A 57,039-nucleotide genomic window follows, 5' to 3' on the forward strand; every position below is an offset into this window, starting at 1 on the left:
GTTCGCTGTTCGGGCTCGGCTCTCTCGTCGAGTTCGACTGGCGGATCGCCATCGGGAAGAGCGACCTGAGCGAAGCGGAATTCGCGGAGCTGCTTGAGCGCAAGGAACGGCTCGTCCGGTTCCGCGGCGAGTGGGTGCTGCTGGATCCCGCCCTGTTGGAGCAGATCCGCCGGTTTATGGCGGGCATCCGGCCAGAGGAGGGCTTATCGCTGCAGGACGTTCTGCAGCTTCACCTCCTGCGCGAGGAGGGGCGGAGGCGGCCCGGCACCCCTCGTTCCGCCGGAGGGGACGAGGAAGAGGAAGACGACCGGATCCAGCTGGAGGTCGAGCTGAACGCGCACCTCCTGACGATGCTTCGCCGGCTGAGCCAGCCGGCCGAGCTGGAGGCGCTCGAGCAGCCGGCGGGTCTGCGAGCCGAGCTTCGGAGCTACCAGCGGGAAGGCTTCACCTGGCTCAGCTTTCTCCGCCGATTCGGGCTCGGCGCCTGCCTTGCCGACGACATGGGGCTCGGCAAGACAGTTCAATTCATCGCCTACCTGCTCCACCACCGGGAGGAAGCGGACGCACCCGCCCTATTGATCTGTCCCACCTCCGTGCTGGGCAACTGGCAGAAGGAGCTGGCCCGCTTCGCGCCCGAGCTGAACGTGCATCTTCGCTACGGCAAAGGCCGGGTGGGCGGTGAGGAATGGAACGCTGTCCTGGAAGAGGCGGACGTCGTCCTCACTTCGTATACGACTGCGCTGCTTGACCAGGAGATGCTGCAGGAGGTCAGCTGGAGCTCGCTCTGTCTGGATGAGGCGCAGAATATCAAGAATGCGCAGAACAAGCAATCTGCCGCCGTCCGTTCCTTCCAGGCGCGGCACCGCATCGCCCTGACGGGGACACCGATCGAGAACCGGCTGTCGGAGCTGTGGTCCATTTACGATTTTCTCAATCCCGGTTACTTGGGAACCCAGCGGGGGTTTCAGCAGCGGTTCGCCCATCCGATCGAGAAGGACCGCGACGAGGAAAGGACGCGTCAGCTGCAGAGCTTGGTCAAACCCTTTTTGCTGCGGCGCAAAAAACAGGACCCCGCCATCCAGCTGGACTTGCCGGACAAGTTGGAGACGAAGGTCTATATCAACCTGACGGCCGAGCAGGGAGCGCTGTACGAGCAGGCAGTCAAGAAGCTGATGGAGCGCATGGATACGCTCGAGGGGATGAAGCGGAAAGGGGCGATTCTCTCCGCCCTGACCGAGCTGAAGCAGCTGTGCGACCATCCTGTGCTGCTGACGGAAGAGGCAGAGGAAGCCGGGGAAGCGCTGCGCTCCGAAGCGTTCCGGGAAGCGTTCTTGGCACGCTCCGCCAAGGCCGATCGGCTCGTCGCGATGGTCGACGAGCTTCGGAACGAGGGGGACTCTTGCCTGATCTTCACCCAGTACGTCGGCATGGGGCGCCTCCTCGCCCGGCTGCTGCAGGCACACCGGGACGAGCCCGTGTTGTTCCTGAACGGCGGAACGCCGAAGGCGGAGCGGGACCGGATGATCGAAACGTTTCAGAGAGCGGACGAAACCAGTCCCGGCATCTTCGTGCTGTCGCTCAAGGCGGGAGGCGTCGGCCTCAATCTGACCGCGGCCAACCACGTGTTCCACTTCGACCGCTGGTGGAACCCGGCTGTCGAGAACCAGGCGACCGACCGCGCATACCGGATGGGACAAAAGCGGAACGTCCAGGTGCATAAATTCATTTCCTATGGCACGCTCGAGGAGAAAATCGACGAGATGCTGGAGAGCAAGCTGAGCTTGAGCGAGAATGTTATCGCGACGTCGGAAAGCTGGATTACCGAGTTCTCCGACGACCAGCTGCACGAGCTGCTGGCGCTCCGGCAGGCCTGGTAAGCCGGCGGGCAGCGGCGGTGTGCGCCTCTGCCGGCTGCAGCCCGACTCGGGCGGCCGGGCTGTCCACCGGTTAAAAGAAGCAAAAAACGACCCGCCGATGGCTGAGTGCCGATCGGCCGGTCGTTTTTGTGCTTTTCTTCTCCATGACGTCATGCTGGAGTCTGCTCCAGGCCCAGGTCGCTGCCTGTCCGTACTCTCATTAACCCAGGGTTTCCCCAACCAGGACTTCCCTAGAACCTCCAAAGCAGGGCCAGCTTCGATCGGCGCTGCCGAGGAGAAGGTCAGGCAGAACAGGACCTAGAGCGGAGACAAGAGCGTTCGGCAGAATAAGCCGAACAGACGAGGCGTCTCAGTCGTAGTCCATCGTGACCCGAATATCCTGGTCATAATGCCCGAAGCCGCCGCCGAACAGACTGATCCCACCCGGATGCGTGGCATCCGGCAGCGAGGCGAGACGCAGCCGAATGTCCTCCCCGTTCTGCAAGCCGAGCTCGGCCAGCGTGACGCCGGAGAGCCGGACGCCGTCCAGGAGGGTGCCCGTCTCCGTAATCTGCAGCGATTTGAGGAGACCGAATTGGGTATTGGGCGGCTGCCACCAGGCGGGCGTCAGAGCCCCTCGCTGGCTGCCGAAGTCTCCGGGGCAAGTCCAGACGCCCACCAGACGGCCTTGCAGAAAGAACGAGATATCCGAGGGCCACCGGTCGTTGGAGCCGGGCGCCTCGGAGCAAATCTCCAGCGAAATCGTCAGTCGGGTGATCCGCTGCTGCCCGAGCAGGTAATTCGGCAGCCGGTATTCAACGTACCCTTCGCTGAACCACAGATGAGCGGCTTCCGTCCGGGCGGGGTCCGAGAAATAGCGGGGATCGTCGAGCAAGCCGATGATCCGGTCCCGGGCGACGAGGCCGCAAGTCGGCTTTACTGCGTACTCGCTGTACTGGCCGATCGGCACGGACAGCTCGTGGCGGCGCCCACTATCCGGTGAGCGTCCGGGCTGCTCGGGGATATGGCCGAAGAACAGCGTGACTCGCTCGGGCACGACCGAACACCGCTTCTGAGAGCCGCGAACCCCCGGCACCGACTCGCATCGGACCAGGCCGGTGCCTTCCAGCTTCTGAACATGCCGGGTTATGATAGCGGACGACATGCCGAGCGCCTCGGCCAGCTCCTTGATGTTGTGAGGCCGTTCGTAAAGCAATTCCAGCAGATGGAGCCTCGTTTCGGAGCCTAACGCTTCGAAAAAAGCGGTATGCCGGCGGGTGACTTCGATAAGAGACAGCATGGCGGACCAACACCTCGCAATATTCATTTTCCTCCACTATATAACCAAAAAGTTAATCAAACAAGAATCGTTGACAGCCAGGAAAAACATGAAGTATGATCACGATAATAGCCGGATAGTGGCTCAATAATGATAACTAAACAGTTAAGTTAATGGAGGGATCCCGGATGTCCGCTGCAAGAACCGAATACCCCCGTCCGCAATTCCGGCGGGATGATTGGCAGACGCTGAATGGGGAGTGGAGCTTCGCCTTCGACGATCGGCGCGCCGGTCTGAAGGAGAAGTGGCAGAAGTCGAAAGAGCCGTTCGCACGAACCATTCAAGTCCCGTTTCCGTTTGAAAGCAAGCTGAGCGGCATCGGAGAAACCGAATTTCACAGTGTGGTCTGGTACAGCCGGTCGTTCCAGGTTCCCCAAGCTTGGGCAGGCCGGCGGATCGTGCTTCATTTCGGCGCCGCGGACTACCAAACCTCTGTTTGGGTGAACGGAGAGCTTGCCGTCACCCATGAGGGAGGCCACACTCCCTTCTTCGCTGACATTACCGACTTGCTGAGAGCGGCCGACAACCGGGTAACGGTCCGCTGCGAGGACAACCCGCTTGATCTGGAGATGCCGCGCGGCAAGCAGTACTGGAAGGAGAAGTCCGCAAGCATCTTCTATACCCGCACGACGGGGATCTGGCAGCCGGTCTGGCTGGAGGCGGTGCCGGAGCGGCACCTGGCCAAGGTTCGCTTGACTCCGGATTTGGACCGGAGAGAGATCGCCTTCCAGGCGATCGTAAACGGCTATGATGCCGGGGTCAAGCTGCGCCTCCGGACGGTCATTGCCTTCGAAGGCCGGGAGCTTGCGGCAGACGAATACGAGGTGACGGGACCTATCGTAGCGCGGTCCATCCGCCTCCGGGAGCTTCGGGATCACGGCCCAGTCCGGCAGTGGTCGCCGGAAACGCCGAACTTGTACGATATCTCGTTTACGCTGTTCGAGGGAGGACAACCCGCAGACCGGGTCGATAGTTATTTCGGCATGCGGAAGGTGTCGATCGAGAACGGTCGCCTCTGCTTGAACAACCGGCCTTACTTTCTCCGGTTCGCACTCGACCAAGGGTATTTCCCCGACGGCATCCTGACCGGGCCGAGCGACGAGGCTTACCGGAAAGATGTCGAGCTGGCCAAGCAGATGGGCTTTAACGGCGTGCGTAAGCATCAGAAGGTTGAGGATCCGCGCTTCCTGTATTGGGCCGACAAGCTGGGCCTGCTCGTCTGGGGAGAGATGGCGAACGCCTACGACTATTCCGCGGAATACGTCCGGCGGATTACGCGGGAATGGCAGGAGGCCGTCGACCGCGATTACAACCATCCCTGCATCATGGCGTGGGTGCCCCTGAATGAAAGCTGGGGAGTGCCGGACATCCAGCTCGATGCGCAGCAGCAGCATCATGCGAGGACGCTGTATCACTTGACCAAGTCGCTTGATTCGACCCGGCCGGTCGTCTCCAACGACGGCTGGGAAATGGTGGAGACGGACCTGTTCGCTATTCACGATTACCAGTGGCGCCGGGACGTGCTGGAGCGGACCTATGCCGACGCCGAGACCGCGGTGACAAGCCTTCCGGCCAACCGCCAGCTGGCGGTGGGGGGCCATGCGTACGCGGGCCAGCCGATCCTCGTCACAGAATTCGGGGGCATTGCATTCAAGCAGAGCGAATGGGAGGGCTGGGGATACTCGGGCGCGTCCGACGAAGCTGACTTCCTGCGGCGGCTGCGCGATGTCGTCGCTCCGCTCGTCACCTCCCCAGTCGTGCAGGGCTTCTGCTATACCCAACTGACGGACGTTGAGCAGGAGATCAATGGGCTGCTTACGTATGAAAGGAAGCCCAAGGCTCCGCTTGAGAAAATTCGCGAAATCATTGAAATGAAGCGTTACTGACGCATCAATAGCGCACCATTACGAAGCGTCTCCAACCGGTCGGGAGACTAGCCCGGATCAGGCTGTAAGGGATGCCGCGGCTGCAGACGATGGGGCGAGCGGAAGATCGATGGGACTAGGCGGGGCGGGCGGCATGTTACGGTCAGGACCGCGGGCGGGCGGCATGCTGCGCCTCTCCCGGGAAGACGAGGAATTTTTGGGCGGAATGGTATATAATAATCGGAGGAGCTTGTCTGCCCAAAGGAGAGAACGACCATGAACATCCCGCTTCCCCACTATTTGTACACTCTGCTGACGGTTCTGTTCGCTTCCAGCGTCATTGTCGTCAGACTGAAAGCGGCCAATCGACCGGTGACGGCCCGCAAGCTCATCGCGCCTCCGCTCGGCATGAGCACCGGCTTCCTCATGTTCGTCGCTCCCATTACCCATATTCCAGTGCTTTGGGGACTAGGGGCTTTTTTGGCGGGGGCGCTGCTGTTCTCGCCGCCTCTGATCGCGACTTCCAAGTTCTATACGTCCGGAAGCCAGGTGTATATGAAGCGTTCGATTGCTTTCGCCTTCATTCTCATCGGGCTGCTGGCCGTCCGGACGCTTTTGCATGGCTATCTGGAGAACTATATGACGATTCCGCAGACGGGGGCGCTCTTCTTCCTGCTTGCGTTCGGGATGCTCTTGCCGTGGCGCGTTGTTATGTATTGGCGGTACAAGCAGTTTTCTTCCAAGGAAACCGCCGCCACTCCCTAAAAAATTTAGAATCTCGCATGGAAAATCAAAAACGGACAAAGCCAGTCGGCAAGCCGGAGGACCCGATCCTCCGGCTTTTTGCCGTTTCCGGGATTGGAACAAGGTGACAGGGTCTGTCATAATTTGGCCTGTTTCTTTTCGACAAAATTCGTTTAAGATGGAATAGGGTTTCGGCAAGAAGCTTGGTGTCTCTTTTTCTTCCATAGAGCACTTACCCGGGACCAAGACGATGGAAATCGCTTTCATCTCCGGCTAATTCCGGATCGCAGCAATTGACTCTTTAGGCAGAAGGAAGGTAGACATATGAAGAAAAAGAGAAAATTTGGCCTGGCGATTCAGATCGTCATCGGTCTGATCCTAGGGATTGTGGTAGGTGCTATTTTTTACGGCAATCCCGGCGTGAGTACCTACCTGAAGCCGTTAGGGGATATCTTTATCCGCCTGATCAAAATGATTGTCGTGCCGATCGTCGTTTCGTCGCTCGTCATCGGGGTAGCCGGGGTCGGAGACATCAAGCAGCTCGGACGACTGGGCGGTAAAACGATCCTGTACTTTGAGATTGTCACCACGATCGCCATTCTCATCGGCCTGCTCGCAGCGAACATCTTCCAGCCGGGCGCCGGCCTGAACATGAACGAGCTGTCGAAGGGCGACATCGGGTCGTATCTGCAAACGACGGAGACGGCCAAGAGCCACGGCTTCATTGATACGTTCGTTAATATTGTGCCCACAAACATCTTTCAAGCGCTCACCTCGGGCGATATGCTCGCCATCATTTTCTTCTCCGTTATGTTCGGTCTTGGCATAGCGGCGATCGGCGAGAAGGGCGCACCGGTTCTCAAGTTTTTCCAAGGAACCGCGGACGCGATGTTCTGGGTGACCAACCAGGTCATGAAATTCGCGCCGTTCGGAGTTTTCGCGCTGATCGGCGTCACGGTTTCCAAATTCGGTCTGTCGTCGCTCATTCCGCTCGGCAAGCTGGTGCTCCTCGTCTACGGGGCGATGATTTTCTTCGTGATCGTCGTATTGGGACTGGTCGCCAAGATTGCAGGCACGAGTGTCTTCTCGCTGATGAAGATTTTGAAGGACGAGCTCATCCTGGCTTACTCGACAGCCAGCTCGGAGACGGTTCTACCGAATATTATGCGCAAGATGGAAAGCTTCGGCTGTCCAAAGGCGATCGCATCGTTCGTCATCCCGACCGGTTATTCCTTTAACCTGGACGGCTCGACGCTGTACCAGGCGCTCGCCGCCATTTTCATCGCACAGATGTATGGCATTCATATGCCGATCTCCAGCCAAATTACGCTGATGCTGGTTCTGATGGTCACATCCAAAGGAATTGCGGGCGTACCGGGCGTCTCGTTCGTCGTCCTGCTGGCTACGCTCGGCTCGGTCGGCATTCCGGTAGAAGGCCTCGCCTTCATCGCCGGCATCGACCGGATCCTCGACATGATGCGGACCGTCGTTAACGTAATGGGGAACTCCCTGGCCGCCGTGGTCATGTCGAAATGGGAAGGCAAGTACGACGAAGCCAAAGGCAAAGCGTACCTGGCCGAACTCAATAACGCCGATGCCAAATCGGTCGCCATGTAAAGAAGCAAACTCTACGTTGCATGACGTCCGGGCAAACCGCCCGTATCAAATCAGATAACCGCAGACAGCCGTCCGGAATTCCGGGTGGCTGTTTTTTTCGCTTGACCCTACCATTCATGTCATGGTTTATACTGAATGCGAAGCGAAAAACGAGGGGGAGGGAAGAGTGAAAATAGGCGAGCTTGCACGGCGGACCGGTGTCAGCATCCGCTCCCTGCGTTACTACGAGGAGCAGGGCCTGCTGAAGCCGGAACGCGGGGACAATGGATACCGGGAGTATTCGGTATTGGCGGAGGAACAAGTGCGCACTATCCAGTTCTATCTCGGCTTGGGCTTGTCGACCGAGCAGATCGCGGGGTTTTTGCAATGCGTCCTGATCCATAAGGAAGCGTTCTGTTCGGAGGTGCTGCCCGTCTACGAAAAGAAGCTTGCCGAAATCGAGGAACAGCTCGCGCTGCTTACCGCCATCCGTTCCAATCTAATGGAGCGGATCGCTTACATCCGGGCGGAGAGTACAGAAGAGGAGGAACGATAAAATGAGCATTCGGGAAATGGATACGCAAGCGTTCGAAGAGGCGATAGAAAGAAAGGGAACGATGCTGGTGGAGTTTGGCGCTGTCTGGTGCCCGCCCTGCCGGGTGCTGCTTCCCATTCTGGAGGAGATCGAGAAAGAAAGGGAAGGACGGCTGCCTGTCTGGAAGGTCGATTGCGACGCATCGCCCGAGCTGGCGGCGCGGTTTGGCATTACGGGAATGCCGACCGTTCTGGTCTTCCGGGACGGGGAGCCCCAGGAGCGCCTCGTCGGGCTGCAGTCGAAGCAGGCTTACCTAACGGCGCTTGCCCGTCATGCCGAGTAGGCGGGCAAAAAGGGTCGTTATAAAACCAGTCTCCCGGGTTTTTACCGGGAGACTGGTTTGTTTACATAACAAATATTATAAATCCCTTACTTCACAATCATGACCGGGCAGGAGGCACGCTTCGCCACCTTGTGGCTGGTGCTGCCGAGCACGAATTCCTGCAGCTTGTTCAGTCCGCGGCTCCCCAGGATGAGAACGTCGAACGTCCGGCTGTTGGCATACTCGACGACGGTGATGTCCGGCTCTCCGTTTACGAAAACCTGCTCGTAAGCGACGCCTTTATCCTCCGCCAACGTACGAACGGGCCGCAGCGCCTCCGACCGTTCGTTCAGAATTCGCTCCCGGTCCCGCTCGAGATCGTCCTCCCGCTCGAAGGCCGGATCCTCCAGTACATGCAGAATGGTCAGCTTGGCGCCCGGCGACAGCTTGGCCAGGGTGACGGCGCGCTCGGCGGCGCGCAGCGAATGAGGCGAGCCGTCGGCGGCCAGCAGAATGTTGCGGTACATAGGCAATCCCTCCTAGACATTGTTCTTGCCTTCCCGTTTCTTCCATACTGCCACCGGGTCTGCCAAAAGTCAAAAAAGGGTGACAAGGAAAATCACTTGACATGGGCAAGTACGTAAAGTAAAATAGGCAACGTTGAAGGTGTAAAGGTGTTTTTCTTTACAGGAGGTGCAGCGATGGCGGAAGCGAACGCATTGGAGAAGACGACTCGCGTCAACTTGCTGTTTGACTTTTACGCCGACCTGCTCACGGACAAACAGCGGACATTCCTGGCCTGCTATTTCCGCGACGATTATACGCTCGGCGAGATTGCCGCTGATTTTGCCATCACCCGGCAGGCCGTGTACGAGCATATCAAGCGCGCAGGCCAGATGCTGGAGGACTACGAGGCCAAGCTCGGCCTCCTGGCGAAGCATGAACAGAGAATCCGCCAGGTGCGGGAGATCGAGATGCTGCTGCATCAGTCCGCTCCTCACAGCCTGGACACCGTCGCCCCCTTGTTGGAACGGCTGCTGAGCGTCGATTGACGCGCGGATGCTGTGCTTGAATATAGGGGTTCTAATAGAGAGTACTAAGAGGAATAGATGAACAAACAGAACGAATCAGATTTCTAGCAAGAAGGAGGTGGACCGCATGGCATTTGAAGGATTGTCGACCCGTCTGCAGAACGTATTCGGCAAGCTGCGGGGCAAGGGCAAGCTGACCGAGGACGACGTGAACGAGGCGCTGAGGGAAGTGCGGCTCGCGCTTCTCGAGGCGGACGTCAACTTCAAGGTCGTCAAGGATTTCATCAACAGGATCCGGGAGCGCGCCGTCGGCCAGGAAGTGCTGAAGAGCTTTACGCCGGGCATGGTCGTCATCGATATCGTCAACAAGGAATTGACCGCGCTCATGGGCGGCACCCAGAGCAAGCTCGCCAAGTCGAACCGGCCTCCGACCGTCATTCTGATGGCCGGTCTGCAGGGCGCCGGCAAGACGACGACCTCCGGCAAGCTGGCCCGCCTTCTGCAGAAGCAGAACCACAAGCCGCTGTTGGTCGCCTGCGACATCTACCGGCCGGCCGCCATCAAGCAGCTTCAGGTGGTGGGCGAGCAGGTCAAGGTTCCCGTCTTCACGATGGGCGACCAGGTGAGTCCGGTGGAGATTGCCAAGAACGGCGTTCAATATGCAAAGGACAACAACCTCGATTATGTGCTGATCGATACCGCGGGACGGCTCCACGTCGATGAAGCGCTCATGGAAGAACTGCAGAACATCAGCAAGGAAGTCAAGCCCGACGAAGTGCTGCTCGTCGTCGACGCGATGACCGGCCAGGACGCGGTCAACGTGGCGGAGAGCTTCCACAAGCAGCTTGAGCTGACGGGCGTTGTGCTGTCCAAGCTGGACGGCGACACCCGCGGCGGCGCCGCAATCTCCGTCAAGGCGGTCACTGGCTGCCCGATCAAATTCGCGGCGCTCGGTGAGAAGATGGACGCTCTGGAGCCGTTCTATCCGGATCGGATGGCGTCCCGGATTCTCGGGATGGGCGACATGCTGACGCTGATCGAGAAGGCTCAGACCGGCATCGACGCCGAGAAGGCTAAGGAAATGGAGAAGAAGCTCCGCAATGCGGAATTCACCTTCGAGGATTTCCTTGACCAGATGGAGCAGATGAAGAAGATGGGGCCGCTTGACCAGCTGCTGGAGATGCTTCCCGGCATGAACAAGGTCAAGGGGATGAAGGATCTCAAGATCGACGATCGGCAAATGGACCGGGTCGTCGCGATCGTCAAGTCGATGACGACCGAGGAGAAGCGCCGGCCGGAGCTGCTGAATGCGAGCCGGAGGAAGCGGATCGCGGCAGGCAGCGGCAACTCGATCCAAGAGGTCAACCGGCTCATCAAGCAGTTCGAGGATATGCGCAAGATGATGAAGCAGTTCTCGGGTATGATGGGGCCCAAGGGACCAAAGGGACTCAAGGGCAAGCTCGGCAAAGGCTTCAAGTTCCCGTTCGGTTAACCGTAAGCGAACGCTTCGCCGTTCGATGCGGGCAGCAAGTGAATTCTTGTAAGGAGGTGAAAGTTCATGGCAGTTCGTATTCGTTTGAAGCGTATGGGTGCTCACAAAGCCCCTTTCTACCGTCTGGTGGTTTCGGATTCCCGCTCTCCTCGTGACGGCCGTTTTATCGAGGAAATCGGTACTTACAATCCGCTGACCCAGCCGGCATCGGTGCAAATCGATGAGGAGAAGGCTCTCAAATGGCTGAGCAACGGCGCGCAAGCGTCCGACACCGTTCGCAACCTGTTCAGCAAAGCCGGCATCATGACCAAGTTCCACGAGTCCAAGCTTCAGAAATAATCCGTTCCGAATATAACGGAGGTTTCGCATGAAGGAATTGATTTACGTAATCGCCAAGGCGTTAGTGGATCATCCGGAAGAAGTTTCAGTGAACGTTGTGGACAACAAGCAGGCGACTGTTTACGAGCTTACCGTGCATCCGTCGGATGTCGGCAAGGTAATCGGCAAGCAGGGGCGGATAGCCAAAGCACTGCGGACCGTCGTCGCTTCGGCGGCGGTGAAAGAAAACAAACGCGTCCTGGTCGAGATCGTGTCCTGATCCCGGCCGGCACGGCGGCAGGGAAGGGGTAGGGAGACCTAGCCCTTTTGCTGTCTATGCCTATCTATTTCAATCGGAGGTCGTTCATGAGCGGAAAACTGTACAATGTCGGCAAAATCGTCAATACCCACGGCACGCGGGGGGAGCTGAAGATCGTTCTCCAAACGGACTTCCCCGAGGAACGGTTCGAGCCGGGAAGCCGGCTGCTGCTGATCGATCCGGCGCAGAGCACGGAACTGCCGGTCGTCGTTGAAGCGGGCCGTCCGCAAAAAAACGTCTACCTTGTCCGGTTTTCCGGTCTGAATGACATTAACCTCGTCGAGAAGTACAAGGGCTGGTCGATCAAAATCCGCGAGGAGGACATGGGCGAGCTCGAAGAAGGAGAATACTATCACCATCAAATCGTCGGCTGCACCGTGCGAACGGAGGAAGGCGAGGAGCTGGGGACGGTAAGCGAGATCCTGACCCCGGGGGCGAACGACGTCTGGGTAGTCGCCCGGCCGGCCGGCAAGCCCCTTCTGCTGCCGGTGATCGACGACGTCGTTCTCTCCGTCGATGTCCAGGAGAAGCTCATCACGGTCCGCCTGATGGAAGGGTTGCTCGATTAAGATGAAGATTGACGTGTTAACGCTCTTCCCGGAGATGTTCGAGGGCGTGTTCGGCGCGAGCATTCTCGGCAAGGCGCGGGATAAGGGGATCGTCTCTCTCCGAACGATCAACTTTCGCGAGTATGCGAACAACAAGCACAATACAGTCGACGATTATCCGTACGGCGGCGGGGGAGGAATGGTGCTGAAGCCCGAGCCGATCTTCACGGCCGTCGAGGAGCTGACCGAGGGACAGTCCACCCGTCCGCGGGTTATTCTGATGTGCCCGCAGGGCGAGCCGTTCACGCAGCGCAAGGCGGAGGAGCTGGCCCGGGAGGAGCATCTCGTCTTCGTCTGCGGCCATTACGAGGGGTACGACGAGCGGATCCGCGAGCATCTGGTTACGGACGAGCTGTCGATCGGCGACTATGTGCTGACAGGAGGAGAACTTCCGGCGATGGTCATCATCGACAGCGTGTCCCGTTTGCTGCCGGGTGTTCTCGGCAACGAGACGTCGGCGGTCACCGACTCGTTCAGCACCGGCCTGCTGGAATACCCTCATTACACGCGTCCGGCCAAATTCCGTGACTGGGAGGTGCCGGAGGTGCTCTTGTCCGGCCACCATGGCCGGATCGAGGAATGGCGCCGTCTCCAGGCGCTGGAGCGGACATATCGGAGAAGACCGGAGCTGCTGGACGACCTTGAGCTGACCGAGCGGGAGCGCAAGTGGCTTGGCGCGCTTCGGGAAGCGGATGAGGCTGAGAGGGAGAGCGGTACTGGAGAAGGCTGAGGTCCCTCTCGAAAAATCTCTTTTCTTTTGTCTTGTGTTTCTTGGTTGGTTATGGTAGTATAAAGCCGTTGTGGTTTTTGTGATTCTGGTGGTCCTCTACGCCGAGCACCGTATGCAAATGATGGCGGAATGAACACCTGTGCGGAAGGAGGAAGTCCTATATGAATTTGGTACAAGAAATTACGAAAGAACAACTGCGTTCGGATCTGCCGAACTTTCGTCCTGGCGATACTCTGAAAGTATACGTTAAGGTAATCGAGGGAACCCGCGAACGGATCCAGATGTTCGAAGGCGTCGTGATCAAGCGTCGCGGAGGCGGAATCAGCGAAACCTTTACGGTTCGCAAGATTTCTTACGGTGTTGGGGTAGAAAGAACATTCCCTCTGCATACTCCGAAAATCGACAGAATTGAAGTGGCTCGCCGTGGTAAAGTTCGTCGCGCTAAGCTCTACTACCTGCGCGGACTTCGCGGGAAAGCTGCTAGAATCAAAGAAATTCGATAAGAACCGAAGGGGCTTGCATACCAAGCCCCTTTTCCTTTCCTATCTTACCCTATACGGGCAGACCCGAGCTTGTCCGCTCGTCAGTGCGCCGGCCAGCGGCAGGAGCGTCATTCCGCTTCCCGCTGGCCCGGCCTGCTGCCGGCCGGACGAGCTGCGAATGCCGGCGTATCTACCTATAGAGGAACCAGGACATCGAACCGAAGAAAGCAGGTGCCGGACTTGGAACAGGATAACTTGGAACCTAAAGAGGCTTCCGTCAAGAACGAAGTGTGGGAATGGGTGAAAGCGCTCGTCATTGCGGCGGTGCTCGTCTTTTTGATCCGCTGGTTCGTGTTCGCTCCCTTCATTGTAGACGGCCCATCCATGGAACCGAACTTCTATACGGGAGAGCGGCTCATCGTCAGCAAGATCGTGTACACGTTCCGGGAACCGAAGAGGGGTGAGGTCGTGGTGTTTCACGCACCGGCAGGCAGAGACTATATCAAGCGTGTCATCGGGCTTCCGGGTGAAACGGTCAAAATTGCGAATAATAAAATCTATATCAACAATGAAGAGCTGAAGGAGCCGTATCTCGTCGAAGCGGTCAACAACGCGCTCACGAACGGGGAGATGTATAACCGGGATTTTCCGGAGACCAAGGTGCCGGAAGGCAGCGTCTTCGTCCTCGGCGACAACCGGCTGAACAGCCAGGATAGCCGGGCGGCATCCGTCGGCTCGGTACCGTTCAACAAGATCGTCGGCCGGGCGGATGTCATCTTCTGGCCGCTCGACAAGTTCAGCTTTGTCAACCATAACTAATAACGGAAAGACGGGAGAGGTGTTCCTTTGACGATACAATGGTTTCCGGGCCATATGACACGGGCCCGCCGGCAGATCCAAGAAAAGCTCAAGCTGATCGATCTGGCCATTGAACTGTTGGATGCAAGGATTCCCCTGTCCAGCCGCAATCCGATGATCGACGAAATTTTGGGGGGCAAGCCGCGTCTCGTGCTGATGAACAAGGCCGATCTGGCCGATCCTGCCGTGACGAACGCTTGGGACGCTTATTTTCGCGAGCGGGGGCTCGACGCTCTGGCCATTGATTCCGCGACGGGCAACCAGGTCAAGGAAATCGTGCCCAGAAGCCGCAAGCTGCTCGCGGACAAAATCGAAGCGCAAATCCGCAAGGGGATGAAGCCGAGACCGATTCGCGCGCTCATCGTCGGCATCCCGAACGTCGGCAAATCGACGCTCATCAACCGGCTGGCTGGCCGCAAGGTAGCCCTTACCGGGGACAAGCCGGGTGTAACCAAAGGACAGCAATGGATCCGGATCGCAGGCGAACTGGAGCTCCTCGATACGCCGGGCATTCTGTGGCCCAAGTTCGAGGATCAGACCGTCGGCCTGCGCCTCGCGGTTACGGGTGCGATCAAGGATGACATCCTGCATGCAGAGGAAATCGCCTTTTTCTTTATCCGGTATATGCTGCAGCATTATCCGGTTGCGCTGCGGGAGAGATTCCAGCTGGACGAGCTGCCCGAAGATCCTTCGGACAACGAGCAGGTTGTGCAGGTGATGGAGGAGATCGGCCGGCGCCGGGGGTGTCTGCAGGGAGGAGGCTTCGTCAACCTGGACAAAGCCTCGACGCTCATTCTCCGCGAGCTGCGGTCGGGCAAATTCGGGCGGATCTCTCTTGAGACGCCGGCCGAATGGACGGACGGGAATTAACGAAGATCGATAAGCCACTCGGGAGAGTGGCTTTTTTCCTGTTGGTCTGGCAAAAAGCATCCTACTAGTTCCGGCAAGAGGAACGGATGCTATAATAAGAGGAGCCTGTCAGCGGGTTAGGCGTTGCGCGGCTGACGGATGCCCGGATGGTCATAGCTTACAAGGGCATACCGGCCGCAGCGACGCAGGCAAGGGGGACAACCGAGATGCTGGAATACGAAAACCGATTATGGGCGGAGCAATACCGCCATATAGCAGGCGTCGACGAAGTTGGACGCGGATGCCTGTTCGGCGACGTGGTGGCGGCCGCCGTTATATTGCCGCCGCATCTGGAGCTTGAGGGCGTGGACGACTCCAAGAAGCTGTCCGCCAAAAGGCGTGAGCAGCTGTATGAGCTCATTATGGAACGGGCGGTGGCCGTCGGCATCGGCACGGTGGATGTCGCGACGATCGACCGAATCAATATCAAGCAGGCGGCCCGTCTCGCCATGAAACGGGCCTTAGATGGGCTTCCGATCCAGCCGGATCATCTGCTGGTCGATGCCGAACGGGTAGAATGCGATACGCCCCAGCTGGCGATCGTTCACGGCGATGCCTTGAGCCAGTCCATCGCCGCGGCCTCTATCGTCGCCAAAGTAACGCGCGACCGGCTCTGCCTGCAATGGGATCTGGAATATCCCGAATATGGAATCGCTGTACATAAAGGGTATGCGACAAAGGTGCACCGGGAGGCGATTCTTGCTTACGGTCCTTGCCCGGACCACCGCAAGTCGTTCCTCGGCAAGCTGCTCGCCGTTCAGGAAGTGCTGTTCTGAGGCCGCTCGCTGGCTGCCGAACCTCATAAAGACCGGGACGTCTGCCGATATAGACGAGGAGACATTCGTACGGCTACGAGCGCAAGAGGAGGCGGACGCGAGATGAATATTGGACAGCTGCTGCGCAGTCTGACGGGAACGGTCCGCCCAGGGGAACCGTCTGTGCTTAATCTGAAGCCGGGCCAGCTCGTAAAGGGGCAGGTGCTTCAGATGCTGGATGGAGGAGAGGCACTGCTCCTCATCGATGGCGTGAAGCTCAAAGCCCAGCTGGAAACTCCGCTGCAGGCGGGACAGCAGGTGCTGCTCCAGGTGCAGGCGGAGGAGCGGGACGGCATGGCGGTGCTGAAGCCGATGGAGGGAGCAGTGCCCCCGTTGACCGAAGAAGGGGCCGAGCAGCTGCTCCGCCAGCTGGGGATCGCGGGTAGCGGGCCGCAACATCGCGAAGCGGTCCGGCTGCTGCAGGGCGCCTCGCTTCCGCTGCAGCGGGAGACGGTCGAAGCGCTTGCCCGCGTCCTGGCGGCGAAGCCGGGCTCAGTGGAGCCGGGCAGCTGGGCGCAGGCGGCGGTCGTTGCGGCGAGCCGCGGACTGCCGCTCGAGCCGGACACGGTGGCGGCGGTGCACCGCGTCATCGCCGGTCCACCGCTCGCCGCCTCGCTGGCGCAGCTCGAGCAGCTGGCCGGTCAGGCGCTGGCCTCCGGCGAGCCGGCGGACGGCCCCGCACGCGGCGCGCTGCGCGAGCTGCTCGAAGCGGCCGCCGCGCTGCGCCGGCTAGCTGCCGCGCCCGGCGGCGGGCCGGCGTCCGCGAGCAGCGGCCCGGGCGCGGCGCCTCCGAGCGGCGCTGCCGCTGCGGCGCAGCCGCAGGGTGCCCCGCCGGGGGCGCTCGCCGGCGAAGCGCCGCAGGCGGCCACGGGCCGAGCGCCCGCGGCGGAGGCGCCGTCCGGGGCGCCAGCGCCGGCTGCGCAGGCCGCGCCGGCGAGTGCCGCGCGCGGCGAGGCCGCTGCTGCGCCGCGGGCCGAAGCTGCGCTGGCGGGCCAGGCCGCGCCCGGCGGGACGCCGCAAGGCCCGGCCGCAGCCGCGGCGAGCGCTGGCGCCGCAGCGCCCGGGCCCGCGTCAGCGGCGCCAGGCGGCACGCTGGCGGCCGGCGAGGCTGCGGCGGGCCCGGCGGCGCAGCCGGAGGCGGCGGGCGATGGCGGCGGCGCGTGGCTGGCGCGCGTGCTGAAGGCGATTGGCGTCGACTACGAGCGCCAGATCGCGAGTCGGCTGCTAGGCGGCAGCGCCGAAGCCGATGGCACGCCGGAGCGGCCGGGAGGACCGGGGGCCGACAGCAGGCCGGCGCCCGGAGCCCAGCCGCCGGGTGCTCTGCCCGTGCTGGCTCCCGCGGACCAGCCGGCAGCTGAGCTGGCATCGCTGAAGAGCGCGCTGCTGCGCCTGTCGGCTAGCGGAACGGAGCTGCCGGCTCCGCTGCGCGAGGCGGTCCAGCAGACGCTGCAGCACGTGACCGGGCAGCAGCTGCTGCTTGCCGCCGACCGGACCAATCCGCTCGCCTATGTGACCGTAACCGTGCCGCTGCAGGTTGGCGAGCACCGCCGCGATGCGGCGGTCCACATCCAGTCGCGCCGGGAAGGAACCGGACGGCTGGACGCAGCCAATTGCCGGCTGCTGTTCGATTTGCAGATGGACCGGCTCGGGCCGACGCTCGTTGATGTGCTGGTCGTGGACCGGGCGGTCAGCGTCACGGTCCAAACGGACCATCCAGCCGCCGGAATCCTTCTGGAGAGCGGCAAAGAAGCACTCGCCGGCCAGCTGGAGCTGCTTGGCTTTCCCTACGTGACGATGCGGACGACTCCGATGACGCGCGAGGAGCAGGTGGAAAATGCCCTCCCGGCGTCGGAGCCGGGCAGCCGTTACGCGGCCAAACGGTATAAAGGAGTCGATATGCGCATATGAGGCAGGGCGAAGCCGGAAGGCCGGACGAGCAGACGGAGCCAAGGGAGCAGACCAAGCGGGCGGTCGCGCTCAAATATTCGCCGGGGGAGCGGACGGCGCCCGTTGTCATTGCCAAAGGCCGGGGAGAAGTGGCCGAAACGATTTTGAAGAGGGCACGGGAGCACGACATTCCCATCCAGCAGAACGCTTCGCTGGTAGAGGTGCTGGCCAAGCTCGATCTTGATCAGGAAATTCCGCCCGAGCTGTACGGGCTCGTCGCCGAAATATTGAAGCTCGTCTACGAGACGGACCGGCAGGCGAGTGGGATGGAGGGGAATGGATGACGCAGTCCCATAACAGCCGCCGGGAGGCGGGAAGACGCGGAGAAGAGGCGGCGGCCTCCTTCTTGGTAGAGCAGGGATATGCGATCCTGCAGAGGAACTGGCGATGCCGGTCGGGGGAGCTGGACATCATCGCGGAGGAACAGGGGACGCTTGTCTTCGTGGAGGTCAGGAGCCGGAGGCAGGGAGGCGCGTTCGGAACGCCAGAGGAGTCGGTCGACTGGCGCAAGCAGAAGAAGGTGCGCGAGACGGCGCAGGTGTATCTCCATCTGACCCGCCAGTGGGAGCGGAGCGTACGCTTTGATCTGGTCGCCGTGCGGACAGGATCGGACGGAGAGATCGCCGGGATGACGCTGCTGCGGCACGCGTTTTAATGGCCTTCTCTGGCTGGCCAGGAAGGACAGGTAAGGCATGGTAAGGCAAGGACAGAGCCGGGCTCTGTCCTTTTTTTGTCCGCTCAGCTTTATCCAAAGAGGGTGTGGGCATACGAAGCATAACCAGCCGCCCACCATCCAGTTGCCCCCTTCAGAAGGCCGGCTTCCATAAATCCAGGCTGCGATACTGCACGGCCTCCGCCAGATGGGCGAGCTCGATCCGGGGGCTGTCTTCCAAGTCGGCGATGGTTCTGGCAATTTTGAGAATGCGGTCGTGGGCGCGCAGGGAGAGGCCGAGCGACCGGTAGGCCTCCTGCAGCAGCGCTTCCGCTTCCGCATGCAGCGGACAATGTTTGCGCAGCAGCCGTCCGTTCAGCTCTCCGTTGAACCGGCAGCCGGTTCCGGCATAGCGGGCCTTCTGCCTCTCCTGCGCTCGCTCCACCGCTTCCTTCATCTGTTCGGAACCGAGACTTGAGCTGCGCTCTCCCGCCTCCTGCGGAGCCAGGCGGGGCACCTCGATGTGCAGGTCGATCCGGTCGAGGAGCGGGCCGGACAGGCGGGTGCGGTACTGGGCGATCTTGTGCGGGGGACAAGTGCAGCCGGCACCGCTGTTGCCCGCATCGGAACCGTAATAGCCGCAGGGACACGGATTCATCGAGGCGGCCAGGACGAAGTGGGCCGGGAATGAATAGACGGCCCGGGTACGGCTGATCGTCACGTGGCGGTCCTCCAGCGGCTGACGGAGCACCTCGAGCGCATTCCGCGAGAATTCGGGGAACTCGTCAAGAAAGAGCACTCCCCGATGCGCGAGGCTCACCTCTCCCGGTTTCGGCACCGTGCCGCCTCCGATGAGGCCGCCCGCCGAGATGGTATGGTGGGGAGCGCGAAACGGCCGCTCCCGCACGAGCTGTCCGCGCGCCGCGAGCTTGCCTGACACACTATAGATCTTGGTCACCTCAAGTGCTTCCTGCTCCTCTAGAAACGGAAGAATGGTGGGCAGCCGGCGGATCAGCATCGTCTTGCCCGTCCCGGGCGGCCCGATCAGCATGATATTATGCATCCCCGCCGCCGCGAGGACAAGCGCCCGTTTCACATGCTGCTGTCCGAGCACGTCAGCGTAATCCAGCTGGCTGTCGTCAACGGATGCGGTAACAGCTCCGGGCGGTTGGGCGGCTCCGCCATCCGTCAGGAATGCGAACTCCTTCACGTCCTTTATTCTTAATGTCGTTAATTGAGGGAGATCCCTTAAGTGATTCAGCACATAGACCTCCACGTCCTTCAGCAGCAGCGCTTCGGCCGCATTGTCCGGATGGACGATGAGCTCGCGAAAGCCCGTTCGCTTCGCTTCCTCCGTCATGGGAAGGATGCCGGTGACCGGACGGACCTTGCCGTCGAGCGCCAGCTCGCCGAGCAGCACCTTGCCCTCGAGTAGAAGAGGGTTCATCTGCCCGCTGGTAACGAGAATCCCTGCGGCGATGGCCAGGTCGAAGCTGGAGCCTTCCTTTCGCATGCCGGCCGGCGCCAGATTGATCGTGATTCGCTCCATAGGGAAGGCAAACCCGCAGTTTTTGATGGCGGCGCGGACACGCTCCGCTGATTCCCGTACCGCCGGGTCGGGCAGGCCGACTAAGTTGACGAGCGGCAGGCCGTTCTGAATGTCGACCTCCACCTCGATCATCTGGCCGTCGATTCCGTGCACACATGCGCTGTTTACTTTTCCGAACATCTCAAAAAAGCCCCTCTCTGCTAGCGGCGCCAGAAGCCGTGCGGCCCCAGGCGAACGCGGAGAAAGGTGCTTCCTTATAACCGTTCCGCTCGATTGTCTTGTCGCGTTTTAGACGCTGTCTCCTGATAGCATTCGCCGTCTGCGGCCCGATTCCTTCCAGAACGAGTGCAATTGTTGCCGGGCCGCCCGGGTAAGTGCGGTTGTCAGGTTACATATGGAGATTCGACCTTTGCCGCCCGAGACTGCCCGGGACCTCATGGCTCCTGCTATTCGGATCTTTGTCGTCCGAATGGGTTCACGCCGTCGAGCAGGCAGCCCCTGCTAACTCACGGCTCTTACTATACCATGTAGGCCCTTGCCCCCGACCGTGCTTCCGCCGCCGTGCAGGCCGATCCTGCTAACTCACGGCTCCTACCACACCATTTCGGCCTTTTTGCCGCCCGACTGCGCCCGCCGACCAAGCAGGCCATCACGGAACCTGGCCTAGGTTCCGCCTCCCCGCGGGCCCTCGCTCTCATAGATTCCAGACCATGGGACATGCTATAGGCAGAGAAGGAGGATGAGCAATGGAAGACAAGCCGTATTATTGTCCGAACTGCCGGTCCAATCGGGTCAAGTTCAGTCTGATCTCGAGGACCAGCCAGTCGTTTGACAAAGACGCCGTGACCGGCTCGATTCTGGAGACGGACGAACCGGTTGCAATGCAAGCCGCCGAACCCGATATTGAATGTCGGGTGTGCGGCTTCGTGGGCAACGAGCAGCGTTTTGTCCGCCAGGCGGAGAGAGAGCCGCGGACACCGACTCTGTAACCGCTTGCCATTTTGATGGCATGATCATCGGCTTCATGCCCGAAATGGGCTCCTTCGGGAGCCCTTTCCGATTTATTGGAAGAAGTGCCAAAGTTTATTTCCCGCACAATAAAAAAATTCGCCAGTCTTCCCACACATCTCCTATTTTTCGCGTAAAAATTGTTCCGTTGCGAGGAAAAGGATAGGAATCTCGGTGAAAAAAGTGGTACAATGGATAAGGCTTGTCGAGTGATGCGGTGGGAAAGGGTGCGCGACATGCTTTTTGGCGTGAAAGCGGCCTGTCCCTCATGAACATGGGTTCTCGAAGCCCAATAGGCATAGAAAGTAACGACTGATAGGAGGAAGATTGAATGAATATCCATGAGTATCAAGGCAAAGAAGTCCTGAGACAATATGGAGTCAGCGTTCCGGAAGGCAAAGTCGCCTTCACCGTCGACGAAGCAGTCGAAGCGGCGAAAGAGCTCGGCACGCCCGTAGTTGTCGTCAAAGCGCAAATCCATGCCGGCGGACGCGGCAAAGCGGGTGGCGTGAAAGTTGCCAAAGGACTTGACGAGGTGCGTACATACGCCGAGCAAATCCTTGGCAAGGTACTGGTTACCCACCAGACCGGACCTGAGGGTAAGGAAGTCAAGCGCCTGCTCATCGAGCAGGGCTGCGATATCAAGAAAGAATACTATGTGGGCCTCGTCGTCGACCGTGCTACCGGCCGCGTCGTCATGATGGCATCGGAAGAAGGCGGCACGGAGATTGAAGAAGTGGCCGAGCATTCTCCGGAGAAAATCTTCAAGGAAGTCATTGATCCGGCCGTTGGTCTGCAGCCGTTCCAAGCGCGCAGACTCGCGTTCTCGATCAACATTCCTAAGGAACTCGTGAACAAAGCGGCGCAATTCATGCTCGCTCTCTATAAAGCATTCACCGAGAAAGACTGCTCGATCGCCGAGATCAACCCGCTCGTCGTAACCGGCGACGGCAACGTCATGGCACTCGACGCGAAGCTCAACTTCGATTCGAACGCGCTGTACCGCCACAAGGACATCCAAGCGCTCCGCGACCTGGACGAAGAAGACGAGAAAGAAATCGAAGCGTCCAAGTACGACCTCAGCTATATCGCCCTCGACGGCAATATCGGCTGCATGGTTAACGGGGCGGGCCTTGCTATGGCAACGATGGACATCATCAAGCATTACGGCGGCGACCCTGCCAACTTCCTCGACGTAGGGGGCGGCGCAACCAAGGAGAAGGTAACCGAAGCGTTCAAGATCATCCTCTCCGACAGCAAAGTTAAAGGGATCTTCGTCAACATCTTCGGCGGCATCATGCGCTGCGACATCATTGCAGACGGTGTCGTTGCGGCTGCCAAGGAACTGGGTCTGGACCGTCCGCTCGTCGTTCGCCTCGAAGGCACGAACGTCGACCTCGGCAAGAAGATTCTCAATGAATCCGGTCTGAACATCATCGCCGCCGACTCGATGGCCGATGGCGCTCAAAAGATCGTAGAACAAGTCAAAAACGCTTAAGCGGCGAAACATAGTAAAGGATGTGAAACGACGATGAGTATCTTGGTTAACAAAAATACAAAAGTCCTGACGTCCGGGATGACTGGTGCTACCGGTTTGTTTCATACCAAGGGCGGTCTCGAGTACGGCACACAAATGGTTGGCGGCGTAACGCCAGGTAAGGGCGGCACGACCGTAGACGTCCAGCTGGAGAACGGCGAAACCGTTCAGCTGCCGGTCTTCAATACGATCGCAGAGGGCAAAGCGGCAACGGGCGCGAACGCGCACGTTATCTATGTACCGCCGGCATTTGCGGCTGACGCCATCATGGAAGCCGTCGACGCGGAAATGGAGCTCGTCATCTGTATCACCGAGGGAATCCCGGTGCTTGACATGGTTAAGGTTAAGCGTTACATGGAAGGCAAGAATACTATCCTGATCGGACCGAACTGCCCGGGTGTCATTACTCCCGGCGAGTGCAAAATCGGCATCATGCCTGGTTACATCCATACCCCTGGCCATGTAGGCGTCGTTTCCCGCAGCGGAACCCTGACCTACGAAGCTGTTCACCAGTTGACGACCCGCGGGATCGGCCAGTCGTCGGCCGTAGGGATCGGCGGCGACCCGGTAAAAGGCTCGGAATTCATCGACATCCTCAAAATGTTCAATGAAGATCCGGACACCTACGCTGTCATCATGATCGGTGAAATCGGCGGCACCGCTGAGGAAGAAGCAGCGGAGTGGGTCAAGGCCAACATGACGAAGCCGGTTGTCGGCTTCATCGGCGGCAAAACCGCTCCGGCCGGCAAGCGCATGGGACATGCGGGCGCCATCATCTCCGGCGGCAAAGGAACGGCGACGGAGAAAGTGGCCACAATGGAACGCTGCGGCATTCGTGTAGCGGCGACTCCTTCCGAAATGGGCTCGACTCTTGTCAGCGTTCTGGAAGAAAAAGGCATGCTGGACAAGTGCATCACGAAAAAATAATAGCTTCATCTTGAAGGTAAGCAACCTTCTCTCGCTAACGCGGAGAAGGTTGCTTTTTTTTGCATACGGAGATAGGAAGAGGAGGAGACAAGTATGGGAATGGACAAACGGATGATTCTGCTCGCCCTGCAGGAGACGGCAGGCATCGGCTGGAAGACGATTCTGTGGCTGCTGGAGCGGTGCCGGTCGGTGGAAACGCTGTGTGAGGAGCTTGCCGAGGAGCCCGAACGGTTCGGGCTGCCGGAGGAGAAGCGGCGGCTGGCTTTGGAGGGGCTCGACGAAGAGCGTACGGCTGCGTGCTATGAGGCATATGCCGCCAGAGGCGTGGAGCTTGTGGCGATAGACGATCCGCTCTATCCGGAACTGCTGCGTCAGACGGCCCAGCCTCCCTGGCTGCTTTATGCCAAAGGCAGGGCGGAGCTGCTCGAAGCTCCCAAACTGGCGATCGTCGGCACGCGAACGCCGACCTCCTATGGAAGACGGACCTCGGAAGATCTCGCGAGGGAGCTGGCGGATGCAGGGCTCTGCATCGTGAGCGGGCTGGCAAAGGGGGTAGATGGCGCCGCGCATGCCGGAGGTCTTGCGGGCAGGGAGGGAACAATCGCAGTGCTTGGCACCCCGGTAGAGATCGTCTATCCGGCGGAGAACAGGAAGCTGTATGACCGGATGGCCGAAGAAGGGCTGCTCCTGTCCGAATATGCGGCCGGCACGCCCATGCACCCGGGGCTATTTCCTCAACGCAACCGGATCATCGCCGGCTTGTCGCTCGGCACGCTGGTGGTGGAGGCGGCTCTTCGCAGCGGCTCCCTCATTACGGCGGATCAGGCGTTGGAGGAGTCGCGGGACGTCTTCGCCATTCCGGGTCCCATCAGCTCGCCGAAGAGCCAGGGGACGCTCTCTCTGATCAAGCAGGGCGCCAAGCTGGTCACGCAGGCGGACGATATTTTGGAGGAATATCGCCACCTGTTGAACAGCCCCGCGCCGGCCGTCCGATCGAGAGGACGGGACCCCGAACCGCTTTCTCAGGAGGAAGAGCGCGTGTTGGAGCTGCTCAGCTTCGAGCCGGTCACGACTGACGAACTGCTGGCGAGGACGGAAAGTACGTTTGGACATTTGCATACAATTCTGTTATCTTTACTTATGAAAAAAAGGATCCAGCCATTGGCTGGCTCCGCTTATATCCGAATAGGAAACGATTGAACCTGATAAAGATACGTATAGAGACAACTTGAGGGAGGAAGATGCACATGGCCGATTCCTTAGTCATCGTGGAGTCACCCGCAAAAGCGAAAACCATCGGCAAGTACCTGGGCAGCAAATATATCGTCAAAGCATCCATGGGCCACATTCGTGATCTTCCTAAAAGCCAGATCGGCGTTGACGTAGAAAGCAATTTCGAACCAAGATATATAACGATTCGCGGGAAAGGCTCCGTCCTGAAGGAATTGAAGGACGCGAGCAAAAAAGTGAAAAAAGTTTATCTGGCGGCTGACCCTGACCGCGAAGGGGAAGCGATCGCCTGGCATCTGGCGCACTATCTGGAAGTAGAGGACACTGCGCCTTGCCGGGTCGTTTTCAACGAAATTACGAAGCAGGCGGTCAAGGATGCATTCAAGACGCCGCGGCCGATCAACATCGATCTGGTCAACGCTCAGCAGGCCCGGCGGATTCTGGACCGGCTCGTCGGCTACAAAATCAGCCCGCTGTTATGGAAGAAGGTCAAGAAGGGGTTGTCCGCGGGCCGGGTTCAATCGGTTGCGGTCAAGCTGATCAACGACCGGGAGAATGAGATCAAGGACTTCGTCCCGGAAGAGTACTGGTCGATTACGACTCTGCTGGAAGCGGAGGGCAGCCAGTTCGAGGCCAAGTTTTACGGCGTAGCCGGAGAGAAGACGGAGCTTCCTAACGAGGAGATCGTCAGCGGCATTTTGAAGCGGATCGAGAACGCTCCGTTTGTCGTTCAGGAGGTCAAGGAGAAGGAACGGCTGCGGAATCCGTCCGCGCCTTTCATTACCAGTACCCTTCAGCAGGAAGCTGCGCGCAAGCTGAATTTCCGCGCGTCCAAGACGATGTCGGTCGCCCAGCAGCTGTACGAGGGCATCGAGCTAGGCAAGGAAGGGACGGTTGGTCTCATTACATACATGAGAACCGACTCGACCCGGATCTCGCCGGTGGCGCAGGAGGAGGCCGCCGGATACATCGCCGGCAAGTACGGCAGCGAGTATGTGCCCGAATCTCCGCGTAATTATATGAAGAAAAAATCCGGCGCGCAGGATGCGCACGAGGCGGTCCGCCCGAGCTCCGTTCTGCGGGAGCCGGACAGCATCAAAGAATATTTGAGCCGGGACCAGTTCCGTCTCTACAAGCTGGTCTGGGAGCGGTTCGTGGCGAGCCAAATGGCTTCGGCTATCCTCGATACGATGACCGTCGACATTGCCGCCGACGACGTAGTTTTTCGTGCGGTAGGCTCCAAAGTCAAGTTTCCCGGCTTCATGAAAGTTTATATCGAAGGCAATGACGACGGGACGACCGAGGAGGACAAACTGCTTCCTCCGCTGAAGGAAGGCGCAAAGCTGAATCAGGTCTCCATCGAGCCGAAGCAGCACTTCACCCAGCCGCCTCCCCGGTACACGGAGGCAAGACTCGTTCGTACGCTCGAGGAGCGGGGCATCGGCCGGCCGAGTACTTACGCGCCGACGCTGGAGACGATCCAGAAGCGGGGCTACGTCGCTCTGGAAGAGAAGAAGTTCGTCCCGACCGAACTCGGCGAGCTGGTCATCGAGCTGATGGAGGAATTCTTCCCGGAAATTCTCGACGTGGAATTCACCGCGCATATGGAGGATGAACTCGACCAGGTGGAGGAAGGAACCGAGGATTGGGTGAAGGTGCTCGATTCGTTCTACCAGACATTCGAGAAGCGGCTTGAGGTGGCCGAGGAGGAAATGAAGGAAATCGAGATTCAGGACGAGGTCTCGGACGTCGTCTGCGAGAAGTGCGGCGAACAGATGGTCTACAAGATGGGCCGGTTCGGCAAGTTCCTCGCCTGCTCGGGCTTCCCCAACTGCCGCAATACGAAGCCGATCATCAAAGAAATCGGCGTGACCTGCCCGAAATGCAAGGAAGGTCAGGTCGTCGAGCGCAGGAGCAAGAAGGGACGCATCTTCTTCGGCTGCGACCGGTACCCGGAATGCGACTTCGTCTCCTGGGACCGCCCGGTCGATCGGCTGTGCCCGAACTGTGCGTCCATGCTCGTCCAGAAGAACACGAAGAACGGGCCGGTTATCCAGTGTGTGAATTGTGACTTCAAAGAAGAAGTACCGGAAAAAGAAGAAGCGCCGGAATAGGAAAGGCAATCTGGAATAGTGAGTGCAAACTGCGAAACTAAGACCAGCCGGGCTTGGTTTCGTCTTTTTGTTGATAGGAGGAACCATCATGACAACCCCTGCACAAGTAACCGTCATCGGAGCCGGCCTGGCCGGCAGCGAGGCCGCCTGGCAAATCGCACGCCAAGGCGTACCAGTCGTGCTGTACGAGATGCGGCCGGTCCGCAAAACGCCTGCGCACATTACCGATCAATTCGCCGAGCTCGTCTGCAGCAACTCGCTGCGGGCGAACGGCCTGACCAATGCCGTCGGAGTACTGAAGGAAGAGATGCGGATGCTGGATTCTCTCATTCTCGGCAGCGCCGACAAGCATGCAGTTCCAGCGGGAGGAGCACTGGCAGTCGACCGGGACGGCTTCTCCGGAGAGATTACCTCGCGGCTGCGGAACCACCCGCTGATCGAGGTGCGCAACGAAGAGATGACGGAGATTCCGGAGGGTATAACCGTCATCGCATCGGGCCCGCTGACGTCCCCCGATCTGTCAGCCAAGCTGAAGGCACTGATGGGGGAAGAATATCTGTATTTCTATGACGCGGCAGCCCCGATTCTAGAGAAGGATTCCATCGACATGGACAAGGTTTACGTCGCCTCCCGTTACGACAAAGGAGAAGCGGCCTACATCAATTGCCCGATGACGGAAGAAGAATTCCAAACCTTCTACGAAGCGCTTATCTCTGCAGAGGCCGCTCCGCTTAAAGAGTTTGAGAAAGAGATTTACTTCGAGGGCTGCATGCCGATCGAGGTGATGGCCAGTCGCGGTCGCCAGACGGTTCTGTTCGGACCGATGAAGCCGGTCGGCCTGGTCAACCCCCGCACAGGAGAGCTGCCTTACGCGGTCGTCCAGCTGCGGCAGGACAATGCGGCGGGAACGCTCTATAATCTGGTCGGCTTCCAGACGCATCTGAAGTGGGGGGAGCAAAAGCGCGTCTTCTCGCTCATTCCGGGACTGGAGAATGCGGAATTCGTCCGTTACGGTGTCATGCACCGCAATACGTTCCTCAATTCGCCGAAGCTTCTTAAGGATACTTATCAGTTCAAGGGCAATGATACGCTCTTCTTCGCGGGACAGATGACCGGTGTCGAAGGATATGTGGAATCGGCTGCTTCGGGTCTTATCGCTGGAATCAATGCCGGCCGTCTGGCAAAGGGAGAGGAATGCCTTACTTTCCCGGTGAACTCGACGCTCGGCAGCATGGCGCATTACATTACGACGGCGGACTTCCGCCATTTCCAGCCGATGAACGCAAACTTCGGATTGCTGCCTCCGCTTGAGGAGAAGATCCGGAACAAGAAGCTGAAGAACGAGAAGCTGGCAGAACGGGCGCTTGCCACGATCCGCGACTTTTCAGAAAAATTCAAGTTTTCAAACTTGTAAGACATTGTGCGGCTGTGATACGATTGAGCTGTTTGCAAGTAACGGATACCAAATAATGAAGGCGGTGGGAAGGCATGACCAACGACCAATGGATCGAAGCTTATCTTCAATATCTACAGGCGGAGAGGAATGCCTCCTCCCATACGCTGATCAACTATCGGAACGACCTTGAGCAGTTCGCCGCCTTCCTGAAGCAGAAGCAGGTGAGCCGGTTTGCCGAGGTGACTTATCTGCTCGTCCGCATGTATTTGGCCAAGCTGAACGAACAGGAGTACGCAAAGCGCAGCGTGTCCCGCAAGCTGTCCGCGTTGCGCTCTTTTTTTCTGTTTCTTGTCCGGGAGGGGGAGCTGGCGTCGAGCCCGTTTCAATTCATCCGGACGCCCAAGCAGGAGAAGAAGCTGCCGCAGTTTTTGTATGTTGCTCAGATGGAGGCACTGCTGAACGCTCCCGACCGGGAGACGCCGCTTGGCCTACGTGATCTGGCGTTGATGGAGCTTCTGTACGCCAGCGGGCTCCGGGTGAGCGAACTGACTGGCATGAACCTCTCTTCCATCGATCTGGACAATGGCATTGCGCTCGTGTTCGGCAAAGGGGCCAAGGAACGTTATGTGCCGGTCGGGGAACCGGCGGTACGCGCGATCCGGATGTATCTGGCGATTGCCCGTCCGCAGCTGGCGAAGAGTCCGGCGGAGCAGGCGATGTTCCTGAATGCGAGAGGGACCCGATTGACCGCACGGAGCGTCAGGAGAGTTCTGGACAAATACATAGACGGGCTGGCGGGCGTCGAGCATGTTACGCCACATACATTTCGGCATTCGTTCGCGACCCATATGATGGAGGCAGGAGCCGACCTCCGGACGGTACAGGAGCTTCTCGGCCACGTTAATCTGTCCACGACCCAGGTGTATACCCATATGACGAAGGATCACCTGCAAACGATTTATAACCAGGCGCATCCACGGGCTTGAGAGGCTCAGCTTTGCGGAATTCAGACAAGGGAAAATCGAAAAGAGAGATAAGGGAGGGGTTTTAGTGGAGCAGTTCCATGCGACAACGATATTCGCGATCCGGCACAAAGGCAAGGGAGCGATTGCGGGAGACGGCCAGGTCACCTTCGGCAACAACATGGTGATGAAGGGAACCGCCAAGAAAGTAAGAAGGCTGTACCGGGGACGCGTCGTGGCAGGCTTCGCCGGCTCGGTGGCCGATGCGATCACCTTGTTCGAGAAGTTCGAAGGGAAGCTGGAGGAGCATCACGGCAATCTGATGCGCGCCGCTGTCGAGCTGGCGAAGGATTGGCGGTCCGACCGAGTGCTTCGTCGTCTAGAGGCGATGTTGATCGTCATGGACGCTTCGACGCTACTCCTGATCTCGGGTAACGGCGAAATCATCGAGCCGGACGACGGCATTCTGGCAATCGGCTCAGGCGGCAGCTTCGCGCTTGCCGCGGGGCGGGCTCTGCATCGTTATGCGCCGGAGATGGAGGCCAAGCAAATCGCCAAGGCGGCGCTCGAGATGGCGGCGGACATTTGCGTGTTCACCAACCATAACATTATTGTAGAGGAAATTGAGTAAGCTAAGCCGCCAGCCGGCCGGCCAACATTCCGAGGAGGGTTGACATGACGAAATCGGCCTTTACCCCTAAACAAATCGTAGCAGAACTCGATAAATATATTGTAGGACAGACGAAAGCGAAGAAATCGGTAGCCGTCGCGCTTCGCAACCGGTACCGCCGGACGCTATTGGACGAAGCGATCCGCGATGAAGTGGTGCCGAAAAACATCCTCATGATCGGTCCGACGGGCGTCGGCAAGACGGAGATCGCCCGCCGGATGGCGAAGCTGGTGAACGCGCCGTTCGTTAAGGTAGAAGCGACCAAGTATACCGAAGTCGGCTATGTTGGTCGGGATGTGGAAGCAATGGTGCGCGATCTCGTGGAGACCTCCATCCGCATGGTCAAAGCCGAGAAGACCGAATCGTTGAAGGAGAAGGCCGAGAAGGCGGCAAACGAGAGAATCGTTGCCCTGCTCGCACCGTCGCCTGTGCGCAAGGGAAACCAGCGCAACCCGTTCGAGATGCTGTTCGGCGGCCAGGGACAGCAGCCTCAGGAGGAGGAGACCGTAAACGATTCGGCTACGGAAGCGAAGCGTGCCCAGATACGCGAGCAGCTTGCGGCTGGCAAGCTGGAAAACGAGCTCATTGAGGTGGAAGTCGAGGATCATGCGCCTAACATGCTCGACATGCTGTCGGGTCAGGGCAACGAGCAGATGGGCATGAACATGCAGGAGCTATTCGGCAGTTTCCTGCCCAAGAAAACGAAGAAGAGGAAGCTCTCCGTCAAGGAAGCGCGCAAGGTGCTGACGCAGGATGAAGCGCAGAAGCTGATGGACATGGACGAAGTGGTCCAGGAAGCGGTGAAGAGAGCGGAGCAGACCGGCATCATCTTCATCGACGAGATTGACAAGATAGCAAGCAGCGGCAAAGGCGGCGGTCCGGACGTGTCGCGGGAGGGCGTGCAGCGCGATATTCTGCCGATCGTGGAAGGGTCCACAATTATGACCAAATACGGTCCCGTCCATACGGATTATATATTGTTCATCGCCGCCGGAGCCTTTCATATATCGAAGCCTTCCGATCTGATCCCCGAGCTGCAGGGCCGTTTCCCTATTCGGGTGGAACTCAGCAATCTGACACTGGACGATTTCGTGCGCATTCTGACTGAGCCCGAGAACGCCCTAACCAAGCAGTATACCGCTCTCTTGGAGACCGAGGGGACCACCATTTCGTTCACCGATGAGGCGATTCGGGAAATTGCCGCGATTGCGGTCGAGGTCAATCAGAATACGGACAATATCGGAGCTAGACGGCTGCATACGATTTTGGAGAAGCTGCTCGAGGATCTGTCTTACGAGGCGTCGGACATCAACCTCGAGCATCTGGCTATCTCCCCCGAATACGTGCGGGAGAAGCTTGCGGAAATCGTAAAGGACCGGGATTTGAGCCAATACATTCTTTAAAGAGTTCATGTTTGATGGAGGCAATCGAATAATGGAGTTATTAACCAAGACGAGAAAATTAAACCGGCTGCTGCAGCAAGCGGCCGGTAAGGCAGTCAGCTTTATGGAGATGGCGGAGGTGCTGCGCGACGTGGTGCAGGCGGACGTGTATGTCGTCAGCCGCCGCGGCAAAATCCTCGGCTTTTCCACAAGCGGCAGCTATGCTTCGGAAGCGCTCCAGCGGGTTGTTCACGAGGACCATCGCTTCCCGGCGGAGTTCAACGCGCTATTGCTCAAGATCGAAGAGACCTCTTCGACGGACGGTCCGGACAGCCCTTACCGGTTTTACATTGACCAGATCGAGCAGAAGTTCGAGCATAACTACGTGACGGTTGTCCCGATCGTGGGCGGACGCGACCGGCTCGGTTCGCTCGTGCTGACCCGGCGGGAAGAATCGTTTAAGGACGATGATTTCCTGCTGGCCGAATACGGCTCGACCGTTGTCGGCATGGAGATTTTGAAGGAGCGGGCGGAGGAGAACGAGCTGCAAGCCCGGAGTAAAGCTATCGTCGAGGTGGCGATCGCCTCGCTTTCTTACAGCGAGCTGGAGGCGGTTGAACATATTTTTGAAGAACTGAAGGGCAAGGAAGGCCTTCTCGTGGCCAGCAAGATTGCCGACCGGGTAGGCATTACCCGCTCCGTAATTGTGAATGCGCTCCGCAAGCTCGAAAGCGCCGGCGTCATCGAAACCAGGTCTTTGGGCATGAAGGGAACGTATATTCGTATTTTGAACGAGCAGTTAATGATTGGCCTCGATAAGTCAAAAGTTTAGAAAGCTTTCATAATTTAACAATCCGTTTCCAGGATTGAACAGTAAATTGCTCCTATCTTACAAAAGATAGGGCTTTTTTCTTATTGTGTTCAGGGGGAAATTTCCTCAATATTAGAGTTGCTTATTCTCGTTGATTTGACATATTTTTCATGCAATTATTAGATTCATGTCGAAAGCAAGCAGGAATTGTCGCGTTGGCAGCGAATGAAAGAAGAGTCATCAAAAAGAGAGAGTAGGGAAGCAGTCATGCTAGGTCTTAATTTCCCCGGCTTGTCCGTCATGGAGCGGTCGTTGGACGCGGCAACCCTTCGCCAGAAGGTGCTCGCGAACAACATTGCCAATGTGGACACCCCCTATTTTAAACGTTCCGACGTCGTATTCGAGGAGCTGCTGCAATCTCAGCTCCAATCTCCCGGCATCCAAGGACGGCGGACCGATCCTCGGCACTTTGCATTTGGCTCATCCTCTAATCCCGTTCCCCAGACGAAATTGGATGAAAGCTCCGCAATGAACAACAATCAGAACAATGTGGACATTGATTCGGAAATGGCTATGCTCGCGATGAATCAGCTAAGGTACCAAGCGCTCGTCGGACAAGTGAGCCATGAATTTCGCATGGCCAAATCCGCTATCGGAGGGTCCGGACAATGAGGCTGACAAGTTCCTTTGACATTAGCTCGTCGGCGCTGACCGCTCAGCGTCTGCGCATGGACGTCATATCCTCCAATATCGCCAATGCGGACACGACAAGAGCCCGTCTTGAAAGCGGCAAATGGGTGCCGTATTCCCGCAAAGTCGCGACGATCGCCCCGAAGCAGCAACCATTTTCTCAAATGCTGAACACCGCCATGCAGGGCATGTCGGGAGAAGGGGTCAAGGTAACGCAAATTACCGAAGACCGGGAGCCGTTCAAGCGCGTTTACAATCCGGCCCACCCGGATGCAGACACCAACGGCTATGTCGAGATGCCGAACGTGGATGTTTTGAAGGAAATGGTGGACATGCTGTCGGCTACTCGTTCCTATGAAGCCAATGTAACGGCCTTGAACGCATCCAAAGCGATGGTCGTGAAGGCGCTGGAAATTGGCAAGTAACAATCTCTACCGGATGAATGAGGGGGCAAGTCATGATTGAACAATTGAATAACATGCCGAAGCTGAACATTCTTCAGGCAGCCAGCCAGACCAAACCGACAGGTGCCGTTGAGTTATCGCATCAATTCAACAATATGTTGACTGATGCTATAACCGAGCTGAACACTCAGCAAGCGCAGGTGGAACGGCTGAACGGTCAATTCATTCGAGGCGAGCTTAATGATGTTCACCAGCTTACCATTTCGGCGGAAAAGGCGGAATTGGGCCTGCAGCTCACGGTGCAAATGCGCAACAAAGTGATTGAGGCGTATCAGGAGATTATGAGAATGCAGCTCTAAGCAACCGTCTATTTTACCGTCTAGTAGGATGAGGTGACATGTTGAACGAATCGGCAATGCGATATGTAAATCGACTTAAGGAGTATTGGAACAAATTCAGCAAGACCCAGAAGATGGTGTTTTTGGCTACGATCATCTTGCTCGTGCTCACCGTGGGGCTTGTTTCGTATAACCTGTCCAAGACGGAATACGCCCAGGCATTCACCGATCTGCAGCCGAACGATGCGGCCGCGATCAAGCAATATCTGGATGCAAGCAAAATTCCGTATAAACTGAGCGATGACGGCAAATCGATCGGCGTCCCCCGCTCCCAAGTAGCCAATGTGAAGCTCGACGTTGAGTCGCAAGGACTGAACAAGAGCGGGAACATCGGTTACGGCGCGTTCCGGGAGACGAATATGTTCGGTACGACCGATAACGAATTCAGCATCAAGAAGCTGGACATGATCCAGGGCGAGCTCCAGCAGCTGATCAATTCCAACCAGGCGGTGTCGGGATCCAAGGTTATCATTACGCTGCCGGAGGAATCGGTCTTCCTGAAGAAAGACGGCAGCCAGCAGTCCACCGCTTCCGTCGTCATTCAGCTGAAGCCGGGCTATTCGCTTGATCAGAACAAGATCGACACGATGTATCAGCTGGTTTCCAAGAGCGTGAAGAGCCTGCCGATCGAGAACATCACGATTTCCGATCAAAACGGCGACCTGCTTCCGTATTCCAAGGGAGCGGGCAGCACGATTACTTCCGCTACTGCAGCCAGCATGCAATTCGAGATCAAAAAGCAGTTCGAGCAGGATTTGCGCAAAAACATAAAGGAACTGCTCGGCGGGATTCTCGGGCCGAACAAGGTCATGCCAATGGTAGTGGCTACGATGAACTTCGACAAGAAGAGCACCGTGGAGAATCTGGTCACACCCGTCAACACGGTCGACCAAAAGGGCATCGAGATCAGCGTCAACGAGATTCAGAAGTCGTATACAAGCGACGGAGCGGCAGCCGGGGGCGTAGCCGGAACCGGTACGACCGACATTCCGAATTATCCGTCCAGCTCTCAGAGCGGCAAGTCCAACTCTGAGGAAACGCAGAAAACGGTGAACTACGAAGTGAACCGGATTACGAACCAAATCGAGTCCAGTCCCTTCTCTCTAACTGACTTAACCATTTCCGTCGGGATTGAACCACCTGATCCAAAAAATATAGAATCTTTATCTCAGCAGACAAAAGATTCGATCCAAAAGCTGCTGGTCAGCGTAGTCAGCTCCTCGCTCGCCAACAGCGGCAAAACGTTTACGCCCGAACAGCTGGACGCCAAAGTTAACGTGTTCACCAGCAGCTTCGCAAACTCTCAGCAGCCGGCACAAGCGGCGCAGATCAACTGGGTGCTTTATGGGGGGCTCGGTCTCGCGGCACTGGCGCTTGCCGGTCTCGGAGGATTCCTGATCTCACGCCGTAAGAAAGCGAAGGAGGCGGAAGAGGAAGTACTGGCCGCTCCGAAGATGGAGTATCCGTCCATCGATCTTGAACACGCAACGAATGATAACCAGGTACGCAAACAGTTGGAGACGCTCGCGAAGAAAAAGCCGGAGGAGTTTGTCAATCTGTTGAGAACGTGGCTGGTTGACGAATAGAGGTGAGAGAGTTGGCAAAAGCATTCGCTCAGCAAGGGTTAACCGGCAGACAGAAAGCAGCCATCCTGCTGATCAGTTTAGGTCCGGAGGTATCGGCACAAATATTCAAGCATCTGCGCGACGAGGAGATCGAGCAGCTCACTCTCGAAATCGCGAACGTTCGCAAGGTCGACTCGCTGGAGAAGGAGCAAATCCTTGCGGAGTTCCACCAGATTTGCCTGGCCCAGGAGTATATCTCGCAGGGCGGGATCAACTACGCGAAGGAAATTCTCGAGAAAGCACTGGGAGCGCAGAAGGCCATCGACATCCTCAACCGGCTGACGGCAACTCTTCAGGTAAGGCCGTTCGATTTTGCGAGAAAAGCGGATCCGGCGCAAATTCTGAACTTCATCCAAAACGAGAATTCGCAAACGATCGCTTTGGTTTTGTCTTACTTGCAAGCCGAGCAGGCAGCTATGATTCTCTCGTCGCTCCCGCAGGACAAGCAGGCGGAGGTAGCGAAGCGCGTCGCTCTTATGGACAGCACCTCTCCGGAGGTCGTGAGCCAGGTCGAGCGTGTGCTCGAGCAGAAGCTATCCGCAACGGTTACGCAGGATTACACGTCCGCTGGCGGCATCGAGTCGATCGTTCAAATCCTGAACGGAGTCGACCGAGGCACGGAACGGACCATTCTCGACTCGCTTGAGATGCAGGATCCAGAGCTTGCGGAAGAGATCAAGAAGCGGATGTTCGTCTTCGAAGATATTGTCAACATCGACAACCGTTCGATCCAGCGGATTATCCGCGACATCGAAAACGCGGACCTGCAGCTGGCGCTCAAGGTGGCGAGCGAAGAAGTGCGCGAAGCCATCTTCAGCAATATGTCCAAACGGATGGCCGAAACCTTCAAGGAAGAAATGGAATACATGGGGCCTGTCCGTCTGCGTGATGTAGAAGAAGCCCAAACCCGGATCGTCGCGACCATTCGCCGCCTGGAAGAAGCCGGCGAAATCATCATTGCCCGTGGCGGAGGAGATGACATCGTTGTCTAATCTGATCAAGCCGGTCGACTATGTATCGCTGGATGCCAAAACCATCCACCCGCTGCTTGAGCTGGCCAAGAAGCAAGTGCTGCGCAGCCAGCATGCGTCCGACGCCGCTTTCTCCGAGCAAGAGAGAGAAGAGATCGGAGAAGCGCGGCAGATGCGAGATCGCATTCTGGAGGAAGCCGAGCAGCTGGCCGAGGAGCGTGTCCGCGAAGCTCATGAGCAAGCCGCGCTCCTTCAGGAGCAGGCACGCCGTGAGATCGAGGAATGGTGGAACGAACGCCGCGCTGCGGATGCCGAGGCTTCGGAAGAAGCGCGCCAGCTCGGATTCGAGCAAGGCTATCAGCAAGGGTTCCGTGAAGCGGAACAATCCGTTCACGAACAGTATTCGGAAACGATTTCAGAGATCAGGGGGTCGCTCGAAAAAGCTTTTGCAAAAAAACGTCAAATCGTGCAGGAAGCCGAGCCTTTTTTGATCGAGATGAGCATTTCGATTGCGGAGAAAATCATTCGCAAGCAGCTGGAGCTCGAGCCCGACTGGGTCGTGGACTTGACGAAGCACATGCTCTCCCGCAAGAAGACGAAAGGCCAGCTGACGCTGTGTGTGTCCCCTTCCCAGTTCGAGTTTCTGTACGATGCCCGCGACGAGCTGAAGCTCGCGGTCGATTCCCAGGCAGAGCTTCTGATCGTACCGGACTCGACCGTCGAGGACGAAGGCTGTGTCATTCGGTCCGACTCCGGCAGTCTGGATGCGCGAATCGATACGCAGCTAATGGAGATCAAGCAAGCGCTCCTGCAGCTGGCGGCTGCGGAAAGTGAGGCCGGAGACGATGACGATGACTAGGCCCGATCCTGCCAAGTATCTAGAAGTATTATCGCAGATCGATCCCGTCCCTGTCTTTGGGAAAGTCACCCAAGTCATTGGGCTGACGGTAGAAGCGGAGGGGCCGGAGGCTTCCATCGGAGACGTCTGCTATATCTACCCGCCCAAGTCGGACAAGCCGCTGCCCGCTGAGGTTGTCGGATTCCGGGGCAACAAGGTTATCCTGATGCCGCTTGGCGACCTGCAGTCGATAGGACCGGGCTGCGACGTTATCAGCACAGGCAAACCGCTTGAGATCCAGGTCGGCCACGAGCTGCTGGGCAAAGTGCTGGACGGGACGGGCAAGCCGCTCGACGGCTCGGAGCTGCCGATGCGCATGGCGCGTTACTCCACGAACAACGCGCCGTCCAATCCGCTTACGCGTCCTCGGGTATTGGAGCCGATCAGCGTCGGTGTCCGCTGCCTGGACGGGCTGCTCACCATGGGCAAAGGCCAGCGGGTCGGCATCTTCGCCGGCTCCGGCGTCGGCAAGAGTACATTGATGGGCATGATCGCGCGGAATACGAAGGCGGATGTGAACGTGATCGGCCTGATCGGGGAGAGGGGGCGCGAGGTGCTGGATTTCATCGAACGGGATCTCGGTCCAGAAGGTCTCGCCCGTTCGGTCGTCGTCGTCGCGACTTCGGACCAGCCGGCGCTCATCCGCATCAAAGGTGCCCAGATCGCGACCAGTATCGCGGAATACTTCCGGGACAAGGGCCTCGACGTCATGCTGATGATGGATTCGGTTACCCGGTATGCGATGGCACAGAGGGAGGTGGGGCTCGCGATCGGAGAGCCGCCGGCCACGAGAGGCTATACTCCATCAGTGTTCGCCAACCTGCCTCGGCTGCTTGAACGGTCGGGAACGGGGCCGAAGGGCTCGATTACGGCGTTCTATACCGTACTGGTGGACGGCGACGACATGAATGAGCCAATTGCAGACGCGGTCCGCGGGATTCTGGACGGCCACATCGTCCTGGACCGGAAGCTGGCAAACCGGGGGCACTTTCCCGCCATCGACGTGCTGGCGAGCGTCAGCCGCTGCATGAAGGAGATTGTCCCGCCGGAGCAAAGCGAGGCGGCGAACTTCTTGAAGCGCATGCTGGCCACCTATCGGAGCTCGGAGGATCTCATTAATTTGGGAGCTTACCAGCTGGGTTCCAACCCCGAGATTGACCAGGCGCTGCAGCATATCGGCTCGATCCAGGAATATGCGATGCAGAGAACGGACGAGAAGGCGGATTACGAAGAATCGAAGCAGCGGCTGCTTAGCGAATTTTTTGGAGGATGAGGGTAGATGAAGTTTCGGTACGCATTCCAAAAAATCGTCGATCTGAAGACGTCGGAGAAAACGCAGGCCGAGTGGACGTTCACCACGTCGGTTGGCGTGCTGAGGGACGAGGAGGCGAGCCTCGCCACCCTGTTCTCGGAAAAGAAGGAGCTGCAGCAGCATTTGCAGGAGGAAGCGGGACAGACGACCACGGTCTCCCAATTGCTGCTCTACCAATCCTATCTGGATCATATCGAAGCAAAGATTCGTGAGAAGAACCGGGACGTCCGGCAGGCGAGGCAGACGGTAGACGCCAATCAGCAGGTTCTGAACGCAAAGCTGCTCGAAGAAAAGGTGTGGGCGACCGCCCGGGACAAAGCGAAGGAAGTCCACGTCGCCGAAGTGCTGAGGCAGGAGCAGGCAGCTCTCGACGAGATCGCCTCGGTCCGTTACCGCTCTGGCTTATAAAGGGAAAGAACGCTTGGGAAAGGAGGGCTTCAAGTGGATACCGATCTGGAAAAATCCGAACTGAGCGCATTTGAGAGACTGGTCTATTGGTTCGTCATTCCGGTCGTGTTTACCGTCGTGCTGCTCGTCGTCCTGTGGTCCATGTTCGATACGGACTTTCAGCAAACCATCTTCCGTGCGGCCGACAAGATTCCGGTCGTCCGCCAGCTGTTTCCCGATCCGAAGCCGGTCGATCCGGTCGAGTCGAAGGAAGAGGACAAGACAAAGAAGGCGGAGGAGCAGCTGGCTGCTGCGAAGACGCAAGCGGCAAAGCAAGAGGAAGAGCTCAAGACGATACGCGCCGAAGCCGCCGAGAAGGACAAAATCATTCTGGATCTGCAGGCCAAGGTGGCAGGGCTGGAGGAGCAGAGCAAGGCCAAGGCCGCAACCGACGAGGAATACACGAAGCACATTCAGCAAACGAGCTCCATGTATACCAAGATGACGCCCAGCAAGGCGGCGCCGATCCTCGAAAGCATGTCGGGAAAGGAAAGAGTGCTCTTGCTCAGCATGATGAAGCCTGAGGAACGCGCTCGCATTCTCGAGAAAATGGATCCCAAGATTGCTGCTCAGACCACCTCCGATCTGAAGAATGTAGTGCCGGCCAAGGATATGGAGATCGCAGCGCTCCAAGAGAAAGTCAAGGCGCTGGAGGAGCAGAATGCGCAGGCTGCCGTGAAGCTGGAGACTACCGACCTCAGCAAGAGTATCGGCAGCATGGCGCCGGAGCAGGCGGCGGGTCTGCTGCTCGAAATGAACGGAACCTCTCCGGGGAAGGTCCTCGCTCTTCTCAGCACAATGGAAAGCGGGGCTCGCGCATCGGTGCTGAGCAAAATGACGGAGAAGGATCCGGCCAAGACGGCGTCGATCTCTTCCAAGCTCATTCCCTAACCCAGAAACCGTGCAGGAAAGGAGGTGAACAAACATGCAAATTACGAGTAACGCAGTGCAAACGGCTCCGACAGGAAAATCAGCGGCAGCGGGCGGGCGCGGAGCGGACCAGGCGGCAGCAGGCGCGTTCGGCGACTTGTTGATCGCCACCATAGGAGCTCCGACTTCCAATACGCCGGCTTCCGATAGTGGAGCTGCGAGTCTGCTAGGCGAGCTCCGTACGCTGCTGGCCGGTTTGACCGGACAGGGACAAACGGCGGAGGAGAGCGTTCAGCGATCCGAAACGGAGCTGGATCCCGAGGGGCTGGACAAGCTGCTTGAGAGCAAGCTGGAGGACCTGCTGGGCGAGGATGCCTTCACCCAATGGCTGGAGCAGGCCGCTGCTCTTCAGGCGGCAATGGCGGGACCTGCCGACAATGCGGCAGCGACTGGACAGCTGAACGAAATGAACACCGCGGAGGAAGGAATTCCCGTGAGCGGACCCGCTTCCGTCAAGCCAGCGGCAGGCAGCGTCACCTCCCAATTCCTTCAGGCGCTGAGCGCCGAGCCGGACAACCCGTTCCTGCAGCAGCTGGCGGGCAAGCTGAATCAGCTGCTCCTTCAGGCAGACGGTGTCCCTACGGAGCAAGAAGGGTCTCTTGAAGACGCCTTGCAGGGATTGGATAAGCCGCTTGGGAAGCCGGCGGATGGTCCCGGTAGCGGTCAGCCGATCGCACGGAAGGAGATAGCGGAACATGTTCCCGGAGCGGATTCGAGCTCTGCGGATAGCGAACCCACCATGTCCGTAACGAAGGCGCCTGCCTCGATGCTTCTGGCGAGACTTGAAGCGATTGGACATCGGCAGATGGCCGCTCAAGGGGCTTCTCAGACGGCAGAAGCCGATGCGGCTGCTGAACCGACGGCAGGAGCGGACCACGTGAACTCCCAGGTGAATGTGCTCGACGCAGGGATCAAGCCGGAAGGCCGGCCCGTTCTCCCTACGGTAAAGCCCGACGGCACGCCGGTGCCGATCCAGCAGTTCGCCAAGGAGCTGGACGCCTTCCTGGTCAAGACCTTCCGCACCTCGGGAGACGGAGATTTTTCTGTAGCCCGGCTGACGCTCGCTCCCGAGCATCTCGGTCAGGTCGAGATCAAGATCACGCTGCATAACGGCCAGTTAGCTGCCCACTTCATGACGCAGTCCGGCATGGCCAAGGAGATGCTGGAAGCGCAGATGGCCCAGCTTCGCACAAGCCTGCAAAGTCAAGGGATGCAAGTGGATCGCCTCGAGGTGACGCAGCAGACGGAGGCCTCCTCCTTCACGTTCCAGGAACAAGGACGGCAACCGCGCGAGCAGGCGTCCCGGCAGGACAGCCGCTCCTCTCAAGGAAGCTACGAAGACGAGACAGCAATAGAGGCAGTGGAGCTTGATGCTGCCCGGTGGAATACGGGAGGCAGCTTCGATACGATCGCTTAAAGACAGGAGGTGCACGATGCCACAGGCAGTAGGAACCAATAACGTTTGGCCGTATTACAGCAAGACCAATACCGCGTCTGCGAATGTGAAGAAGGCGGGAGATTCGCTCGGCAAGGATGACTTCCTGAAGATTCTCATTACCCAGCTGCAGAATCAGGATCCGACCCAGCCGCTGCAAGATCGCGATTTCATTGCCCAAATGGCGCAGTTCACGAGCGTGGAACAGCTGACGAACATGGGGCTGGAGTTAAAAGCACTCCGCCAGTCGTTCGGTATGGATCCATCGATCATCGGCAAAGAGATCAGCTGGTCCGGCAAAGACGACAAAGGGCAGATCACCACCAAGACCGGGGTAGTGACGGCGTTGACGTTCAAGAACGGGGAAGCGTACGCGAAGGTCGGAAAAGACGAAGTCGATCTTACCAAGCTGATCAGCATAACCAACCCGAAGGACCCGGCATCATGATGAACCGGATACCGGTCAACCCGTTTCCGCCTGTCCTCCATGGACAGGGCATAGCCCGACCGGCGGCTCTAGGCCCTTCTGCTTCCAAAGCTTCCTTTCAGCAATTGATGGAAGGCCAGCTGCTGAAGTTCAGCCAGCATGCCGAAACGAGACTGCGCCAGAGAGGCATCGTCCTCTCGCCGGACAAGCTTGCCGACATTGCCTCGGCCGTGGAGAAGGCTGCGGCCAAAGGAGCCAAGGACTCGTTAATTTTGACAAGTGACGTCGCGTTGATCGTCAACGTGAAGAACAAAACCGTCGTCACGGCCATCGATCAGTCGTCCATGAAAAACAATGTGTTTACACAAATCGACAGCGCTGTAGTTTTGTAATAAGACCGGCCCTCCAGGAGGAGGTCTGGGCTGCCGATCGACAGAAGCAGCCCGCATAGGAACTACGGGGACTATCAAGGAGGAACCAGCATGATCAGATCGTTATACTCCGGTGTGTCGGGGATGAAAGGATTCCAGACGAAGCTGGACGTAATCGGCAACAACATCGCCAATGTCAACACTATCGGATACAAGCAAAGCCGCGTAATGTTCTCGGATATTCTTAGCCAGACGGTAACCGGCGTCACCGCGCCGCAGGATTCCGACCGCGGCGGCGCCAATGCCAAGCAGATCGGTCTCGGCGTTTCGGTCGCTTCCATCGAGACGCTGCACACGCCCGGCAGTGCCATGACGACGAACGTAGTGACGGACCTGCGCATTGACGGAGACGGCTTTTTCGCTGTCAAGGCGACTGCCGACCAAGAGGTGCCCTACCTGACTCGTGCGGGGAATTTCACCCTTGACGGCAATCGGAACCTCGTAACGGCCGAAGGGTTCCTCGTCTGTGATTCCGCCGGGGACCCGATCACACTCGGAGACGATGTGACGGCGTTCATGATCGGCAAGGGCGGGGAGATTATCTCGGTCGATGCAGAAGGCAACCAGACCAGCGACGGCGCTCTAAAAATCGGCGTAGTCAAAATCGTCAACCCGAGCGGCTTGTCCAAGCTCGGCAATAACCTGTACAGCGTAACGCCTAACGCGAATCCGGACGGCACGTTCGAGGTCGGGGAAGCTAACGATCCGACGACCGGAACTGGTGCCATTATCTCCGGACAGCTCGAAATGTCCAACGTCGACCTAACCTCCGAATTCACGGAAATGATCGTCGCGCAGCGCGGCTTCCAGGCGAACTCCCGGATTATTACGACGAGCGACTCGATTCTCGAGGAAGTCGTCAACCTGAAGCGGTAATTAGCTTGACCAGCGGCCGGGGAGCGGAGGCGCTCTCCGGATCGCAAGGGAGGAATGAGCCATGATTTCTGTTACCCGTTTGAACGGCAAACCGATTACCGTGAACGCCCTGCTGATCGAGACGGTAGAAGAAACCCCCGACACGATGATCACGCTCACTACGGGCAAGCGGATTACGGTGCTCGAACGGAACACAGACGTGACGGAGGCTGTACGCAGCTACCTGCGCTCGATTGGGTGGATTCAAGCGGCAGCGCATCACGCGGAAGCGGAGGAAGCTTAAGTGCTGAAAAGCAAATTATTTCAAATGATTCTCGCCATGTTGATCGTTCTTACGCTCGTCTTGACGGCAGCGCTCTTCATGTGGAATTACATGGACAAGAAAAACGCGGCTCCGCCGGCTGCTGCCAATACGGCGAGTGCAGCCAATACCAAGAAGGCGTCCGCTACCGAGGTCAAAGAAATGACCTATCAGATGAAGGATATCATCACAAACCTGTCCGGCAAGGACCGGATCGTGCAGATTGGGCTCGCCTTCGAGCTATCCACCAAGAAAGCCAGGACGGAGTTCGAGCAGCTGGACTTCAAGGTGCGCGGCATCGTGAACCAGACGCTGGCGGATATGACGGCCGAGCAGATGGCGGGCAGCAAGGGGCAGGCTAACCTGACCTCGACGCTGATCAGCAAAATCAATCCGATCTTAACGGAAGGTGAAGTCCAGCAGATTTGGATCACCAACCTCGTATTCCAATAATGCGGGCGACCATTGCGAAAGGGGGTGTCTAGAAATTGGTAGATGTTCTTTCACAAAATGAGATTGATGCCCTTCTGGCCGCACTTTCGTCCGGCGAAATGGATGCGGAGGAACTGAAAAAGGAAGAAACGCAAAAACGGATCCGTTCCTACGATTTTAAACGGGCGACCCGCTTCTCCAAAGACCATTTGAGAAGCCTGACCCGCATTCATGAGAACTTTTCCCGGTTTTTGACGACCTTCTTCTCCACGCAGCTGCGGACCTTCGTCCAAATTAACGTGGTGCAGGTCGAGCAGCTGCCATACGATGAATTCATTCGGTCGATTCCTAAGCTGACGATTCTCAATATATTCGAAGCGGAGCCTCTCGAAGGCCGGATGGTGCTGGAGGTTCACCCGAACGTCGCCTTTGCGATGCTGGACCGACTGCTCGGCGGCACCGGTTCGTCACCGTCCAAGATCAATGCATTGACCGAGATCGAAACCATTATAATGGAGCGGATGTTCAGCCGGGCGCTGGATACGCTGCAGGACGCTTGGAAGACGGTGATGGACATCAGCCCGCGGCTGGAGGCGCTGGAGACCAATCCGCAGTTCATGCAGATTGCCTCGGCGAACGATACGATCGCCCTGATCTCGCTTAGCACGAAGATTGGCGAGACCACCGGCATGATCAACCTCTGTATACCGCATGTCGTGATCGAGCCGATCATGCCGCGCCTTTCCGTTCACCACATGTTCGTGACGCACAAGAAGAACAAGTCGGAGGAGGAAGCGGAGGCGCTTCAATCAAGAGTCAGCCAGGCGAAGCTGGAGCTCGTGACGGAGCTGGGCCATTCTCAGCTCACGGTTCGCGAATTTCTGGGACTTGCCCCCGGGGATGTCATATCGCTAGACAAGGCGGTCGGGGACGGCCTGCAGGTCAAGGTGGGAGACAAAATCAAATTTGTCGGCGTTCCCGGTACGTTAAAAGGCAAATCAGCCGTTCAGATCACCGATGTGCTGATGGAAGGAGTGGAAGAAGATGACGAATAACAAAGACTTTCTGTCCCAGGAAGAAATCGACGCTCTGCTCCGGCAAAGCTCGGGAGGCGATAGCGACCCGGACGAGCTGGCCATCGGGGATTACCTGACTTCGATTGAGCAAGATGCGCTAGGAGAGATCGGCAACATCTCGTTCGGCAGTGCCGCGACTGCGCTGTCGACACTGCTGGGACGCAAGGTTGACATTACAACCCCTACCGTTGACATCATCTCCAAAGAGATGCTCCGGGAGGAATTCCCGAAGCCGCATGTCGCAATTCACGTGAATTATATTGACGGCTTCTACGGCATCAATATGCTGGTCATCCGCACGAGAGATGCGCAGATCATCGCCGACCTGATGATGGGCGGAGACGGACTCGTGAGCGAATCGGACGAGCTGAGCGACATTCACATCAGCGCCGTCCAGGAAGCGATGAACCAGATGATGGGGTCCTCGGCAACGTCCATGTCGACGATCTTCAACCGATTCGTCAATATCTCCCCGCCGGGAATCGATATTCTCAACTTCGCGGACGGGACCGGCAAGGAAAACCTGCCGGAGGACGATGTCTTCATTAAAGTATCGTTCCGGCTCAAAATCGGAGATCTCATCGACTCGAACCTGATGCAGCTGCTGCCCGTCTCGTTCGCCAAAGAGCTGGTAGCAACCTTGATGGGAGAGAGCGTTCCTGAACCGGCCCCAGCCCCGGCAGTAGAGAAGCCTTCCGCTCCTGCTGCAGCTCCGGCACCGACCGGCTATGAGCCAGCCGCTCAACAAGCGCCGAGCCAGCCGCCGACACAGCCTGCTGCGCAGCCGCAAATGCCGCCGGCATATGCCGAACAGCCTTATCCGCAGCCGCCAGCGTACGGACAGCCGCCCGCCTATGGGCAGCCGCCATACGGACAGCAGCCGCAGATGCCGCCGGCAGCAAGCTACGCACCGCAGCCGCCCGCCGCATACGGCAGCCAGGCGCCGCAGCGGAATGTCAACGTACAGCCGGTCCAATTCAGCAGCTTCGAGGCGCCGGGTCTGACGCAAGCCGACGATACGAATTTAAACCTGCTGCTCGATATTCCGCTCAAGGTAACGGTTGAGCTCGGCAGAACCCAAAAAGCGATCAAGGACATTCTAGAGCTGTCGCAGGGTTCGATTATCGAGCTGGACAAACTGGCCGGCGAGCCGGTGGACATTCTTGTCAATAACAAGCTGATCGCCAAAGGCGAGGTCGTCGTCATCGACGAAAACTTCGGCGTCCGGGTGACCGATATCGTGAATCAATGGGACCGGCTCCAAAAGCTTCAATAAATAAGTAGAAAAAAATACTAGAGTTCCAATAGGAATCAGGAGGAGTAATGAACATGGCGAACCGGATTTTAGTTGTAGACGATGCGGCTTTCATGCGGATGATGATCCGCGACATTCTGGGGAAGAACGGGTTCGAGGTGGTTGGGGAAGCGAACGACGGCCACCAGGCGATCGAGAAGTTCAAGGAGCTTCGCCCGGATCTGGTGACGATGGACATCACGATGCCGGAGATGGACGGCATCCAGGCACTCAAGGAGATCAAGAAGGTCGACCCGAACGCCAAGGTCATTATGTGTTCCGCGATGGGACAGCAGGCGATGGTCATCGACGCGATCCAAGCGGGCGCCAAGGACTTCATCGTCAAGCCGTTCCAGGCCGACCGCGTGCTGGAAGCGATCAAGAAGACGCTGGGCTAATATGGCCAGCCTCTTGCGCAAAACAGGCGGAGCCGCCCTTCTGTTAGGAAGCGCGGCTTTGTCGGCAAACTTTAGCTGCTATGCCCAAGCGGCCGAAACTGGCGGTGGTGCTCCGGAGTTCGGCGCAGCTTCAATGGGATTTCGCGTTGTCGTCTACCTCATTCTTATTATCGGTCTCTTCTTCCTCATCGTGAAGTATTTGGCCAAAAAAAACCGCTCGTTCTCTTCCGGCGGCCATTCGCTCAAAAGCTGGGGCGGTGTGCCGGTCGGGCAAGGCAAATCGGTGCAGGTCATTCAAGTCGGCCGCTCGCTGTATGTCGTCGGTGTCGGGCAGGATGTACAGCTGCTGGACAAAATTGACGATCCGGACGAGGTCGAACGGATTCAAACGAATAGCCTGTCCCAGCAAACATTCGATTGGAAAGGGCTCCCCGGCCTTTCCGGCTGGAAAGATAAGCTTGAAGCGAAGCGAGCGGGACGGCTGGAACGGGATATGAGCCCGGAAGAACTCTCCTTCGGCGATCTGTTTCAGAAGCAGCTCCAAGATGCGGCCAGAAGAAAAAAGGAGCTTGGAAAGCGTCTCGAAGAAGAAATCAACGAAGATCGGTTGAATGATACGAAATGAAACAAAAACTGCTGCTTGCGGCCGTTCTGCTCGGCATCCTGTCCGTCCTCCAGGCAGGGACGGGATATGCGGCGGAACCGGATCCGATCCCGAATATTAGCTTAGACATCGGCGGGGGAGGGAGCGGCGCGACGACCGTCACGCTTCTCCTCATGCTGACGATCCTCAGTCTGGCCCCGGCCATTCTGGTTCTGATGACCAGCTTCACCCGAATCGTGATTGTGCTCGGCTTCGTCCGCACGTCTCTCTCGACCCAACAGATGCCGCCGAATCAGGTGCTGATCGGACTGGCGCTATTTCTGACCTTGTTCGTGATGTCGCCGACAATCGGCGAGATTAACCAGACCGCACTGCAGCCTTACATGAGCGGCCAAATTACCCAAACGGAGGCGCTGAACAAGGCCGCCGTGCCGATCAAGCAGTTCATGGGCAAGCATACGAGAGAAAAGGACCTCAAGCTGTTCTTGGATTATTCGCAGGCGGAGCCGCCGGCCAGCATTGAGGAAACCCCACTCACGGTTTTGGTGCCGGCGTATGTGATCAGCGAGCTGAAAACGGCGTTCCAGATGGGCTTCATGATCTTCATCCCGTTTTTGATCATCGATATGGTTGTCGCCAGTACGCTGATGGCGATGGGGATGATGATGCTTCCGCCGGTTATGATCTCGCTTCCGTTCAAGATCTTGCTGTTTATTCTCGTCGACGGCTGGTATTTGATTGTCAAATCCCTGCTGCTCAGCTTCACCAAGTAACTGCAAAAGGCAGGAGGAGAAGACGATGTCGTCCGATTTTGTTATCCGGCTGGCGGGCGAAGCGGTATACACCGTATTGAAAGCAAGCGCCCCCATGCTGGTCATCGCTCTTGTCGTCGGCCTGGCGATCAGCATCTTCCAGGCGACGACCCAAATTCAGGAGCAGACACTTGCATTCGTACCCAAGATAGTGGCGGTGCTGCTAGCCGTTCTGCTGTTCGGCCCCTGGATCCTGACGACGCTGGTCGATTTCACCCAGAATCTGCTCAGCAACCTGCCGAACTACATCGGGTGACGCGGCATGATGAATCTGCTGCTTGCCTGGCTGCCCGGCGGTCTGCTGGTCTTTTGCCGGATCACCTCCTTCTTCGTGGTGACGCCGGTGTTCTCGGCGCGTAACGTACCGGCTTCCTTCAAGATCGGGCTTTCGTTCTTTTTGACGCTCATCACGGTCACCTCGATCGGACAGCTACCGGCTCTGTCTGACGGCGCGTATCTGCTCTCCATCATCCGTGAGATCATGATCGGCTTGCTGATGGGCTTCGTCGCTTACCTGTTCTTCGCAGTCGTTCAGGCGGCAGGAACATTCATCGATATGCAGATGGGTTTCGCCATGGCCAACGTCATCGATCCGCTGACCGGCACCCAGAGCCCGCTTATCGGCAATTTGAAGTATATGCTCGCGACTCTGTTGTTCCTTGCTTTCAACGGCCATCATTATTTGATTCAGGCCATTATCGAGAGCTACCGCTGGGTTCCGCTCTCGAGCGACGCCTTCGCCCGAGTGGCGGGCGGCCAGGTCACCGAGTATCTGGTTCGGTCGATGGCGACGGCGTTCGAGCTCGCCTTCCAGATGGCCGCTCCGCTTGTAGCGGCGCTGTTCCTGGTCGACGTGGGGCTCGGCATTCTCTCTCGTGCGGCACCGCAATTCAACGTGTTCGTCCTGGGGCTTCCGCTCAAAATTTTAGTGGGCCTGCTGCTCCTGATTGTCGTCATGACGGGCATGGCCTCCCTGTTCGGGGAGCTGTTCACCAAACTGATCTATTCTGTGCGCCAGCTGCTCGACTTGCTCGGGCCGGGAACCGGCGGACCTTCATAGTACCGGGAGGCAGACGATGACAACTTACCGCTATCGGCTGGATCTCCAGTTGTTCTCGCAAGACAAGTCGGAGCCGGCTACCCCCAAGAAAAAAGAAGATGCCAGGAAAAAAGGCCAGGTTGCTAAAAGCATGGAGCTGCCCGGCGCGTTCATTCTCCTGTTCACCTTCGTCTCGTTCCTCTTGCTGGGCGGCTTTCTGAAAGAAAGAATGCTAGGGATGTTCACCTCCATCTTCATGTACGACTTGCTGTCCGAGGTAACGATCCGCAATACGTCTCACCTGTTCAATCAGCTCCTGGTGGAAGGCTTGATTATGCTGGCCCCCATCTTTCTGATCTCGGTGCTGCTCGCTTTGCTCGGCAACTTTATGCAGATCGGCTTTCTCCTGACTGGCGATCCGCTCAAAATGAAGTTCAGCAAGCTGAATCCGGTCGAGGGCGCCAAAAAAATCTTCGGGCTTCGCTCGCTCGTTGAGATGCTCAAATCGATGTTCAAGCTGACCGTCATCGGAGTCATTGTTGCTCTCACGCTGTGGGGGGAGAAAGAGAACCTGCTGGGATTGGCACGGATGCCGCTCGACTCGACGATGTCCTATGTCGGCAAGCTGATCGTCATGCTCGGCGTGAAGATCGGGATAGGGTTCGTGGCGCTGGCGTTCTTCGATTTTCTGTACCAAAAGTATGAGCATGCCAAGCAGCTGCGCATGTCCAAGCAGGAAATAAAGGACGAGTACAAAAAAATCGAGGGCGATCCGCTCATCAAAGCGAAGATCAAGGAACGGCAGCGGCGGATGGCCATGCAGCGCATGATGCAGGACATCCCGAAGGCCGATGTCATTATCACCAACCCGACTCACTTCGCCGTCGCGCTCCAGTACCAATCCGGGCAGATGGAAGCTCCCCGCGTGATCGCCAAGGGAGCGGACTTCGTCGCCCTGAAGATAAAGGAAAAGGCTAAGGAGCACGGCATCATTACAATGGAGAACAAGCCGCTGGCCAGGGCGCTGTTCAACCGGGTCGAGATCGGGGAGACCATTCCCGCAGACCTGTTCCAGGCGGTAGCGGAAGTACTGGCTTACGTATACAAGCTGAAAGGCCGCGCGAATTAATCAGCTATGGAGGAGAAGTGCCGTGAAAACAAAGGATTTGCTCATATTGGTAGGAATCATAGGGATCGTCCTGATGATGGTCGTTCCGGTTCCGATCCCCATGCTCGACGTTCTCCTCATCATCAACATTTCGCTCGCGCTGATCATTCTGCTTGTCGCGATGAATACCCAGGATGCGCTGCAATTTTCCATCTTTCCGTCGCTCCTGCTGATCACGACTCTCTATCGGCTGACCCTTAATATCTCGACGACGCGAAACATTCTCGCTCATGCCGAGGCCGGCCATGTGGTCGAAACGTTCGGCGGCTTCGTCGCCCAGGGCAATCTCGTCGTCGGCTTCGTCGTCTTCCTCATTCTGGTCGTCGTTCAGTTTATCGTCATTACCAAGGGCTCGGAGCGCGTGGCCGAGGTCGCGGCACGATTCACGCTCGATGCGATGCCCGGCAAGCAAATGAGCATTGACGCGGATTTGAACGCCGGCATGATCAACGAGAAACAGGCGCGCGAGCGCCGGCAAAAAATCGAGCGGGAAGCGGATTTTTACGGCGCGATGGACGGCGCCAGCAAATTTGTCAAAGGAGACGCCATCGCAGGGATCATCATTCTCATAATCAATCTGATCGGCGGCTTGATTATTGGAATGATGTACCATGACATGTCGATCGGCGAAGCGGCGGCGACCTTCTCGAAGCTGACGATCGGCGACGGTCTCGTCAGCCAGATCCCGGCGCTTCTCATCTCTACCGCGGCGGGTCTGATCGTGACGCGGGCATCCTCGGAGGGCAATCTCGCTTCCGATATTACGTCGCAGATTCTGTCGTATCCGAAGCTGCTGTACATCGTAGCGGGCACCATCCTCTTGCTCGGCCTCTTCACTCCAATCGGTCTCATTACAACCGTCCCGATCGCCGGCATCTTGATCGTGTCGGCCTTCCGGATGCAGAAGAACCTGAACCGCAAACAGGAGGAGGAGCAGCAGATCGAAGAGGAGCAGCAAATCGAGGAGGTCCGGAGTCCCGAAAGTGTCATCAGCCTCCTTCAAGTAGATCCGATCGAATTCGAGTTCGGCTATGGACTCATTCCGCTTGCGGATGCGCAGCAGGGCGGCGATCTGCTCGACCGGATTATCCTTATCCGCCGGCAATGCGCGTTGGAACTCGGGATTGTCGTGCCGGTTATCCGGATTCGCGACAATATCCAGCTGAAGCCCAACCAGTATGTCATCAAGATCAAAGGCAACACGGTGGCGAGCGGCGATTTGCTGCTGAATCACTATCTGGCGATGAGCCCGGGCTTCGACGACGAATCGGTAATCGGCATCGACACGACCGAGCCGGCATTCGGTCTTCCGGCGCTGTGGGTGGACGAGCAGATGAAGGAACGGGCGGAGATGTCGGGCTATACCGTAGTCGATCCGCCATCGGTAGTGGCGACGCACTTGACCGAGATCATCAAGAAGCACGCTTACGAGCTGCTCGGCAGACAGGAGACCAAGGCGCTCATCGACAATGTCAAGGAGACGCATCCTGCGCTCGTCGACGAGCTCATCCCGAATCTGTTCTCTCTCGGCGACATTCAGAAGGTACTGGTCAAGCTGCTGAAGGAAAAGGTGTCCGTCCGCGATCTCGTTACGATTCTGGAGACGCTCGCCGATTACGGGACGTACACCAAGGATCCCGACATTCTGACGGAGTATGTGCGGCAGGGCCTGTCGCGCCAGATTACGCTTCAATATTCCCAGTCAGACGATTCCATGAAGGTGATCACGGTCGGTCCCTTGCTGGAGAAGAAGCTCGCCGAATCGGTCCAGCAAAGCGATCAAGGGTCTTATCTGGCTCTCGATCCGGCTTCCTCGCAGATGATCTTCCACCGGCTGAACGAGCAGGTCGGCAAGGCGCTGCAGGCGGGCCAGCAGCCGGTGCTGCTCACCTCGCCGACAATCCGGATGTACCTGCGCCAGCTGCTCGAGCGCACGATGCAGGATATTCCGGTCCTGTCTTACAGCGAGCTTGAGCCCAACGTCGAAATCCAAAGTGTGGGAGTGGTCAATTTATGAAGGTTAAACGGTATGTAGTCGATACGATGCCCGACGCGCTCCTGCAGATTCGGTCGGATTTGGGCAAGGACGCGGTCATCCTGAATACGAAGGAAATCCGGGTCGGCGGCATTTTGGGCTTGTTCAGCAAGAAGAAGATCGAGGTCATGGCGGCCGTCGACGAGACCGAGCGTACGGCGCCAGCCGCGTCCGCCTCGAGGCAGCAGGCCGGCGAAGAACTGCTGGCGCAGCTGACGCAGGCGATGTCGTCACTGGCCGCGGCCAAGGCACCGGGGGTTGGTCAGCCGCCCGCTCCTGACAGTGCGGCGATCAATCCGTCTCCGGCTCCGCCCGTGGAACGCACGGAAGTTCGGCAACCGAAACCGCTGGCTCCCCGCTTCCCGGAGGCCCGCTATGCCGCCGCTACGGGTCGCCAGGAGCTGGCTGCCGCTGCTGCCGAGCCTCGGCCGTCTTCTACACCGGAAGATGTGCTGCGGCCAGCGGCTAAACAACCGGAGGAGCAGGAGCTGCTTCTCAAGGAAATCCGGCAAATGAAAGAAATGATGAGCCGGCTGAGCGTCTCCAGCCATACCGCGTCGTCCGACGAGCCGGAGCAGTGGAGTCGGCTTCGGGAACGGCTAGCCCTTCAGGAGGTGGAGCCCGGCCTGGCCGAAGAGCTGCTGGGTGAGCTTCGGCAGGAGATGGAAACGGAAGCGTCCGATTGGGACGAAACGGAGCTGCTTCGCCGGGCCCGTCGCCGGATTGTCCGGACGCTGGAGGGAAGCGGAGTAGAACCGATCCGGCCGGACAGCCGCATCGTGCACTTCGTTGGACCGACCGGCGTGGGCAAGACGACCACCATCGCCAAGCTGGCGGCCGAGCAGGTGCTGAAGCACAAACGCAAGGTCGGCTTCATTACCTCGGATACGTACCGGATTGCGGCCGTCGAGCAGCTGAAAACTTACGCAGGCATTCTCAATATCCCGCTGGAGGTTGTCTTTTCCCCGCAGGATCTCCAGAAAGCCTTTGATCGGCTCAGCGGCTGCGAGGTGCTGTTCATGGACACGGCCGGACGTAATTTTCGTAACGAGCTGTTCGTCTCTGAGCTCAACTCGCTTCTCGGCACAGGAGAGAATGCCGAGACGTACCTGGTCATGAGCCTGACGGCGAAGTACCGAGACATGCTCGTCATCACCGAGCATTTTCGCAAATTCCGCCTGGACAAGCTGCTGTTCACCAAGCTGGACGAAACGGACAGCTATGGTTCCGTCTACAACCTGACCCGCCAGTTCGGCCTCCCGCTGTCCTATCTGGCAAACGGCCAGAATGTGCCGGACGACATCGAACTGGCGGATCCGCGCCGATTGGCCGCCCTGCTGCTGGGAGACGATGCCCATGCGTGATCAAGCTCAAGCGCTTCGTGATTTGATGAGCGGGCGGCATACAGCGGCCGCCCAGATGGAACCCGCGCCGCCGTCCCTACCTGCCGAATCGGCCGCCCGCATCCTGGCGGTGACGAGCGGCAAGGGCGGCGTTGGCAAGTCGAATTTCTCGCTTAACTTTGCTCTGGCTCTTCAGGCTAGAGGCAAACGGGTGCTTGTCTTCGACGCCGATATCGGCCTAGCCAATATCGATGTCCTGCTTGGCGATCACCCTCCTTACAATCTCTATCATCTTCTGAACCGGGAACGCACGATGGAGGAGATCATTCGCGAGCATTCGTCAGGCGTCTCGTTTATTGCCGGCGGGTCGGGGTTTCGCGAGCTGCTCGATCTGAGTCCCGAAGAGCTCGACTCGTTTGCTGCCCAGATCGAGACGCTCAGCACCCGATACGATTACATTTTGTTCGACACCGGGGCGGGGCTGTCCAAGGAGACGCTCAAGTTCATCCTCGCCGCCGAAGAGACGATTCTGGTCACGACTCCCGAGCCGACCTCGCTCACCGACGCCTATGCGATTTTGAAGATGGTCGCCGGGATGGACCGGACGGTTACGTACCGGCTTGTGGTGAACCGCGTTTCGTATCCGAAGGAAGGCCAGGCGACGGCGGATAACTTTCGGATGGCGGCCGAGCGGTTCCTTAGCCTGGACATCCCGCTGCTCGGGTTTATCCCCGACGACCCATATGTTTCAAAGGCGGTTCGCAAGCAGACTCCGTTTCTCGCCGCATTCCCGACATGTCCGGCGAGCCGAAGCATACGGGAGCTGGCCGACCAGATGGATGCGGGAGCGCCGAAGCCGCAAGACCGGGAGTCCGGGATGGCGAGATTCGTCAAGAAGATGGTTAATCTGCTCCGTCAATAGTCAGCAGCGCTTAAGCAAGAGGAGGTCGGAATAGATGAAGCCATATCAAGTATTAGTCGTGGACGATTCCATGTTCATGCGCAAGCTGATCGCGGATCTGGTGGACAGCCATCCCGCCTTTCAGGTGGTGGGCACCGCTCGTAACGGGCGGGAGGCGGTGGAGCGGAATCGGGAACTGAAGCCGGACGTCGTGACGATGGACGTGGAGATGCCCGAAATGAACGGAATCGAAGCGGTGGAAGCCATTATGGCGGATCGCCCGGTCCCGATCATTATGCTGAGCAGCTTGACCGAGGAAGGGGCGGAGGCGACGCTGCGGGCGTTGGAGGCCGGCGCTTTCGATTTCCTGCAGAAGCCCTCCGGATCCTTGTCGCTCGATATTTATAAAGTAAGAGACCGGCTGCACAGCCAACTGGAAAGCGCGGCAAATTCCCGGCGCAGCCAGCCGCCGGAGGAGGTCCCCGTCAAGCAGGAGACGGTTAAGCCGGATCGCGCACTGGCGCCCAAGCCAGAAGTACGCCGTCCCGCAGCTCAGGGGGTATCGATAAAGCGGCAGGGGACCGAGCCGGAAGCGCCCCGATTTGGCTCAACTTGTCTGGGGGCCGAGCCGGCAGCCGCGGCGGGCCTAGGCTCTAAGCCGGGGAAGCGCACGTCCGCGAAGAGTGCCGAGAAGACGTCCGCCGGAACAGCCGGGCCGGATGTCCTGCCGGAGCCGCTTTCCGCGCGTCCGACGGCTGGGCAAACGAGGACTCAACCGGCCGAGCGAGCGCCGAACGTGGACAGGCGGGTCACGGACCGCACGCAGCCGCCGGGATCCGCTGGCCGGGAGGCAAGCCCCGCCAAGCGTGTCGAGCAGACTCCCGCAGCCGCTTCGGCAATGCCGCAGCAGAGCGGGGCGGCCGGTGGGCGGGAGTTCGCTGACGTGATCGCGATTGGCACCTCGACGGGCGGCCCGAGAGCTTTGCAGACTGTCCTCGGCGGCTTGCCGGCCTCGCTGTCCGCGCCGGTGCTGGTCGTCCAGCATATGCCGCCTCACTTTACCAAGTCGCTCGCCAACCGGCTGAACGTCACTACGCCTTTGCGCGTGGTCGAAGCCGAGGAGGGCATGGCGCCGGAAAAGGGGACCGCGTATATTGCGCCGGGCGGCAAGCATATGACATTGGTCCGGAGCGGACGCGGCTACATGATCCGGTTGTCGGAGGAGCCTCCCCGCGCGGGGCATCGCCCGTCCGTGGATGAGCTGTTCGAATCGCTCACGGACTTTCGGGAGCTGCGCAGACACATTGTCCTTCTTACCGGCATGGGCAGCGACGGGGCCAGCGGCATGCTGGCGCTGAAGGAAGCCGGCGCGGCCACCACGATTGCGGAAGCGGCCGATACTTGCGTCGTATACGGCATGCCCCGCTCGGCGATCGAGCGGGGGGCGGCAGGAGAGGTGCTTCCGCTGACACGCATTGCAACCCGTCTCACACAGAGGCTGTCGGAGAGGCAGAGCCGGCAGGAATAGATCGATTAGTAGATTGCACCATTCGGAGGGGAACGGCTATGGACTTGAATCAGTATTTATCGGTCTTCATCGAGGAGGCCAAGGATCACCTGCAGGCGATGAATGACAACTTGCTTCAGCTCGAGAACAACCCGACCGACATCTCGATCGTACAGGTCATCTTCCGGTCGGCCCATACGCTAAAGGGCATGTCGGCGACGATGGGGTTCGAGGACATCGCCTCGCTTACCCACAAGATGGAAAACGTGCTGGACATGATCCGCAACGAGGAGCTGAGCGTCTCCACGCAGATCCTCGACACCATGTTCAGCTGTGCGGACGCTCTGGAGTCGATGGTGGCCGATATTATCGGAGGCGGAACCGGCAGTGCCGACGTCTCGGGACTGGTCGCGAGGCTCAAAGCGATCGTGGAGGGCGAGCCGGCTCCCCAGCAAGCGGCGGCAGCTGCGGTAACTGCGGGAGGATTGAATGAATTCGAACGCGGCGTACTGCTGTCCTCATTAGCGGCTGGCATGCAGGTGTACCGAATTCGGGTCGACCTGCGTTCCGACTGTCTGCTCAAGGCGGTTCGCGCGTATATGGTCTTTCAGGTGCTGGAAAGCAAGGGTGAGGTAGCGGTATCCGACCCTCCCGCCGAAGAGATCGAGAAGGAGAATTTCGAGACTGGCTTCACCGTCTATCTCATCTCCGACCAGCCGGCGGCCGTCCTGCAGATGGAGCTAGAGAACGTTTCAGAGGTCGATCGGGTCGTCGTCGAAGCGCTCGACGAGGCACTGCTGAGCGGACAGGCTCCCGCTGCCCGGCAGGAGGCGCAGGAGGAGCTGCAAGCGGCCACCGATCAAACGGCGGCAGCTGCGACGGCCGCGGCTCCCGCTCCGCCGGCACCTCCGGCCCCCAAGCCGGTAGCCGCCAAGGCCGGCGCAGCTCCAGTTCAGAACCGATCCATCCGCGTGGATATCGAGAAGCTCGATACGCTCATGAACCTGTTCAGCGAGCTGCTGATCGACCGCGTCCGACTGGAGCAGCTGGCCAGGGAAGTCCGCCATTCGGATCTGACCGACACGGTCGAGCATATGAGCCGTGTCTCAAGCGATCTGCAGAACCTGGTGCTCAAGCTGCGAATGGTGCAGGTGGATACCGTGTTCAACCGGTTCCCGCGCATGGTGCGCGATATTGCCAAAAACCTCGGCAAAAAAATCGACTTCGTGATCACGGGAGCCGATACCGAGCTTGACCGGACGCTGATTGACGAGATTGGCG

Annotated in this window: 60 protein-coding genes (2 of these 60 running past the window's edge); 57 read left to right on the plus strand and 3 right to left on the minus strand. The window is 58.4% G+C overall.

Going from position 1 to position 57,039, the window contains the following annotated elements; all coding sequences use genetic code 11:
- Window positions 1–1,877, plus strand: the 3' portion of a protein-coding gene (locus KJS47_RS00270) for a DEAD/DEAH box helicase (RefSeq protein ID WP_213521763.1). Its footprint begins 1,051 nt before the window's first position; the window shows 1,877 of its 2,928 coding nt (coding positions 1,052–2,928); its start codon lies beyond the left edge, outside the window; the stop codon is at window positions 1,875–1,877.
- Window positions 1,878–2,226: 349 nt separating this feature from the next.
- On the opposite strand, the gene KJS47_RS00275 is transcribed toward KJS47_RS00270, so the two are convergent.
- On the minus strand, window positions 2,227–3,156 hold the full coding sequence (locus KJS47_RS00275) for an ArsR/SmtB family transcription factor (RefSeq protein WP_213521765.1): 930 nt from the start codon (window positions 3,154–3,156) through the stop codon (window positions 2,227–2,229).
- Window positions 3,157–3,323: 167 nt separating this feature from the next.
- Between KJS47_RS00275 and KJS47_RS00280 the strand changes: the two genes are divergently transcribed.
- From KJS47_RS00280 to KJS47_RS00300, 5 genes are all read left to right on the plus strand, one after another.
- Window positions 3,324–5,081 carry a glycoside hydrolase family 2 protein gene (locus tag KJS47_RS00280; protein ID WP_249716006.1) on the plus strand — a complete coding sequence of 586 codons (1,758 nt, stop codon included), beginning with the start codon at window positions 3,324–3,326 and terminating at the stop codon, window positions 5,079–5,081.
- 255 nt (window positions 5,082–5,336) lie between these two features.
- The gene (locus KJS47_RS00285) at window positions 5,337–5,825 is read left to right on the plus strand and encodes a CcdC family protein (protein WP_213521768.1); all 489 of its coding nucleotides are present in this window, start codon (window positions 5,337–5,339) and stop codon (window positions 5,823–5,825) included.
- Between the two features lie 303 nt (window positions 5,826–6,128).
- A complete protein-coding gene (locus KJS47_RS00290; protein WP_213521769.1) occupies window positions 6,129–7,421 on the plus strand; it encodes a cation:dicarboxylate symporter family transporter in 1,293 nt (430 codons plus the stop codon).
- 166 nt (window positions 7,422–7,587) lie between these two features.
- On the plus strand, window positions 7,588–7,956 hold the full coding sequence (locus KJS47_RS00295) for a MerR family transcriptional regulator (protein WP_213521770.1): 369 nt from the start codon (window positions 7,588–7,590) through the stop codon (window positions 7,954–7,956).
- A 1-nt stretch (window position 7,957) separates the two neighbouring features.
- Entirely contained in the window at window positions 7,958–8,278 is a 321-nt protein-coding gene (locus KJS47_RS00300; RefSeq protein ID WP_213521771.1) for a thioredoxin family protein, read from the plus strand.
- 86 nt (window positions 8,279–8,364) lie between these two features.
- On the opposite strand, the gene KJS47_RS00305 is transcribed toward KJS47_RS00300, so the two are convergent.
- Window positions 8,365–8,784, minus strand: coding sequence for a universal stress protein (locus KJS47_RS00305; protein ID WP_213521772.1), 420 nt, complete (start codon window positions 8,782–8,784; stop codon window positions 8,365–8,367).
- A gap of 174 nt (window positions 8,785–8,958) precedes the next feature.
- On the opposite strand from KJS47_RS00305, the gene ylxM reads away from it, so the two are divergent.
- The 13 genes from ylxM (at window position 8,959) to KJS47_RS00370 (ending at window position 18,421) form a co-directional block, all read left to right on the plus strand.
- Entirely contained in the window at window positions 8,959–9,309 is a 351-nt protein-coding gene (gene ylxM / locus KJS47_RS00310; protein ID WP_213521773.1) for a YlxM family DNA-binding protein, read from the plus strand.
- Window positions 9,310–9,415: 106 nt separating this feature from the next.
- The gene (gene ffh / locus KJS47_RS00315; protein ID WP_213521775.1) at window positions 9,416–10,780 is read left to right on the plus strand and encodes a signal recognition particle protein; all 1,365 of its coding nucleotides are present in this window, start codon (window positions 9,416–9,418) and stop codon (window positions 10,778–10,780) included.
- Window positions 10,781–10,846: 66 nt separating this feature from the next.
- A complete protein-coding gene (gene rpsP / locus KJS47_RS00320; RefSeq protein ID WP_213521777.1) occupies window positions 10,847–11,119 on the plus strand; it encodes a 30S ribosomal protein S16 in 273 nt (90 codons plus the stop codon).
- 28 nt (window positions 11,120–11,147) lie between these two features.
- Window positions 11,148–11,378, plus strand: coding sequence for a KH domain-containing protein (locus tag KJS47_RS00325; protein WP_213521780.1), 231 nt, complete (start codon window positions 11,148–11,150; stop codon window positions 11,376–11,378).
- 86 nt (window positions 11,379–11,464) lie between these two features.
- Entirely contained in the window at window positions 11,465–11,986 is a 522-nt protein-coding gene (gene rimM / locus KJS47_RS00330) for a ribosome maturation factor RimM (RefSeq protein ID WP_213521782.1), read from the plus strand.
- Window position 11,987: 1 nt separating this feature from the next.
- Window positions 11,988–12,755: a tRNA (guanosine(37)-N1)-methyltransferase TrmD gene (trmD, locus tag KJS47_RS00335; RefSeq protein ID WP_213521784.1), complete on the plus strand. Its 768-nt coding sequence runs from the start codon at window positions 11,988–11,990 to the stop codon at window positions 12,753–12,755.
- 161 nt (window positions 12,756–12,916) lie between these two features.
- Window positions 12,917–13,258, plus strand: a complete 342-nt coding sequence (gene rplS, locus KJS47_RS00340; protein WP_213521786.1) for a 50S ribosomal protein L19 — start codon at window positions 12,917–12,919, stop codon at window positions 13,256–13,258.
- A gap of 219 nt (window positions 13,259–13,477) precedes the next feature.
- Window positions 13,478–14,056, plus strand: coding sequence for a signal peptidase I (lepB, locus tag KJS47_RS00345; protein ID WP_213521788.1), 579 nt, complete (start codon window positions 13,478–13,480; stop codon window positions 14,054–14,056).
- Window positions 14,057–14,083: 27 nt separating this feature from the next.
- Window positions 14,084–14,965 (plus strand): ribosome biogenesis GTPase YlqF, encoded by an 882-nt coding sequence (gene ylqF, locus KJS47_RS00350; RefSeq protein WP_213521790.1) that lies wholly within the window; start codon window positions 14,084–14,086, stop codon window positions 14,963–14,965.
- A 146-nt stretch (window positions 14,966–15,111) separates the two neighbouring features.
- A complete protein-coding gene (locus KJS47_RS00355) occupies window positions 15,112–15,780 on the plus strand; it encodes a ribonuclease HII (RefSeq protein WP_213521792.1) in 669 nt (222 codons plus the stop codon).
- Between the two features lie 102 nt (window positions 15,781–15,882).
- Entirely contained in the window at window positions 15,883–17,727 is a 1,845-nt protein-coding gene (locus KJS47_RS00360) for a hypothetical protein (protein WP_213521794.1), read from the plus strand.
- Window positions 17,724–18,050, plus strand: coding sequence for an EscU/YscU/HrcU family type III secretion system export apparatus switch protein (locus KJS47_RS00365; RefSeq protein ID WP_213521796.1), 327 nt, complete (start codon window positions 17,724–17,726; stop codon window positions 18,048–18,050). The genes KJS47_RS00360 and KJS47_RS00365 overlap by 4 nt, the downstream gene beginning before the upstream one ends.
- Window positions 18,047–18,421: a YraN family protein gene (locus KJS47_RS00370; RefSeq protein WP_213521798.1), complete on the plus strand. Its 375-nt coding sequence runs from the start codon at window positions 18,047–18,049 to the stop codon at window positions 18,419–18,421. The genes KJS47_RS00365 and KJS47_RS00370 overlap by 4 nt, the downstream gene beginning before the upstream one ends.
- 151 nt (window positions 18,422–18,572) lie before the next feature.
- Here the strand turns inward: KJS47_RS00370 and KJS47_RS00375 are convergent, their stop codons facing one another.
- Complete coding sequence (locus KJS47_RS00375; RefSeq protein WP_213521800.1) at window positions 18,573–20,147, minus strand: YifB family Mg chelatase-like AAA ATPase; 1,575 nt, start codon at window positions 20,145–20,147, stop codon at window positions 18,573–18,575.
- Between the two features lie 566 nt (window positions 20,148–20,713).
- Between KJS47_RS00375 and KJS47_RS00380 the strand changes: the two genes are divergently transcribed.
- The 38 genes from KJS47_RS00380 to KJS47_RS00565 all read left to right on the plus strand — a co-directional run.
- Window positions 20,714–20,956, plus strand: a complete 243-nt coding sequence (locus KJS47_RS00380) for a hypothetical protein (RefSeq protein WP_213521802.1) — start codon at window positions 20,714–20,716, stop codon at window positions 20,954–20,956.
- Between the two features lie 350 nt (window positions 20,957–21,306).
- Window positions 21,307–22,473: an ADP-forming succinate--CoA ligase subunit beta gene (sucC, locus tag KJS47_RS00385; protein WP_213521804.1), complete on the plus strand. Its 1,167-nt coding sequence runs from the start codon at window positions 21,307–21,309 to the stop codon at window positions 22,471–22,473.
- Between the two features lie 33 nt (window positions 22,474–22,506).
- Window positions 22,507–23,439, plus strand: coding sequence for a succinate--CoA ligase subunit alpha (sucD, locus tag KJS47_RS00390; RefSeq protein WP_213521806.1), 933 nt, complete (start codon window positions 22,507–22,509; stop codon window positions 23,437–23,439).
- Between the two features lie 93 nt (window positions 23,440–23,532).
- Window positions 23,533–24,639 (plus strand): DNA-processing protein DprA, encoded by a 1,107-nt coding sequence (gene dprA, locus KJS47_RS00395; RefSeq protein ID WP_306432998.1) that lies wholly within the window; start codon window positions 23,533–23,535, stop codon window positions 24,637–24,639.
- 47 nt (window positions 24,640–24,686) lie between these two features.
- The gene (gene topA, locus KJS47_RS00400) at window positions 24,687–26,783 is read left to right on the plus strand and encodes a type I DNA topoisomerase (protein WP_213521808.1); all 2,097 of its coding nucleotides are present in this window, start codon (window positions 24,687–24,689) and stop codon (window positions 26,781–26,783) included.
- Window positions 26,784–26,871: 88 nt separating this feature from the next.
- Entirely contained in the window at window positions 26,872–28,197 is a 1,326-nt protein-coding gene (gene trmFO / locus KJS47_RS00405; protein ID WP_213521810.1) for an FADH(2)-oxidizing methylenetetrahydrofolate--tRNA-(uracil(54)-C(5))-methyltransferase TrmFO, read from the plus strand.
- A 74-nt stretch (window positions 28,198–28,271) separates the two neighbouring features.
- Window positions 28,272–29,165: a tyrosine recombinase XerC gene (gene xerC, locus KJS47_RS00410; RefSeq protein ID WP_213521812.1), complete on the plus strand. Its 894-nt coding sequence runs from the start codon at window positions 28,272–28,274 to the stop codon at window positions 29,163–29,165.
- 64 nt (window positions 29,166–29,229) lie between these two features.
- Window positions 29,230–29,772: an ATP-dependent protease subunit HslV gene (gene hslV, locus KJS47_RS00415; RefSeq protein ID WP_213521814.1), complete on the plus strand. Its 543-nt coding sequence runs from the start codon at window positions 29,230–29,232 to the stop codon at window positions 29,770–29,772.
- A gap of 44 nt (window positions 29,773–29,816) precedes the next feature.
- Window positions 29,817–31,214, plus strand: coding sequence for an ATP-dependent protease ATPase subunit HslU (gene hslU / locus KJS47_RS00420; protein WP_213521816.1), 1,398 nt, complete (start codon window positions 29,817–29,819; stop codon window positions 31,212–31,214).
- 31 nt (window positions 31,215–31,245) lie between these two features.
- Window positions 31,246–32,025 (plus strand): GTP-sensing pleiotropic transcriptional regulator CodY, encoded by a 780-nt coding sequence (gene codY, locus KJS47_RS00425; RefSeq protein WP_213521818.1) that lies wholly within the window; start codon window positions 31,246–31,248, stop codon window positions 32,023–32,025.
- A gap of 246 nt (window positions 32,026–32,271) precedes the next feature.
- Entirely contained in the window at window positions 32,272–32,676 is a 405-nt protein-coding gene (gene flgB / locus KJS47_RS00430; RefSeq protein WP_213521820.1) for a flagellar basal body rod protein FlgB, read from the plus strand.
- Complete coding sequence (gene flgC / locus KJS47_RS00435) at window positions 32,673–33,119, plus strand: flagellar basal body rod protein FlgC (protein ID WP_213521822.1); 447 nt, start codon at window positions 32,673–32,675, stop codon at window positions 33,117–33,119. The genes flgB and flgC overlap by 4 nt, the downstream gene beginning before the upstream one ends.
- Before the next feature lie 32 nt (window positions 33,120–33,151).
- A complete protein-coding gene (gene fliE / locus KJS47_RS00440; RefSeq protein ID WP_213521823.1) occupies window positions 33,152–33,457 on the plus strand; it encodes a flagellar hook-basal body complex protein FliE in 306 nt (101 codons plus the stop codon).
- Between the two features lie 38 nt (window positions 33,458–33,495).
- Window positions 33,496–35,082 (plus strand): flagellar basal-body MS-ring/collar protein FliF, encoded by a 1,587-nt coding sequence (gene fliF, locus KJS47_RS00445; RefSeq protein ID WP_249716009.1) that lies wholly within the window; start codon window positions 33,496–33,498, stop codon window positions 35,080–35,082.
- 11 nt (window positions 35,083–35,093) lie between these two features.
- Window positions 35,094–36,113 (plus strand): flagellar motor switch protein FliG, encoded by a 1,020-nt coding sequence (gene fliG, locus KJS47_RS00450; protein ID WP_213521824.1) that lies wholly within the window; start codon window positions 35,094–35,096, stop codon window positions 36,111–36,113.
- Window positions 36,106–36,951 (plus strand): FliH/SctL family protein, encoded by an 846-nt coding sequence (locus KJS47_RS00455; RefSeq protein WP_213521825.1) that lies wholly within the window; start codon window positions 36,106–36,108, stop codon window positions 36,949–36,951. The genes fliG and KJS47_RS00455 overlap by 8 nt, the downstream gene beginning before the upstream one ends.
- Window positions 36,944–38,263, plus strand: a complete 1,320-nt coding sequence (gene fliI, locus KJS47_RS00460; RefSeq protein WP_374707013.1) for a flagellar protein export ATPase FliI — start codon at window positions 36,944–36,946, stop codon at window positions 38,261–38,263. The genes KJS47_RS00455 and fliI overlap by 8 nt, the downstream gene beginning before the upstream one ends.
- A gap of 6 nt (window positions 38,264–38,269) precedes the next feature.
- Window positions 38,270–38,710, plus strand: coding sequence for a flagellar export protein FliJ (gene fliJ / locus KJS47_RS00465; protein ID WP_213521827.1), 441 nt, complete (start codon window positions 38,270–38,272; stop codon window positions 38,708–38,710).
- Window positions 38,711–38,743: 33 nt separating this feature from the next.
- Window positions 38,744–39,640, plus strand: a complete 897-nt coding sequence (locus KJS47_RS00470) for a MotE family protein (RefSeq protein ID WP_213521829.1) — start codon at window positions 38,744–38,746, stop codon at window positions 39,638–39,640.
- Window positions 39,641–39,674: 34 nt separating this feature from the next.
- The gene (locus tag KJS47_RS00475) at window positions 39,675–41,096 is read left to right on the plus strand and encodes a flagellar hook-length control protein FliK (RefSeq protein ID WP_213521831.1); all 1,422 of its coding nucleotides are present in this window, start codon (window positions 39,675–39,677) and stop codon (window positions 41,094–41,096) included.
- 16 nt (window positions 41,097–41,112) lie between these two features.
- Window positions 41,113–41,562 carry a flagellar hook capping FlgD N-terminal domain-containing protein gene (locus KJS47_RS00480; RefSeq protein WP_213521833.1) on the plus strand — a complete coding sequence of 150 codons (450 nt, stop codon included), beginning with the start codon at window positions 41,113–41,115 and terminating at the stop codon, window positions 41,560–41,562.
- Window positions 41,559–41,933, plus strand: a complete 375-nt coding sequence (locus KJS47_RS00485; protein WP_213521835.1) for a TIGR02530 family flagellar biosynthesis protein — start codon at window positions 41,559–41,561, stop codon at window positions 41,931–41,933. The genes KJS47_RS00480 and KJS47_RS00485 overlap by 4 nt, the downstream gene beginning before the upstream one ends.
- 90 nt (window positions 41,934–42,023) lie before the next feature.
- On the plus strand, window positions 42,024–42,848 hold the full coding sequence (locus KJS47_RS00490) for a flagellar hook-basal body complex protein (RefSeq protein WP_213521837.1): 825 nt from the start codon (window positions 42,024–42,026) through the stop codon (window positions 42,846–42,848).
- Window positions 42,849–42,909: 61 nt separating this feature from the next.
- Window positions 42,910–43,131: a flagellar FlbD family protein gene (locus tag KJS47_RS00495; RefSeq protein ID WP_213521839.1), complete on the plus strand. Its 222-nt coding sequence runs from the start codon at window positions 42,910–42,912 to the stop codon at window positions 43,129–43,131.
- Entirely contained in the window at window positions 43,132–43,602 is a 471-nt protein-coding gene (locus KJS47_RS00500; protein ID WP_249716010.1) for a flagellar basal body-associated FliL family protein, read from the plus strand.
- Between the two features lie 35 nt (window positions 43,603–43,637).
- A complete protein-coding gene (fliM, locus tag KJS47_RS00505; RefSeq protein WP_213521841.1) occupies window positions 43,638–44,636 on the plus strand; it encodes a flagellar motor switch protein FliM in 999 nt (332 codons plus the stop codon).
- Window positions 44,626–45,933, plus strand: a complete 1,308-nt coding sequence (fliY, locus tag KJS47_RS00510; protein ID WP_213521843.1) for a flagellar motor switch phosphatase FliY — start codon at window positions 44,626–44,628, stop codon at window positions 45,931–45,933. Before fliM ends, fliY begins: the two co-directional genes overlap by 11 nt.
- A 53-nt stretch (window positions 45,934–45,986) precedes the next feature.
- Window positions 45,987–46,349: a response regulator gene (locus KJS47_RS00515; protein ID WP_213521844.1), complete on the plus strand. Its 363-nt coding sequence runs from the start codon at window positions 45,987–45,989 to the stop codon at window positions 46,347–46,349.
- Between the two features lie 133 nt (window positions 46,350–46,482).
- Window positions 46,483–46,974, plus strand: coding sequence for a flagellar biosynthetic protein FliO (locus tag KJS47_RS00520; protein ID WP_213521846.1), 492 nt, complete (start codon window positions 46,483–46,485; stop codon window positions 46,972–46,974).
- On the plus strand, window positions 46,971–47,726 hold the full coding sequence (gene fliP / locus KJS47_RS00525) for a flagellar type III secretion system pore protein FliP (protein WP_213521848.1): 756 nt from the start codon (window positions 46,971–46,973) through the stop codon (window positions 47,724–47,726). The genes KJS47_RS00520 and fliP overlap by 4 nt, the downstream gene beginning before the upstream one ends.
- Window positions 47,727–47,751: 25 nt before the next feature.
- On the plus strand, window positions 47,752–48,021 hold the full coding sequence (fliQ, locus tag KJS47_RS00530; protein WP_213521851.1) for a flagellar biosynthesis protein FliQ: 270 nt from the start codon (window positions 47,752–47,754) through the stop codon (window positions 48,019–48,021).
- Between the two features lie 9 nt (window positions 48,022–48,030).
- A complete protein-coding gene (gene fliR, locus KJS47_RS00535; RefSeq protein WP_213524895.1) occupies window positions 48,031–48,825 on the plus strand; it encodes a flagellar biosynthetic protein FliR in 795 nt (264 codons plus the stop codon).
- A gap of 16 nt (window positions 48,826–48,841) precedes the next feature.
- Window positions 48,842–49,933: a flagellar biosynthesis protein FlhB gene (gene flhB, locus KJS47_RS00540; RefSeq protein WP_213521853.1), complete on the plus strand. Its 1,092-nt coding sequence runs from the start codon at window positions 48,842–48,844 to the stop codon at window positions 49,931–49,933.
- A gap of 22 nt (window positions 49,934–49,955) precedes the next feature.
- A complete protein-coding gene (flhA, locus tag KJS47_RS00545; protein ID WP_213521854.1) occupies window positions 49,956–51,989 on the plus strand; it encodes a flagellar biosynthesis protein FlhA in 2,034 nt (677 codons plus the stop codon).
- Window positions 51,986–53,371 (plus strand): flagellar biosynthesis GTPase FlhF, encoded by a 1,386-nt coding sequence (gene flhF, locus KJS47_RS00550; protein WP_213521855.1) that lies wholly within the window; start codon window positions 51,986–51,988, stop codon window positions 53,369–53,371. The genes flhA and flhF overlap by 4 nt, the downstream gene beginning before the upstream one ends.
- Window positions 53,364–54,272, plus strand: coding sequence for a MinD/ParA family protein (locus KJS47_RS00555; protein ID WP_213521856.1), 909 nt, complete (start codon window positions 53,364–53,366; stop codon window positions 54,270–54,272). The genes flhF and KJS47_RS00555 overlap by 8 nt, the downstream gene beginning before the upstream one ends.
- Before the next feature lie 34 nt (window positions 54,273–54,306).
- On the plus strand, window positions 54,307–55,779 hold the full coding sequence (locus tag KJS47_RS00560) for a protein-glutamate methylesterase/protein-glutamine glutaminase (protein ID WP_213521857.1): 1,473 nt from the start codon (window positions 54,307–54,309) through the stop codon (window positions 55,777–55,779).
- A 38-nt stretch (window positions 55,780–55,817) separates the two neighbouring features.
- Window positions 55,818–57,039, plus strand: the 5' portion of a protein-coding gene (locus KJS47_RS00565; protein WP_213521858.1) for a chemotaxis protein CheA. The gene runs 824 nt beyond the window's last position; 1,222 of the gene's 2,046 nt are visible here — the first part of the coding sequence; its start codon is at window positions 55,818–55,820; its stop codon lies off the right edge, out of view.

It is taken from the genome of Paenibacillus sp. J31TS4, from assembly GCF_018403265.1.
GTDB lineage: Bacteria > Bacillota > Bacilli > Paenibacillales > NBRC-103111 > J31TS4.

Bases quoted from the DNA above. Each gene is read 5' to 3' on its own strand.
- KJS47_RS00275 (WP_213521765.1), bottom strand. From the start codon at position 3,156: ATGCTGTCTCTTATCGAAGTCACCCGCCGGCATACCGCTTTTTTCGAA.
- KJS47_RS00280 (WP_249716006.1), top strand. From the start codon at position 3,324: ATGTCCGCTGCAAGAACCGAATACCCCCGTCCGCAATTCCGGCGGGAT.
- KJS47_RS00285 (WP_213521768.1), top strand. From the start codon at position 5,337: ATGAACATCCCGCTTCCCCACTATTTGTACACTCTGCTGACGGTTCTG.
- KJS47_RS00290 (WP_213521769.1), top strand. From the start codon at position 6,129: ATGAAGAAAAAGAGAAAATTTGGCCTGGCGATTCAGATCGTCATCGGT.
- KJS47_RS00300 (WP_213521771.1), top strand. From the start codon at position 7,958: ATGAGCATTCGGGAAATGGATACGCAAGCGTTCGAAGAGGCGATAGAA.
- KJS47_RS00305 (WP_213521772.1), bottom strand. From the start codon at position 8,784: ATGTACCGCAACATTCTGCTGGCCGCCGACGGCTCGCCTCATTCGCTG.
- ylxM (WP_213521773.1), top strand. From the start codon at position 8,959: ATGGCGGAAGCGAACGCATTGGAGAAGACGACTCGCGTCAACTTGCTG.
- ffh (WP_213521775.1), top strand. From the start codon at position 9,416: ATGGCATTTGAAGGATTGTCGACCCGTCTGCAGAACGTATTCGGCAAG.
- rpsP (WP_213521777.1), top strand. From the start codon at position 10,847: ATGGCAGTTCGTATTCGTTTGAAGCGTATGGGTGCTCACAAAGCCCCT.
- KJS47_RS00325 (WP_213521780.1), top strand. From the start codon at position 11,148: ATGAAGGAATTGATTTACGTAATCGCCAAGGCGTTAGTGGATCATCCG.
- rimM (WP_213521782.1), top strand. From the start codon at position 11,465: ATGAGCGGAAAACTGTACAATGTCGGCAAAATCGTCAATACCCACGGC.
- trmD (WP_213521784.1), top strand. From the start codon at position 11,988: ATGAAGATTGACGTGTTAACGCTCTTCCCGGAGATGTTCGAGGGCGTG.
- rplS (WP_213521786.1), top strand. From the start codon at position 12,917: ATGAATTTGGTACAAGAAATTACGAAAGAACAACTGCGTTCGGATCTG.
- KJS47_RS00355 (WP_213521792.1), top strand. From the start codon at position 15,112: ATGGTCATAGCTTACAAGGGCATACCGGCCGCAGCGACGCAGGCAAGG.
- KJS47_RS00360 (WP_213521794.1), top strand. From the start codon at position 15,883: ATGAATATTGGACAGCTGCTGCGCAGTCTGACGGGAACGGTCCGCCCA.
- KJS47_RS00365 (WP_213521796.1), top strand. From the start codon at position 17,724: ATGAGGCAGGGCGAAGCCGGAAGGCCGGACGAGCAGACGGAGCCAAGG.
- KJS47_RS00370 (WP_213521798.1), top strand. From the start codon at position 18,047: ATGACGCAGTCCCATAACAGCCGCCGGGAGGCGGGAAGACGCGGAGAA.
- KJS47_RS00375 (WP_213521800.1), bottom strand. From the start codon at position 20,147: ATGTTCGGAAAAGTAAACAGCGCATGTGTGCACGGAATCGACGGCCAG.
- KJS47_RS00380 (WP_213521802.1), top strand. From the start codon at position 20,714: ATGGAAGACAAGCCGTATTATTGTCCGAACTGCCGGTCCAATCGGGTC.
- sucC (WP_213521804.1), top strand. From the start codon at position 21,307: ATGAATATCCATGAGTATCAAGGCAAAGAAGTCCTGAGACAATATGGA.
- sucD (WP_213521806.1), top strand. From the start codon at position 22,507: ATGAGTATCTTGGTTAACAAAAATACAAAAGTCCTGACGTCCGGGATG.
- dprA (WP_306432998.1), top strand. From the start codon at position 23,533: ATGGGAATGGACAAACGGATGATTCTGCTCGCCCTGCAGGAGACGGCA.
- topA (WP_213521808.1), top strand. From the start codon at position 24,687: ATGGCCGATTCCTTAGTCATCGTGGAGTCACCCGCAAAAGCGAAAACC.
- trmFO (WP_213521810.1), top strand. From the start codon at position 26,872: ATGACAACCCCTGCACAAGTAACCGTCATCGGAGCCGGCCTGGCCGGC.
- xerC (WP_213521812.1), top strand. From the start codon at position 28,272: ATGACCAACGACCAATGGATCGAAGCTTATCTTCAATATCTACAGGCG.
- hslU (WP_213521816.1), top strand. From the start codon at position 29,817: ATGACGAAATCGGCCTTTACCCCTAAACAAATCGTAGCAGAACTCGAT.
- codY (WP_213521818.1), top strand. From the start codon at position 31,246: ATGGAGTTATTAACCAAGACGAGAAAATTAAACCGGCTGCTGCAGCAA.
- flgB (WP_213521820.1), top strand. From the start codon at position 32,272: ATGCTAGGTCTTAATTTCCCCGGCTTGTCCGTCATGGAGCGGTCGTTG.
- flgC (WP_213521822.1), top strand. From the start codon at position 32,673: ATGAGGCTGACAAGTTCCTTTGACATTAGCTCGTCGGCGCTGACCGCT.
- fliE (WP_213521823.1), top strand. From the start codon at position 33,152: ATGATTGAACAATTGAATAACATGCCGAAGCTGAACATTCTTCAGGCA.
- fliF (WP_249716009.1), top strand. From the start codon at position 33,496: ATGTTGAACGAATCGGCAATGCGATATGTAAATCGACTTAAGGAGTAT.
- fliI (WP_374707013.1), top strand. From the start codon at position 36,944: ATGACTAGGCCCGATCCTGCCAAGTATCTAGAAGTATTATCGCAGATC.
- fliJ (WP_213521827.1), top strand. From the start codon at position 38,270: ATGAAGTTTCGGTACGCATTCCAAAAAATCGTCGATCTGAAGACGTCG.
- KJS47_RS00475 (WP_213521831.1), top strand. From the start codon at position 39,675: ATGCAAATTACGAGTAACGCAGTGCAAACGGCTCCGACAGGAAAATCA.
- KJS47_RS00480 (WP_213521833.1), top strand. From the start codon at position 41,113: ATGCCACAGGCAGTAGGAACCAATAACGTTTGGCCGTATTACAGCAAG.
- KJS47_RS00485 (WP_213521835.1), top strand. From the start codon at position 41,559: ATGATGAACCGGATACCGGTCAACCCGTTTCCGCCTGTCCTCCATGGA.
- KJS47_RS00490 (WP_213521837.1), top strand. From the start codon at position 42,024: ATGATCAGATCGTTATACTCCGGTGTGTCGGGGATGAAAGGATTCCAG.
- KJS47_RS00495 (WP_213521839.1), top strand. From the start codon at position 42,910: ATGATTTCTGTTACCCGTTTGAACGGCAAACCGATTACCGTGAACGCC.
- fliY (WP_213521843.1), top strand. From the start codon at position 44,626: ATGACGAATAACAAAGACTTTCTGTCCCAGGAAGAAATCGACGCTCTG.
- KJS47_RS00515 (WP_213521844.1), top strand. From the start codon at position 45,987: ATGGCGAACCGGATTTTAGTTGTAGACGATGCGGCTTTCATGCGGATG.
- KJS47_RS00520 (WP_213521846.1), top strand. From the start codon at position 46,483: ATGGGATTTCGCGTTGTCGTCTACCTCATTCTTATTATCGGTCTCTTC.
- fliP (WP_213521848.1), top strand. From the start codon at position 46,971: ATGAAACAAAAACTGCTGCTTGCGGCCGTTCTGCTCGGCATCCTGTCC.
- fliQ (WP_213521851.1), top strand. From the start codon at position 47,752: ATGTCGTCCGATTTTGTTATCCGGCTGGCGGGCGAAGCGGTATACACC.
- fliR (WP_213524895.1), top strand. From the start codon at position 48,031: ATGAATCTGCTGCTTGCCTGGCTGCCCGGCGGTCTGCTGGTCTTTTGC.
- flhB (WP_213521853.1), top strand. From the start codon at position 48,842: ATGACAACTTACCGCTATCGGCTGGATCTCCAGTTGTTCTCGCAAGAC.
- flhF (WP_213521855.1), top strand. From the start codon at position 51,986: ATGAAGGTTAAACGGTATGTAGTCGATACGATGCCCGACGCGCTCCTG.
- KJS47_RS00555 (WP_213521856.1), top strand. From the start codon at position 53,364: ATGCGTGATCAAGCTCAAGCGCTTCGTGATTTGATGAGCGGGCGGCAT.
- KJS47_RS00560 (WP_213521857.1), top strand. From the start codon at position 54,307: ATGAAGCCATATCAAGTATTAGTCGTGGACGATTCCATGTTCATGCGC.